Here is a 55,723-nt window from a genome sequence, read left to right as displayed (position 1 = left end):
GGCCCTGCCATCGGCCACCGAGGGCGGAGGTCGCACCAGCTGACCGGAACATGGGAAGCACGCGCGCCGGCGGTGACAGCGCAAATGCTGTCACCGCCGGCACTGCTTTTGCGGTCGTCGACACCGCGGCGGCGCTCAAGGCCGGCCGCGCCGCCTGACCCGACCACAGCAGGACACCACCGCAGCGGCGCCCCGGCAGGTACCGGCCGGAGCGCCGCTGCGGCGGCCCGGCTCAGGTGACCGTGATCCGCTTCGGCGTGGTCTTCGAGTCCAGCCAGGTGTTGATGAGCTTGGTGAAGTCGCGCCCGGTCTGCTTGTTGACGAAGGCGATGAACGACGCCCGGTCCTGCTGGGTGTTGCGATGCTCCTGCGCCCAGGCACGGGCCAGCGCGAAGAACGCCTTGTCACCCAGCTGCCGGTGGATCTCGTGCAGCATGGCCTCCGGGCAGAGGTAGACGTTGCCCTCGGCGAAGTTCTTCGGGTTGGGCTTGCCGGGCGGGCCGAGCTTCTTGCGCATGGCGGCGTCGGCGTCCCGCAGGTACCGGTCCAGGCTGGCGTCACTCAGGTGCAGGGTTTCCTTGGTGTGCAGGTCCGTGGCGTACTGTGCCCAGCCCTCGTTCAGCCACAGGTCGGTCCAGGTGGTCGGCGTGACGGAGTCGCCGAACCACTGGTGGGCGTACTCGTGCAGCAGGTCGCTTCCCCAGCGGTCGCGACGCGCCTTGGTGTTCTCGATCTTCCGGCCCATGGTGATCATCTGCTGGGTCTCCATGCCGGACGCCGAGTCCACCACCACGACGCCACCGGACGGGAACGGGTACGGACCGAACTTCTTCTCCAGCCAGGCCAGGTACTGGGGGGACTTCTTGAGGTACGGCAGCAGCTTGTCGTCGGCGCCCTTGCGGTACCAGTAGGTCAGCGGGATCCCACGGGGCCCCTTGGCGGTCAGCTTCTGGTACTTCCCGACCGCCAGGGTGGTCAGGTAGGTCGCGACCGGGTCGGCGCTGCGGTAGGTGAACGTGTTGCCGGACTGCCCGGCCGGGGTGCCGCTGGCGATCGCGGACCAGCCCGCCGGGACGGTCACCCGGATGTCGTAGAGGGCTTCGTCGGACGGCTGGTCGTTCGCCGGGTACCAGGTGAAGGCCCCGAACGGCTCCTGCATCGTCCAGAGGCCGCCCTCCTTGCTGACGGTGAGGCCGAGAGCCTCCACGTCCTTGCGGTGCGACGGCATCGGCGTCGTCTTCGGCTTGCCGTGGTACTTCACCACCAGCGTCACCGGCTTGTCGGCGACGACCGGGGCGGTCACGGTGAGCTTTTCCTTGGCCACGGTCCCGGTGACCGTCGTGTCGTCCAGCGTCACCCCGTCGACCTGGTAGGGCATGAAGTCGAGGACGAGGGCGGGAGCGTCCTTGGTGGGCCGGATCCGCAGGGTGGCGGTGCCCGTGAGGGTCTTCGTCGACGGTGCCCAGTCCAGCGCCAGGTCGTAGTGCAGGACGTCCAGGGCGGTGGTGCCCCGAGCCGGGTAGACCTTGTCGGCCACCGGGGTCGAGCGCCCGGCCTGCCAGGCGGTGTAGTCGACGGCGGGGGCGGTGGGGCTCGGTGTGGTCGTGGGGGCGGACGAGCCGGCGGCCGGGGCGGCCGGATCGGTGGTGCACGCGGTGACGAGCAGCGGTGCGAGAAGCAGGGTCAGTGGTACGCGGCGACGCATCAGCGCACCATACGGCAGAGATCCACTCCCGAGGGGGCCGTCGTCGGTTGGCGCCTTTTGCGGCTTTGCCAGCATGGCACAACCCGTCTGGCCAGCCGACGAGTTCGGCAGCAGGATGAGGACGAGGCTCTGATTGGGTGGTTCCCATGGTCAGCACCGACCAGGCAGTTCACAATTTCCGCCGCTTTCCGGTGGAGGCCCGACGGTCGGCGGCGGCCGCGACGGAGGAGCGCGACCAACGCCTGAAGGCGATCACGAAGAAGCGCAGCAGCAGGGCGGTGAAGCTGTCGGCCGAGGCGAGCCAGCGGCTGCGACGCCTGCTGGGCGACGACACCTGGGCGGACCTGCGGGACCTGATGCGGCAGGAACGGATGACCGTTCGCGACCTGCTGCAGCCGCCGCAGGGGCTGGAGTCGAGCTACGCCGACCTGCACCGGGCCCGGCGGCGGAAGGCCAAGGCGTTCCTGCGCAGCCGAGACGTCCGACGGGAGGCGATCGAGGCGATCGCCGCCGGCTACCACGAGGCGATCGGCGACGTGTTCGCCGCCGACGAGAACGTCAGCCCCGGGTTCCACCTCTCGAACAACCTCGACAAGTGGCTGAGCCTGTCCCCCTTCCACGATCGCGCGCTCCCCTGGGGCGTCTTCGAACCCGATGACAGCGACGACCCGCACCGGTGGGAGGTCTTCCGGCCGCCCTTCTTCGGGTTCAACTTCGGCTTCGTGCCGGTGCGCAACGACAACTTCGTCGTCGACCGCATCCACACCCTGAACCCGTCGGTCGGGGACGTCGGCATCTCGATCACCATGGAGGACGGCGACGCCGGCGACTTCGACTACGCGTCCGGCGACGCCTTCAGCGCGATCGCGTTCGCGTTCGTGCCGCCGACGACGGGCCTGGTCGAGGTCCTCATCGACGCGCAGTGCGTCGAGGCGACGCACCGGCTGGAGACGACGGACGAGTGGGGATGGTCGAACTCCCGCACCACCCAGCAGAACTTCCTGATGCTCGACGTCCTGCACCCCAACGTGGCCGAGCCGTCGTACGCCGCGATGTCGACCCTCGACGAGACCACCGACGACGACGAGAGCTTCCACCAGGAGAAGCTGAGCCGCGGCACCCACTACTTCGCGCAACTGTTCAGCGCGGGGCCGGTGCCGGCGGGCCAGTCGGTGGTCGTGTGCGCGGGCACCCGCTCGTTCGACAAGAGCGGCACCAACGACGTGTCCATCGACAGCACGTCCGACTTCCGGTGGTACATCAGCTCGGTCGAGGTCCGCGTCTCACCGTGACCGGCGCCGCGTCCCACGAGGGGCGGCTAGTGCTCCGGGACGCCGTCCAACCGGACGCAGCAGGCCCCGGGACGTGGCGCGAGCCGGGCCAGCAGGTCGGTGCGTCCGGCGGCGTCGATCATGCCGGCGAGGAACGCATGGTTGAGCCCGCACACCAGGGCGGTCTGCCGGGTGGCCAGGGCGTGGAACGGGCAGTTGCGCAGCAGCACCTGGTCACCGAGCGCCTCGGGCTCGAAGCCGAGGCCGGCGAGCACGGCGACGAGGTCCTCGCCGGTGTCGCGTACCCGTGCTCCGACGTCCCGGCCGCGTTGCCAGGCATGGCGCCGCGCCGCCGCGGGGGCGTCGTGCGGGTCGTCGGCGACCGCGTCGGCGAGGATCTCGGCGATGAGCTCGTAACGCCGCTCGGGAACGGTGATCGCCACGCCGTCGCCGGCCGCCTCGTAGACCTTCGGCGTCCGGCCGCGGCCCCGGGGCTGGTCGGCCGGCGACTGGTAGGTGGCCCGCAGCAGCCCCGACTCGACGAGCTTGTCGAGGTGGAACGCGGTGAGGTTGCGGGACATGCCGTGCGCCTCGGCCGCCTCCTCGCGGGTGACCGGGTGACCGGCCCGGCACACGTAGTCGTACAGCGCCCGTCGGGACCGGTCGACGAGCGCGGCCATCGCGCTCCAGCGCTCCCCCGTGCTCATGGCCGAGAGGTTATCACCAATCAGGGCTATTGAAATTCCGGAGGCGGTGGGGCAGCATGATCGCTATCACCAATCAGCGTTGGTTAAAATCCCCCGGGGGGCCTGAGTGAGTGTCAGCGCGCTACGAGTGCAGCAGCAGCGTCCCCGCCGCGACCCGGCAGCCGCCGAACGGGCGGCGGCGGACTTCCTGGCCGCGCTCGGGATGGACCTCTCCGCCGAAGGGCTCGCCGACACCCCGGGCCGGATGGCCCGCGCCTACGCCGAACTGCTCACCCCGCGCGAGTTCCAGCTGACCACCTTCGACAACGACGAGGGCTACGACGAGCTGGTGCTGGCCCGGGCCATCCCGATCCGGTCGGTCTGCGAACACCACCTGCTGCCGTTCGTCGGCGTCGCGCACGTCGGCTACCTGCCCGGCGAGCGGATCCTGGGGCTGTCCAAACTGGCCCGGGTGGTGGAACTGTTCGCCCGCGGCCCGCAGGTCCAGGAGCGCCTGACCAAGCAGATCGCCGACTGGCTGACCAGCCACCTGCGGCCGCGCGGGGTCGGCGTGGTCGTCGAGGCGGAACACCTGTGCATGACGCTGCGCGGCGTCCAGGCCGTCGGCAGCAGCACCATCACCTCCACCCTGCTCGGCACCCTGCGCGACGACCACCGCTCGCGCGCTGAGTTCTTCACCCTGGCCGGGGTCGGCCCACGCTGACCGACGCATTCCGAAAGGAGCTGGACCGATGTCGAAGACCGGCACGTTCGTGATCGTGGGCGCCGGGCTCGCCGGCGCGCGGGCCGCGCAGACGCTGCGGGAGGAGGGCTTCGACGGCGGCATCGTCGTGATCGGCGACGAGCCCGAGCGACCGTACGAGCGGCCACCCCTGTCCAAGGGCCTGCTGACCGGCGATGCCGAACCCGACAGCGTGTTCGTGCACGACGCCGGGTGGTACGCCGAGCACGACGTCGACCTGCGCACCGCCGTCAGCGTCAAGGCGGTCGACCGGTCCGCCGGGGAGGTCCGGCTCGCCGACGGCCAGCACGTCCGGTACGACAAGCTGCTGCTGGCCACCGGCGCCACGCCCCGCGACCTGTCGGCACCCGGCGTCCACCTGGACGGGGTGCTGCGGCTGCGTACCCTTGCCGACAGCCGCCGGATCGGCGCGGCGCTGGTCGACGGCGCGCACGTCGTGATCATCGGCGCGGGGTGGATCGGCCTGGAGGTCGCCGCGGCCGCCCGGCTGCGCGGCGCCACCGTCGACGTCGTCGAGACGGCCGCGCTGCCGTTGCGCCGGGCGCTGGGCGACGAGATCGCCCGGGTGTTCGCCAACCTGCACCGGGACCACGGCGTCACCTTCCACTTCGACACCGAGGTCCGTGAGATCCGCGGCACCGGTCGCGTCTCCTCGGTCCTGCTTGCCGACGGCACCGAGTTGCCCGCCGACGCCGTGGTGGTGGCCGTGGGCGTGCGGCCGAACACCGAGCTGGCGACCGCGGCGGGCCTCACCGTCGAGAACGGGATCGTCGTCGACGCGTCCCTGCGCACCGCCGACGCGGACATCCACGCCGCCGGTGACGTCGCCAACGCCTACCATCCCGTGCTGCGCCGGCGCCTGCGCGTCGAGCACTGGGCCAACGCCCTCCACGGCGGCGCCGCGGCGGCCCGCGCCATGCTGGGACAGGCGGTCAGCTACGACGACCTGCCCTACTTCTACACCGACCAGTACGACCTGGGCATGGAGTACGTCGGACACGCCCCGCCCGGGGCGTTCGACCGCGTCGTCGTCCGGGGCGACGCCGCCAAGCGCGAGTTCATCGCCTTCTGGACCGCCGGCGGTCGGGTGCTCGCCGGCATGAACGTCAACGTGTGGGACGTCGTCCCGTCGATCCGACGGCTCGTCGCGGCCGCCGATCCGGTCGACCTCGCCCGGCTGGCCGACCCCGACGTCCCACTCGACGAGCTGGCGCCGCCCTCGACACCCGGGACGCAGCTCGGATAGGCGGCGGCGCTCGCGGCGCGACAGGCCGACGCGCCGGCCGGCCGGCTGCCTCACCAGGCAACCGGTCGCCGGCATCCCTGCTCCTCCTCGAGCGGGCGTGCTACGAGCCGGGGCGCCGCCCGCCACCGGCACCCACCGGTTCGATCGCCTGCCGGAACTCCTTCGGAAGCTGGGCCATCGCGTCCTCGAACTCGTCGCGGGTGACAGCCTCACGGAGCGTGGTGAGCACCGCGCCGACTGCGGCATCGGCGAGCGCACGGTCGACGTCCTGGCGATCCGCCACCCGCTGCACGAAATCGTCGAACCCGAGCGACGCCTTGATCTGGTCCTGTCTACGCGGTTTGCGCAGGCAGTCGTCGAGCCCGTCGGGAAGCTGATAGGCAAGGTCCTCGGCCTGGCCGGCGCTGATCCGATCTGCCAATGCCTCCAACGTCGCGCGGGTGACTGTCGCCGCCTGATCGGTGGACACCTTTGCCCGCGTGGCCACTGCGTTGATGAAGTCCTGGTATTCCACCTGATTCCTCCCCGTCGGATCGCCGTCGAATCACCAGTTTGCGAGCCGCTTCGGTACGCCTTGCCCACATCCTCCTGCAGCGGTGGGTGACCCTGCCTCATCCCGATCGGGCGACCACAAGGACGCGCCACACGAGCGCCGCCGGGCACCGGCGCATCACGGAAGACCCAATCGCGCATATTCCGGTCATCTTCGGCGAAGAGGCCGTCTCCCGCAGATCGGTCTTCCGCACCCGCGCTTCTTGTAGTAAATCTTCTTGACGGTTGGCTGCTCCGTAGCTAAGTTTCAGGCATCCGGAGAGAGAGGTCATCGTCTATGAAGACCCGACTCGTCACCAGCACCGCCCTGGCAGCCACCTTCGCGACCACCCTCGCGCCGCTCCCCGTCCAGGCCTCCGTCGACGTTGTCCCCTCCGCGGGCGAGCACGGCTGGGTCACCTCGACGTTGCGGCACATGAGCCTGGAGCAGAAGGTCGGCCAACTCTTCGCCACCTATGTGTACGGCAGGGACGCCACCGAGCCCACGGCCGCCGACCGCGCTGCCAACCGGGCCGCCTTCGGCGTCGAGACTCCGGCCGAGGTGATCAACGAGTTCCACCTTGGCGCCGTCTGCTACTTCTCCTGGTCCCACAACCTCGACAGTCCCCGGCAGATCGCCACCCTCTCCAACGGGCTCCAACGGGCAGCCCTCGGCGACGGCAGCAAGGGCCGGGTACCGCTGCTCATCTCCACCGACCAGGAGCAGGGCGTGGTGCTACGGATGCCCGCCCCCGCCGCGCAGTTCCCCGGGGCGATGGCCCTGGGCGCCGGCCGTTCACCGGCGGCCGCGGAGACGGCGGCGCAGGTCACCGGGCGGGAGTTGCGTGCGGTCGGCATCAACCAGCCGTACGCGCCGATCGCCGACACCAACATCAACCCGGCGAACCCGGTGATCGGCGTACGGTCCTTCGGCGCCGATCCCACCCTGGTGGGCGAGCTCACCGCGGCCCAGGTCACCGGGTTCCAGGACGGCGCCGGGGTGACCGCGGTCGCCAAGCACTTCCCCGGCCACGGCGACACCGGCACCGACAGCCACACCAACCTGCCGGTGATCACCCACAGCCGCGAGGAGTGGGAGCGGACCGACGCGCCGCCGTTCCGGCGGGCGATCAGCGCGGGCGTGGAAACGATCATGACCGCCCACATCCTGGTGCCCGCGCTGGACGCCTCCGGTGACCCGGCGACGTTGTCGCCGACGATCCTCACCGGCGTGCTCCGGGGCGAGCTCGGCTTCCGCGGCGTCATCGTCACCGACGCGCTCAACATGGCGGGCGTGCGGCAGAAGTACGGTGACGACCGGGTGCCCGTGCTGGCGTTGAAGGCCGGCGCCGACCAACTCCTGATGCCGCCGGACCTGCGGCTGGCCCGGGACGCCGTGCTGCGGGCCGTCGCCACCGGCGAGCTGACCGAGCGGCGCATCGACGAGTCGGTCGGGCGGATCCTCGCCCTGAAGTACCGGCAGGGCCTGGCCGGGTCGCCGATGGTCGACGTCGAGGAGGCGGTACGCAGGGTCGGGGCGCCGCAACACCTGGCCGCCGTTGCCCAGGTCACCGACCTGACCCTCACGGCGGTCCGCAACGACGCCGGGCTGTTGCCGCTGGCCCGCGCGGACCGGTCGGTGCTGGTCACCGGTTGGGACAACGCCGCCTTCGCCCCGATCGCCACGGTCACCGCCGGGTTCACCGCCCGAGGCGCCCGAGCTACCGCCCGGCCCGCGACCCTCCCATCCGACCAGGTGATCTCCGCGACGGCCGCCACGGCGGCCCAGCACGATCTCACCGTCGTGCTGGTGAACAAGGCGTGGGACACCACGGTCACCGACCCGCGGGCCAGCCAGCAACGGCTCGTCGCGGCGCTGCTCAGCACCGGCAAACCCGTCGTCGTGGTGGCCGTCCGGGACCCGTACGACATCGCGTACCTGCCGGGCGTGACCACCTACCTGGCGACCTATTCGTACACCCAGGCGGCGATGGATGCTCTCGTCCGCGCGCTGCACGGCGAGCTGTCCCCCCACGGACGGCTGCCGGTCACGATTCCCGCCGCCGACGGCGGGGACGCGGAGCTGTACCCGTACGGCCACGGCCTGACCTGGTAGGAGGGACGATGAAGCAGAGTGTCCTCGGCACCCGGCCGCTCCGAACCGTCGCGCTCGGCCTGGCCGCGACCGTTCTGGTCACGGCGGTGCCGCCGGGGCCGGCGGCCGCCGGCGCGCAGCCGCCGGCGGAATCCGGACCGCCGGCCGTCAGCCCCGCAGACATCCAGTTCCGGCACGACACGCTGCGGCCCGGCGACGCGCGCGAGGTCGGCCTGCTCCCCGAGCAGGTGGATCGCCTGCCCGCCGACCTGGCGGCATACCTGGTGCCGACGCCCGACCACCCCGGCTACCCCACGTACGCGGGCGCCGTGGCTCTGGCGGGCAAGGACGGCGTGATCGTCCAGCACGCCGCGGTGGGAACGGCGGTGCGGTACGCCGCCGTCGGACCACCGCCCGGGCTGGCCGGGGTGGAACTCCCCGCCGACCAGCAGGTCCCGACGCGGCCGGACACCATCTTCGACCTGGCGTCGGTCTCGAAGTTGTTCACCACCATCGTCACCATGCAGCAGGTCGAGCGGGGGCGGGTGGACCTGGACGCCCCGGTCGCCCGCTACGTCCCGGAGTTCGCGGCCGGCGGCAAGGAGACGGTCACCGTACGGATGCTGCTCACCCACACCTCCGGTCTGCCTGCCTTCACGCCCCTGTGGAGCAGGTACCCGACGCCGGCCGAGCGGTTCGCCGCCGCGCTGGCCACGCCCCTGGCGGCCCCGCCCGGCACCCGCTACGTCTACTCGGACCTCGGCCTGATCTCGCTCGGCGTACTGCTGGAACGGGTGACCGGGCGAGGGCTGGCCGAGCTGGTCCGCGACGGCGTCACCGGGCCGTTGGGCATGACCGACACCGGCTACAACCCGGCCCCCGAGCTGCGCTCGCGGATCGCCGCGACCGAGTACCAGGCGTACGCCGGGCGGGGCATGGTCTGGGGCGAGGTGCACGACGAGAACGCCTGGTCCCTCGGCGGGGTGGCCGGGCACGCCGGCATCTTCTCCACCGCGGCGGACCTGGCCGTGCTCTGCCAGTCACTGCTCAACGGCGGCGAGTACCGCGGGCACCGGATCCTGCGGGCGGACACCGTGCGGGCGATGCTGGTCAACTACAACGCGCCGCTCGAACAGGCCTACCCGGAGAGCGACCGCGGGCTGGGCTTCGAGCTCAACAAGCACTGGTACATGATGGGGCTCTCCTCCCCCGTGACGTTCGGTCATACCGGCTTCACCGGCACGTCGATCGTCATCGACCCGCTCTCCCACTCCTTCCTGATCCTGCTCAGCAACCGGGTGCACCCCGATCGCGGCTGGGGCAGCAACAACGTGGCCCGGCGGGCGGTCGCACGTGACCTCGCCGAGGCGATGCCGGTGCTTCCCCGGTCACGCGAAGCCTGGCGGGCCGACCCCCGCGACCTCGCGACGGTCACCCTCACCGCCCCGCTGCGCCGCGCGGCGCACGGCGGAAAGGCGAGCTTCCTGCTCTGGTACGACACCGAGCCGCGCTATGACAGCGCCCGGCTCGAGGTCTCCACGGACGGCGGTTCGACCTGGGCACCGGCACGGATGCTGCTGCAGCACGGCAACCAGCGGTGGACCAGCGACGGCACGGTCACCGGCTACGGCGGCCGGGTCTGGTGGACGGCCTCGGTGGAGCTGCCCGACCAGGCGACCCACCTGCGCTGGAGCAGCACCACCGACGGCTCCAGCCAGGGCCGCGGCGTCTACGTCGACCAGATCAGCGCCACGGACCGGGACGGGCTGCTCTTCCACAGCGAGGGCGCCGACGCCGCACGACTCGTCGCCGACGGGTGGTCCCCCGCCCGCAGCTGACCGCGTCCGAGGTGGCCGGCGGATCCGGGTGCCGCCACGAGCAAGCCGAGCTGGGCCCCGGTTAGGGTCGGGCATTAGCCGGAGGCGTTGACCCTTTCTCAGGGAGTTTCTTGGATGAGCACGAGTCCGTCATCGGGGCCCGCCCTTCCCTCCGGCGCACCTGTCGGCGATGCGGGGCCGGCGGTGGCGCCGGTTCCCCGGGCCGGCACGACACCGCCGGTCTGCCGTAGCGGAAGGCGCGCCACGACGTACGCGCACCGCGGATCGTCCGGGATGGCGCCGGAGAACACCGCGGCCGCCTTCGAGCTCGCGATCGCCGAGGGCGCCGACTACGTCGAGACCGACGTGCAACTCAGCGCCGACGGGGAACTGGTGATCATCCACGATGTGACGCTCGCCCGCACCACCGACGCCCGGCTGGCGTTTGCCGACCGCGCACCCTGGAACGTGCAGGCCTTCACCCTCGCCGAACTGAAGAAGCTCGACGCCGGGGGATGGTACGAGGGCGAATTCACCGGCCAGCACATCCTCACCTTCGACGAACTGCTCGACCTGCTCGGGGGCCGGGTCGGCCTGAACCTTGAGCTGAAGTCACCCGCGGTGAATCCCGGGCTGGCGCAGGCGGTCGCCGCTCGGCTGCGCCGGCGGCCCGACTGGATCGAGCCGGGCGCCCGCCCGCAGCCGCTGATCGTCGGGTCCTTCGATGAGCAGGCCCTCCGGGACTTCCACACGCAACTGCCCGAGGTCCCGGTCTCGCTGATCACCTACGACGTGCCGGCGGGCGGGATGCTGACGGACCTCGCCGGGTGGATCTTCTCGCTCAACCCGGACATCCGCCGGCTGCGGCCCGAGGACGCGGGCCGCGTCACCGAGGCGGGTATGGCCCTGGTGCCGTGGACGGTCGACTCGCCCGAGCTCTGGCGGTGGGCCCTGGACCTCGGCGTCGGCGGCATGATCACCAACTACCCGCACGCCCTGCGGGACATGCTGCACGGCCGCGACCGGGTGCCCGGTGCGGCGGGCGTGGTCATCGACGACGTCAGGTACCGCTCCCCCGGCGACGGAGCGCGGTGGACCGGCGAGCACGTCGTCCTGCGCAACGTCTCCGACCAGCCGGTGGACGTGGGCGGCTGGTACCTGCGTAACCAGGCGTCCGACCGGATCGTGGTGGGCGACGGCTACGTCATCCCAGCGGGAGGGCTGCTGCGGGTGCACACCGGCCCGGGCGACAACGACGCGACCACCTACCACAACGGGCGCACCACGGCGGTCTGGAACAGCAGAAACGGCGATTCCGCCGGGTTGCACCGCGCCGACGGCACGATTGTCGACCTGTACGCCTACATCATCTGAGCCGACCGACGCGCCGGGGCCCCCGCGCCTCGACGAAGCGGGGCCGGCTCCATCGAGCCGGCCCCGCTTGCCGAGATGTCTCGTCGGTGGTCAGCTGACGGACTTGTTGTAACTGTCGATCGCGGCCTGCACACTGGCCGCGGCGTCCTTCATGGCCTGGTCGGCCGGCTTGCTACCGACGATCGCCGCCTCCAGGCCGTCCTCGGACGCCTTGCGGGCCTGCGGCATCACGCCGAGCAGGCAGCCGGCCGACGCGACCGACGGCGGCAGCGCGTGCAGCTGGTCCACGGCGGTCTTGAACTGCGGGTACTGCGCCACCCAGTCCTTGTCGATCTGCTCGTCGAGCGCCTTGGCGTTGACCGGCACGTACCCGGTGCCGGTGTGCCACTTGGCCTGCTGGGCCGGGGTCACGGCGAACTTCACGAACTCCCAGGCGGCCCGCTTCTCCTTGTCGCTGTGCCCGGCGCCGTTGATCCACAGCGAGGCGCCGCCGATGATCGGCCCGCCCGTCGCCGAGCTGCTCGCCTTCGGGTACGGCGCGGTGAGCACGGTGAACTTGCCCTTGGCCGCGTCGATGTAGCCGCGCATGGCGCCCGTGGACTCCAGGTGCATCGCCACCGTGCCGGCCTTGAAGGCAGCCTGGGCGTCGTCGGTCTTGCGGCCGGTGTTCGTGGCGTAGCCGCCCTTCACGAGGTCCGCCCACCACTGCGCGACGCGCACGCCGGTCTCCTGGTCGAACTGCACCTTCGTGGCGAGGCCCTTGCGGCCGTTGCCGTTGTCGCAGTACTCCTTGCCGTCGGTGGCGATCAACTGCTCCACCAGCCAGCCGTAGATGGCGGCGCCGAAGCCGTACTGGACGGTCTTGCCGCCCGCGTCCTTGACCGTCAGCTTCTTCGCCATCTCCCCGATCTCGTCGAGGTTCTGCGGCGGCTTCGTCGGGTCGAGGCCGGCCTTTACGAAGGCCTCCTTGTTCAGGTACAGCAGCGGGGTCGACGTGTTGAACGGCATCGACTGGAGCTTGCCGTCGATCGAGTAGTAGTTGGCGATGTTCGGTTCGATGTCGCCCGCGTTGAACTTGTCCTTGTCGATGAACTTGTACATCGGCACGGTCTGCTTGGAGTCGACCATGAAGCGCGAGCCGATGTCGTAGATCTGCACCAGCGCGGGGGTGTTCTTCTGCTGCACCGAGGCCTTGTACTTGGCGATCGTCTCGTCGTAGTTGCCCTGGTAGATGGCCTTGACCTCGACCTTGCCACCGCTCTGGGCGTTGAAGTCGGCGACCAGCTTGTCGATCGCTGCGGCGTTGGCGCCCTTCATCCCGTGCCAGAACTCGATGGTGGTCTTGTCGGTGGCCTTCTCGAGCACCTCCGCGCCGGGCGCTTCGAGCGCGTCCTTGCCGGAGTCGGTGCCGGACCCGGAACCGCCGCAGGCCGTCAGCGCGGCGGCGGCTACCAGGGCGACGAATGCCGTCATGCTCCGGCGGAGCCTAGGTTGTCTCACGGGGTTCTCCTCTTTGAGAGTTAACGCAGTGCCCCGGCGGTGAGGCCGCGGACGATGAAGCGCTGGCCGAAGAGCACGACAGCCAGGGTGGGCAGGAGGGACAGCGCGACGCCGGCGAGGACGAGGCCCGGCTGCGCCACCTCGGCGTCGTTGAGCTGGGAGATGCCGATCTGCAGCGTCTGGAACCTTGAGTCGCGGATCAGGATCAACGGCCAGAAGTACTGGTTCCACGCCGAGAGGAAGACGTAGACCCCGACCGCCGCGATCGACGGCTTGGACAGGGGCACGATGACCCGCCACAGCAGGCGCCAGTGACCGCACCCGTCGATCACCGCGGCGTCCCGCAACTCGGTGGGAAACTGCAGGAACGCCTGACGCAGCAGGAACGTGCCGAACGCCGAGGCGAGGAAGGGCAGCACGAGACCGAGGTAGGTCATCCCGCCCCGCGCCAGCCCCCAGCCGGAGATGGCCAGGTAGTTGGGGATGATGATCGCTTCCCACGGCACCATGAGGGTGGCGAGGAACAGCGCGAAGGTCACCGCCTTCGCCGGCAGGCGAAGGAACGCGAAGGCGTACGCGGCCAGGATGCTGGTGACGATCTGGGCCACCGTGATGGCTCCGGCCTGGACGGCGGAGTTGACGTAGAAGCGACCGAGCGGCACCGAGCGGAAGACGTCGCTGATGTTCTGCCAGTGCAGCTGGTGAGGCACCAGCGCGGGCGGGTAGGTCGCCAGGTCACCGGGGCCCATCACGGCGCCGACGAAGCCGTAGTAGATGGGGAACAGGACCGGGATCGCGGCCAGGCCGAGCACGACGTAGACGGCGAGCTTGCCGAGACTGAACTTTTTCATCGGTAGTGGACCCGCCGCTCGAGGATGCCGAACTGGACGGCCGTGCAGCCGAGCATGACGACCAGCAGCACGACGGCCTGGGCGCTGGCTGATCCGAAGTCGGAGGACCCGAAGGCGAACGCCTTCTCGTAGATCGAGTAGACCAGTGTCGTCGTGGCCTGGTCCGGGCCGCCCTTGGTCAGGATGTGGATCTGTCCGAAGCTCTGCAACGCGTGGATCGTGGACACCACGACGAGGAAGAACAGCTGTGGAGAAAGCAGCGGCACGGTGATCCGGGACGCCAGACGCCAGCCGGTCGCGCCGTCCAGCCGCGCCGCCTCGACCACCTCGGGCGAGATCGCCGCGACGCCGGCGGAGAGCACGAGGACGTTGTAACCGAAGTTCATCCACACCGTCGCGGCGCAGACGGCGGGCAGCGCGATCGACGGGTCGGTGAGCCAGTTGACCCGGTCGATCCCGAGGGATCCGAGCAGGCCGTTCGCCACACCGATCGCCGGGTTGTAGATGACGGCGAAGACGACCGACGCGGTGGCCACCGAGAAGGCGAACGGCAGCGCGAACGCGGTGCGCAGCACCCGTACGCCGCGGATGCGCGCCTCCAGCAGCAGCACCACGAAGAGCGCACCCAGGACGGCCGGCACCACCGAGAACAGCGTGAACAGGCCCGTCGTGGCGAGCACCTTGCCGAAGTCGGCGGACAGCATCTCCCGGTAGTGCTCCGCACCCACGTACACCGACGGGGCGCCGAAGAGGTCGTTGCCGTGCACGGACAGGTACAGGGTGCGCCCCAGCGGCCAGAATACGAACAGCGCGAAGACGACGACCGACGGCAGCAGCAGCAGCCATCCGAGACCGGATTCGGTGAAGCGCGCGGGCTCCCTTCGTCGGACGGTGGAGCGTGTGGACTCTGTGGTCGGCGCGCGGTCATCCGGTGGGGCGCTGACGGTAGGCGGGGGCGGCACGGCAGCACAGTACCAACGGCACAGACCGAAAGAAATCCTTCGGCGCGGGACCCGGAGCTGGAAGTTCCTTCCAGTGGTGGGTGGCTTCCCCTACCGCGGGCTCTGTGGATCCGGGGCAGCGCCGACACCGAGCCGGATGCCATAGTGCCGCCATGAAGGCAGACCTGCGCAGTTACTTGACGGGCGGCCGCGACGCGCTGCTGTGGAAGCTCGACGGGCTCAGCGAATACGATATTCGGCGCCCGCTGACCCGGACCGCCACCAACCTGCTCGGTCTGGTCAAACACTCGGCGGCCATGGAGACCCTCTACTTCGGCGTCGTGTTCGGCCGGCCGTTCGAGCAGGAACTGCCGTACGTCGGCGACGGAGCGGAGACCAATGCCGACATGTGGGCGACCGCGGACGAGAGCCGCGAGGAGATCGTCGACCTGTACCGTCGCGCGATCGCCCACGCCGACACCACCATCGAAGCCCTTGCACTGGACGATGTCGGCCGCGTGCCGTGGTGGGGCGATGCAGCGGTCACGTTGCACCACGTCCTGATCCACGTCATCGCGGAAACGCAACGGCACGCGGGCCACGCTGACATCGTGCGGGAACTCATCGACGGCGCGGCCGGGCTGCTGCCCAGGAACGACAACCTGCCCCCCGCCGACGAGTCATGGTGGCTGGACTACCGCCAGCGAGTGGAGCAGGCCGCCCTCGACGCCAGCAAACGCAGCAACTAGTTTCCTCCCTCGTCGTGCGGGACGGTGACAGTGACGGTGCAGCCGACCGGCCGGCCGACCTCGTCGTGACCGGCATACGTGAGGTGGTAGACCCGGTCCCCGCCGTTCCCGGCCCGTTCGGCCCGCAGCTTGCCGCTCGTGTCCGGTGCGCCGGTGGCGAAGTCGCTGACGTCCGCGGCGTCGCCCCCGGTCACGCCGGTCAGGGTGAACGCGTTCGGGCCGAGCACACCGTCGTGCAGATCCACGGTCACGTCGACGTCGACCAGCTCGTGGTTCGGCGGCCACAGGACCGGCCGGTCCGCAGCGCAGTCCAGTTTCCGTACCGGCAACGGGTTCGCCAGGGTGGCGGTGGCGTGCCCGATGGTCGCGGTCAGCCGGCCGCCGGCCTCGTAGTACATGTGCGCGGTGAGCCCGTCGAAGTAGAACGTCGGCGCGGCCGAGCGGCCGAGGTCGGGCGCGCCCGACATGGAGTCGTGCACGATGCCGAGGTGGATCTCCTGGTCGAAGTCCTCCCCGACGTCCACCGCGTGCATGTTGCCGTCGGCGGCGTGGTAGATCACGAGGTTCCGGCCGTTCCAGCGCAGGAAGAACGGTCCGGACGCGTTCGGGCCCTCGATGCCCTGCGGGGTCACGATCGGTTCGGACTGCATGGTCCAGTTGCGCGCGTCGTTGGAGACCGCCCAGCGGATCCGGCGGGACACCGGCCCGGTGGGGCCGGGCGCCCCACCCGTGGGATTGTCCATGAAGAGCATCAGGTAGCGCGTGCCCAGGCGGGGCACGGACTGCTCGAACACCCGGGCGTAGGAGGTCTCGCCGCCGGTCGTCTCGTTGCGGCTGACCGCGGTGCCGCCGTAGCTGAAGTGGATGCCGTCGTCGGAGGTCGCGTACCGGGTGATCGGGTTTTCGCCGTGGAAGTAGAGGAAGAGCTTCCGCTCGCCCTCGATCCACACCGCGTGCGGTGAGGAGATGTGGCTGACCGTGGAGTAGTGGGGCAGCCAGGTGTTGCTGATCAGCGGGTTGGCGTCGTACTCGGTCCACGGACCGTTGATCGAGTCGGAGTACGCGAGGGCGATCCCGCCGGGCCGCTCGTGCGGCGCGTAGTACAGGTAGTAGGTGCCGAGCGGGTTGGGGAAGTAGTCGGCGGCACGGATGACGCTCGGGAAGATGAACTCGTTCGTCGGGTTGTAGGCGAGCGTGCTCTTGTCGAACGCGGTGCCCTGGTAGGTGAACTGGGGGAAGTCAAGGCCGGGATCGGCGGCGGCCGGTGCGGCGCCGGCCATGGCGGCGACGAGCAGGCCGGCACTGGCGGTCGCCAGGACAGTCCGGCGGGACGACGGGGCGGATGGTCTCGTCATGCGGCTTCCTCTTCTGTCGGTTCGATCGACGACACGAGCGGCACGGAGTGACGCTCCGTAAGAACACAGGGGACATCGGCCGGCGAGCGACCCGTGGCGCTGCCGGGGCTAATACGTATTAGCATCTATGTTTCTCGAATGTTGCGCGTCCGTCGGCGCTCCTGTCAAGAGGTGGCCCGGCGCCCCGTCGATTCCGAAGGGTCCGATGGGGACTCGACGGCTAATGCGCATTACTCCAGCGGGTTCATCGCGACGAAACCTTTCGTCCACCCCTTGACACACACCGGTCCACCCGCCAGGCTCCATCCCAACACCGAGCGCTAATACGCATTAGCCGCACCGGAAGGACCCGCCGTGACCGCTCCCCCCAGACGTGTCACCCAACGTGACATCGCCCGGATGGCAGGTGTCAGTCAGGCGACCGTGTCGCTGGTGCTCAACAACCGGACCGACGCCGAGGTCCGCATCGCCCCGGAGACCCGGGACCGGGTGTTGCGGGTCATCGCCGAGACCGGCTACGCCGCCGACCCCGTGGCGCGCCGCCTCGCCTCGCGGTTCAACCGGATCATCGGCGTCTTCACGTACGAGCCCGCCTTCCCCAGCGGCAGCCGGGACTTCTTCCACCCGTTCCTGCTCGGCATCGAGGAGTACGCCGAGCGGGTCGGCTGCGACCTGCTGCTGTTCACCAGCGCACCGGTGGTGGACGGCCGGCGACGCATCTTCCACCAGGACAACCGGCTGCGCCTGGCCGACGGGTGCCTCCTGCTCGGGCGCGAGATCCCCGGCGCGGAGCTGCACCGGCTCAACGGGGACGGATACCCGTACGTCGCCGTCGGGCGCCGCGACGACGCCGGCGGGCCGGTCCCCTACGTCGGCGCCGACTACGGCACGGCGGTGGCCCGGCTCGTCGAGACGGCGCTGCGGCGCGGTCACCGCCGCCTGACGTACGTGGGGATGGGCATGACCGCCGAGTCCTCGCAGGACCGGCGCCAGGGTTTCGTCGCCGCCGCGACCACCGCGGAGAGCGCCCGCCAGGTGTCCGCGGTGCCCGGGGCGGCCGATGCGACCCTCGACGACCTGCGCGCCGACGGCAGCACGGTGGCCTTCGTGGAGGACTTCGCCACGGCGGTGGCACTGGAGTCGGCCGCCCGCCGGCGCGGCCTGACCGTGCCCGGCGACCTGTCGATCGTGACCCTCGGCGACCCGACGGCCCCGGTCCCCACCGACATCGCGTTCACCGGGTTCCGCATTCCCCGCGAGGAGATGGGCCGGCAGTCGGTGGAGGTGCTGACGGGGGTCATCGACGGCAGCGCGGGCGGCCTCCAGCAGCGACTTCTCCCCTGCGAACTCGTCGAGGGCAGCACCCTCGGCACCCCTGATCCGGCGGTCGACCGACGCTGAGCGGTCGGCCGCGCAACTGGAAGGAAGCAAGTGGTCATCATGCGTGCGGACGTCCTCGTCGTCGGGGGCGGACTGGGCGGTGTCGCCGCGGCGCTCGCCGCGGCCCGGGCCGGCCGGTCCGTCATCCTGACCGAGGAGTTCGACTGGCTCGGCGGGCAGCTCACCAGCCAGGCCGTCCCGCCGGACGAGCACTCCTGGATCGAACAGTTCGGCGCCACCGCCAGCTACCGGGAGCTGCGCAACGGCATCCGCGACTACTACCGTCGCCACTTCCCGTTGACCGAGCGGTCCCGGGCCTGGACCGACCTCAATCCCGGTGCGGGCTGGGTGAGCCGGCTCTGCCACGAGCCGCGGGTGGCCGTCGCCGTCCTGGAACAGATGCTCGCCCCGTACCGCGGTTCGGGCCGGCTGCGGGTGCTGCAGCCGTACCGGCCGGTCGCCGCGGAGGCCGACGGCGACCGGGTGACCGGTGTGACGCTGGCGCACCGCGACCGGGACGAGCGGATCGACGTGGTGGCGCCGTACGTCCTGGACGCCACCGAGACCGGCGAGCTGCTGCCGCTGACGGGCACCGAGTACGTCACCGGGTTCGAGTCGCAGGCGGAGACCGGTGAGCCGAGCGCCCCGGCCGAGGCCCAGCCGATGAACATGCAGGCGGTTTCCGTCTGCTTCGCCATCGACCACGTCGACGGCGACCACACCATCGACCGCCCCGCCGGATACGACTTCTGGCGCGACTACAAGCCCGACTTCTGGGGTGACCGGCTGCTGTCCTGGAAGTCGCCGCACCCGCGCACGCTGGAGATCGTCGAGCGCAGCTTCACCCCCAACCCGGACGACGACCCGTTGAGCGTCAACGCCGACCAACGCGTCAACCCCGGCGACGGCAACCTGTGGACGTTCCGGCGGATCGCCGCGCGGCGTAACTTCACCGACGGCGCGTACGGCAGCGACATCACGCTGGTCAACTGGCCGATGATCGACTACTTCGAGGGTCCGGTCATCGACGTGCCGAACGCGTCGTGGCACCTGGCCAAGGCCCGCGAGCTGTCGTATTCGGTGCTCTACTGGCTGCAGACGGAGGCGCCCCGGCCGGACGGCGGCACGGGCTTCCCCGGCCTGCGGCTGCGCGGCGACGTGACCGGCAGCTCCGACGGCCTGGCCCAGGCCCCGTACATCCGCGAGTCCCGCCGGATCCGGGCCGAGTACACCGTCGCCGAGCAGGACCTGTCCCTGGCGGTGCGGGGCGACCACGGCGCGGTCAGCTACCCGGACGCGGTGGGCGTGGGCATGTACCGGATCGACCTGCACCCGTCGACCGGTGGCGACAACTACATCGACGTCGGCTCCTGCCCGTTCGAGATCCCGCTCGGGGCGCTGATCCCGCGGCGGATGGAGAACCTGCTGCCGGCCGGCAAGAACATCGGCACCACCCACGTCACCAACGGCAGCTACCGGCTGCACCCGGTCGAGTGGAACGTCGGCGAGGTCGCCGGCCTGCTCGCCGACTTCTGTCTGGCGCGGGGCGAGTCCCCGCGTGCGGTCCGCAACACCCCCCGTCTGCTGGCCGACTTCCAGGACCGCCTCACCGCGTCCGGCGTGGAACAGCGCTGGCCGCGGATCGCGGGCTACTGAACACACCCCCGGTGAGGAGAAGATTGTGAGAGCAGGAAAGGCCCTGCGCGGCGTCGCCGTGGCGCTGGCCGGCGCGCTCGCCCTGACCGCCTGCGGCGGCGGTGGCGACTCCGCCGACAGCGGCCCGGCGAAGCTGCGGATGACCGTCTGGTCGGCCAACGAGGCGCACCTCAAGCTGTTCAACGAGATCGCCGACGAGTACCGCAAGAGCCACCCGGACGTGGCCGAGATCAAGTTCGACCCGCTGCCGTTCGAGAACTACACCACCACCCTGACCACCCAGATCGCCGGCGGGAACGCGCCCGACCTCGCGTGGGTGTTCGAGAACTCCGCCCCCGACTTCGTCGCCTCGGGCGCGCTGCTGCCGCTGGACGACACGCTCAAGAAGGCCGAGGGTTACCAGTACGAGGACCTCTCCCCCGCCACCCTCAAGCTCTGGCAGAACGACGGGAAGCTGTACGCGTACCCCTTCTCCACCTCGCCGTTCGGGGTCTTCGTCAACACCGACATGGTCAAGAAGGCCGGGCAGAAGACCCCCGCCGAGCTGATCGCGGCCGGGCAGTGGACCTGGGACAACGCCCTGGCCACCGCCGCCGCGGCGGGGACGAAGTCCGGCAAGGCCGGGCTGGTCATCCGGGACTTCGACTACAAGGGCTGGGACAACCTGTCCACCTTCTGGACCGGGTGGGGCGCCCAGGCGTGGAGCGAGGACGGCAAGACCTGTGGCTTCAACAGCCCGGAGATGGTCGACGCCATGACCACCCTGCACAAGGCCACCTTCACCCAGAAGGCGCTGCCCGGCCCGGGCACGACGGCCGACTTCTTCGCCGGTGACTCGGCCATGACGATCACCCAGATCTCCCGCGCGTCGCTGCTGAAGGACGGCGGCTTCGGGTGGGACCTGGTGCCGCTGCCGGCCGGGCCGAAGGGGAACTACGCGGTGGTCGGCCAGGCCGGCATCGGGGTGATGAAGAAGAGCCCGCACGCCAAGCAGGCGGCCGACTTCCTGTCCTTCCTCACCAACCCCACGAACTCGGCGAAGCTCGCCCAGTTCTTCCCGCCGCCCCGGCAGTCGCAGCTGACCGCCGAGACGCTCGCCAAGACGAACCCGAAGCTCAAGCCGGAGCAGCTGCAGAAGGTCGTCATCGACGGCATCACCAACGGCGTGGTCAAGCCCAGCCACGCCGGCCAGGCCGAGCTGAGCCAGCAGGTCCGCGCCGGCCTCGACCCGCTGTGGCAGCCGAACGCGGACGTCAAGGCCGTGCTCGAGGGCGTCTGCGCCAAGATCCAGCCGCTGCTGGCGAAGTAAGGCAAACGATCATGACCCAGACGGACACCAGGGTGGGCCCGGCGACTGCCGGGCCCGCCCCGGGCCGGGCCCGGCCGTTCTGGACCACCCGCCGCCGGGACCAGCTCACCGGTTACCTGTTCATCGCCCCGCAACTGCTCGGCAGCGTCGTCTTCGTGCTCCTGCCGCTGATCCTCGTGGTCTGGTACAGCCTGCACGAGTGGAATGTGCTGGCCGGCACCTTCGACTTCGTCGGCACCGACAACTACCAGGCGCTCGCCGACGATCCCAACCTCGGCGCGGTGCTGCGCGCCACCGGGCTGTTCTCGGTCGGCCTGGTGGTGTTCAACCTCGGCCTGGCGTTGCTGCTGGCCGTCCTGCTCAACCAGCGGCTGCGGGGCACGATCCTGTTCCGCACGCTGTTCTTCTCCCCCGTGGTGGTCTCGCTGGTGGCCTGGACCATCGTGTGGGGCTTCCTGCTACAGGACAACGGCGGGCTGAACAGCCTGCTCGACACCGTCGGCATCGACGGGCCGAACTGGCTGCGCGGCGAGGGCACCGCGATGCTGTCGGTGATCGTCGTGCAGGTGTTCAAGAACGTCGGCCTGAACATGGTGCTGTTCCTGGCCGCCCTGCAGGGCGTGCCGGCCGAGCTGTACGAGGCCGCGCAGGTGGACGGGGCGAGCCGGCTGCGCCAGTTCTGGCGGATCACCGTGCCGCTGATCAGTCCGACGATCCTGCTGACCTCGATCATCACCGTGGTCGGGTCGCTGCAGGTCTTCGCGCAGATCGCGGTGCTCACCCAGGGCGGACCCGGCACCTCGACGACGGTGCTCGTCTACTACCTGTACCAGCAGGCCTTCCAGTTCCATCACTTCGGCTACGGCGCCACGCTGTCGATCGTGCTGTTCGCCATCGTGCTCGCCCTCACCGTGCTGCAGTGGCAGATGCGCAAGAGGTGGGTCTTCCATGAGTCGTGACCTGTCGCGGCGGACCAAGCTGGTGCTCTACGGGGTGCTGCTGGTCCTGGCGATCCCGTTCGTCTTCCCCACGTGGTGGATGGTCACCTCGTCGCTGAAGCCGGTGGCGGACATCTTCGCCTTCCCGCCGGACCTGCTGCCGACCAACCCGCGGCTCGACGCCTACCGGCGGGTGTTCGAGTTGCAGCCGTTCGGGCAGCAGTACCTGAACAGCCTCTACATCGCGCTGGTCGTCACGGTCGGCACCCTGGCCGTGTCGGCGCTGGCCGGGTACGCCTTCGCACGCATCCGGTTCCGCGGCCAGAACGTGTTGTTCCTGGTCGTCCTCGCGGGCCTGCTCATCCCCAGCGAGGTGACGATCGTGCCGCTGTTCCAGATGTTCTTCAAGCTCGGCCTGGTCAACACCCACTGGCCGCTGATCCTGGTGCCGATCTTCGGCGCGCCGAGCGTCCTGGCGACGTTCATCATGCGGCAGTTCTTCATCAGCCTCCCCGGTGAGCTGGAGGAGGCGGCCCGGGTCGACGGGCTCGGCCGGTTCGCCACCTTCTGGCGGATCGCCCTGCCCCTGTCGCGCCCGGCACTGGGCGCGGTGGCCATCTTCACGTTCCTGCACAGCTGGAACCTCTACCTGGAACCGATCGTGTTCCTCTCCTCGCCGGAGAAGTTCACCCTGCCCCAGGCGCTCACCCAGTTCGTCGACGCCTACGGCGGCCCGATGTGGGACGTGCAGCTGGCCGCGGCGTCGATGACCGCGCTGCCGGTCCTGGTGGTCTTCGTCATCGCGCAGAAGCAGTTCGTCGAGGGCCTCGCGCACACCGGCCTCAAGGGATGACCACACCGGCGCTCGGCATCGACATCGGCGGCACCAAGACGGCGGCCGCGCTGGTCGACCGGGGCGGGCGGGTGCTGGAGCGCCGCGAGGCGCCCACGCCGGCCCGGTCCGGACCCGAGGCGGTGCTGGACGCGGCCGCACGGCTGGCCACCGGCCTGCTCGGCGCGGCCGTCGGGCCGGTGGGGGTGGGCACCGCCGGCGCGGTCGACCCCACGACCGGCGGCATCCGGTACGCCACCGACAGCCTGCCCGGCTGGGCCGGCACCCCGGTCGCCGACGCGCTGGCCGCCCGGCTGGGTCGACCCGTGCGGGTCACCAACGACGTGAACGCCGCGGCGCTCGGCGAATGCTGGGCCGGCGCCGGACGGGACCGCGCTCACGTGCTGCTGGTGGCCGTCGGCACCGGGCTGGGCGGGGCGGTCGTCCGGAACGGCCGCGTCGAGGCCGGTGCCCGCGGCGCCGCCGGCGAGGTCGGGCACCTGCCGGCCCCGGGGGCCGAACGGCTGCGGTGCGGGTGCGGCCGGTACGGGCACCTGGAGGCGATCGCCTCCGGCAGCGGGCTCGCTGCCGCGTACGCCATCGAGACCGGAACCCCGGTCACGGGCCGGACTGTGGCGGACCGCGCGGCGGCCGGCGACGGGGTCGCCCGGCGGGTCGTGGACCGGGCCGGAGCCGTCCTCGGCGCGGCCCTGGCGGGGTTGGTGGCCCTGCTCGATCCCGACGCCGTCCTGGTGGCCGGAGGGGCGGCCGACACCCTGCTGCCCGCCGCGTCGGCCGCCTACGCGGCCGACCTGCCCGCGGGCTGGGCCGACGTTCCGCTGCTGCCCGCCGCGCTGGGCGCCGACGCGGTCCTGGTCGGCGCGGCCCGACTGGCCATGGACAGCCGCGACATCGAAAGGACCAGCCGATGAGCGTGCTCGACGACCTGGCCGGCGGGCTGGTGGTGTCCTGCCAACCGCTGCCCGACGACCCGGACGACCCGATGCGGGACCCGTACGTCCAGGCCCGGGTGGCGGCCGCGGTGGTGCGCGGCGGCGCCGTGGCGGTCCGGGTCAACGGACCGGACGACGTGCGAGCGGTACGCGCCGCCGTCGACGTGCCGGTGATCGGGCTGTACAAGCACGGCGCCGAGGACGTCTTCATCACCCCGACGGCGGCCCACGCGCTCGAGGTGGCGCTGGCCGGGGCGGACATCGTCGCGGTCGACGCCACCGACCGCCCCCGGCCGGACGGACGCACCTTCGCCGACACGGTCCGGGCGATCCGCGAACGGACCGACGCACTGGTCCTGGCCGACGTCTCCACCACGAGCGAGGGCGTCGCCGCCGTCGAGGCCGGCGCGGACGCCGTCGCCACCACATTGTCCGGCTACACCCCGGCCAGCCCACCGACTGACGGGCCCGACCTCGGGCTCGTGGCGCGACTCGTCGCACTGCTGTCCGTGCCGGTGATCGCCGAGGGGCGGTACCGCACCACGGAACAGATCGACCGGGCCTTCGAAGCGGGTGCGCACGCGGTGGTGATGGGCAACGCCGTCACCTCGCCGCTGTGGATCACCCGCCGGCTCGTGCCGGCCACCCCCCGCGCGGCGAGCGCCTCAACGAAGAGGAAGTGAGCATGAGAAGACGCACCCTCCTGGCCGCCGGCATGGCCGGGCTGACCACCGTGGCCGTCGGCCGACCCGCCTCCGCCGGGCCCGCCGACCGGCAGCTGACCGTGGCGCTGGTTCCGTTGGACGATCGGCCGGTCAACACCTACGCCCCGCAGATGACCGCGGCGAGCGCCGGCGCCCGGGTGCAGCTGCCGCCGCGGGAACTGCTCGGCCGCTTCTTCACCCCCGGCGACGGGGCCGCCATCGCCCGCTGGCTCGGCGCCACCGACGGGGTCGACGGGTACGTGATCTCGGTCAGCATGCTCGCCTACGGCGGCCTCATCGCCTCGCGTACCGCCGCACCGACCCTGGCCGCCGCCCTGGAGAACCTGGCCGCCATCCGGAACCTGCGCTCGACCCGGCCGGGCGCGGTGATCGAGGTGCACGACACCATCCAGCGCCTCGCCGTCACCAGCACGGGCACCGACCTCGACAAGTACCGCGACCGGCTGGTCAGCTGGGCGAAGCTCTACGACCAGGTGGTGAACCTCGGGCAGGAGGAGCTGCGGGCCCAGCTCGACGCCGTCCGGGCGCAGATCCCCGACCAGGTCGTCGAGGACTACCTCGCCGCGCGGGCCCGCAACCACCAGGTCAACCGGCTGATGGTCGAGTGGGTCGCCGACGGCACCATCAGCCACCTCGTGCTCTCCGAGGACGACACCGCGCCGGTCGGCCTGGCCCGGGCCGAGCGGGTGGAGCTGGAGGCGCTCGTCGCCCAACTCGGCGTCGGCGACCGGGTGGAGATCTTCCCCGGCGCCGACGAGGTCGACGCGCTGCTGGTGGCGCGGGTGATCGCGGCCGGCACCACGCCCACCTACCGGGTGGAGTACGCCGGCGTCTCCGGCGAGAACTGGACGGCCCAACTGGAGGGCATCCCGTTCGCGGAGAACATCCGCCGGCACGTGTCCGCCGTGGGAGGACGCGTCGTCAGCGGCGACGCGGACATCGTGCTCGCCGTGAACACCCCCTCGGCGGCGCCCGGGCAGCGGGCCTCCGACCTGGACGCCTTCGCCGGGCGGATCGGCGAGCTGCTGGCCGCCGGCACCCCGGTCATCGTGGTGGACCCGATCATCGTGAACAAGGCGGACCACGACCTGGTCGCGCGGATGGAGAGCGGCCTGGACCTCGCGGCGCTGCTGTCGTACTCGGGGTGGAACACCGGCGGCAACGCCCTCGGCCTGGCACTCGGGCACGGCACCGCCCGATGGGCGTACCTCCGCTCCTCCGGCAGCGGGTACGGCGTGCCCGACCTGCACGGGCCCGGCCAGGCGCACGCCGAGTACCTGCTCTACCGGTTCGTCAAGGACGACCCGTGGAAGAACATCGTCCAGGTCGAGGCGTACGCGCACGCGCGGGCGCAGGGCTGGGACCCGCTGGGGCTCACCCCCGCGCAGAAGACCTACTTCGACGGCTGGGTGCGCGATCGGCTGGTGCCGCTGACCGAGCGGTACTTCGCAGACCACTTCGCGGGGCACCGCGTCCTGCTGGGCCGGCGCGGCGCGAAGACGTTCACGGCGACCCTGACCGGCTTCGAGTCGGCCCGGGTCGAGCTGCCGTGGGACCGGCTCTTCGAGGTGATCCTGGAACCCCGGCTGCAGCTGTCCTGACCAGACGACGGTCGCGCCGGCGCTGACCTGCCGGCGCGACCGCGGTGCCGCCACCCGGGAGCGGACGGGCTCACGGCCTCGGACCTCAGTCCGTGAGGCGCAGCAGCGCCCGGCCGGGGAACGGCCGGCCGTTCTCCCGCTCCCAGGTGGCGAGGTGCCGGTTCTTCTCGGCGAGCGACGGCGCCAGGAAGTCGAAATAGCGGAGGATCACGTCGCGGGCCTCACCGACGGTGTAGGTCGTCCCGGACGGCACCGGCCCGAGGCTCTCCACGGTCACACCATCGGGCGTACAGCGCACGACGGCGGAATTGCCCTCGAACTTCTCGTACGCCGAACGCCCGGACGTCACGTCGTCGATGCACCGCAGCAGCTCCAGGCAGTCCGGGGCGTACGTCTGGATGTCGCTGACGAGCTGGGAGCCCAGGTCGCGGAAGTGCCCATCCGGCGTCTGCATGGAAGGCGCGCCGTACTGGTTCCGCTGAAACTCGATGCCGTCCTGCATGTCAGCCCGCACGCTCCCGAATCTGTCGCGGTCGGCCCTGCCCGTCCTCGCGGTCGATCCGCAGCTCCCGCTCGAGTTCGACGATGACGGCGCGCAGGTCGTCCAGCCGTTGGGTGAGCGCGATCCGGTCGAGCTCGTCGGGGATCCCGTCGCCGTCCTCGTCGTAGTCCGGTGCCAGCCGCTCGGTCATCTCCAGCCGGCGGGCCTCCTCCATGGAGTTGACGATGACCGCGATCAGGATGTTGAGCAGCAGGTTCACCGTGATCAGGACGAAGCTGACGTAGTAGACCAGGGTCCACGGCGACACCGCCATGCCCTGCTGGAGCAGATCCGGCAGCGTCTCCAGCGACAGCAGCACGAACAGGGTCAGCAGCGAGCGGCCGATGTCGCCGTACTGCTCCGGGTACCGCTCCCCGAAGATCAACCAGCCGGCCATGCCGTACACGTAGAGGGTGACCGCGGCCAGGGCGAGGAAGCCCGCGACACCGGGAAGGCTCCGCCACAGCGCCGCCACGATGGTGCGCAGCCCGGGTGAGAACCGCACCAGCCGCAGCACCCGGGCGACCCGCAGGAACCGCAGCACCGCCGAGTCACCGTGCAGGCCGGGAATGAAGATGGTGGCCGTCACCAGGAAGTCGAAGACGTTCCAGCCGTGCCGGAAGAAGTCCTGCGGCCGACGGCCGTAGGCCAGCACCCGGATCCCGATCTCGACGACGAAGACGAGCCGGAAGAACCACTCGAACCACCGCAGGGCCGGGTGCGCCGCCCCGAGGTCGCGGTAGGTCTCGAAGCCGAGCACGACCCCGTTGAGCATGATGACCACGACGATCACGACGTCGAAGGCGCGCGAGTCGACGATCAGCCGGCAGCGGTCCGCCAGGCCGGATCGCCGGGCCGGCGATGCGTTTCGTTGCCGGGGCACGGTGGGCGGCCTCACCGCCCCTGCCCGCCCGCGCTCGCACCGGGACCGTGGGACTGAGCAGGTGCGAGGTGCCGGGCAAACATGCCGCCAAGCCTAGAGGTGCGGCCGGCTCACCTCCGTCGCCGTCCCCCGTCCTGGCCCCGCCCCGGGTCTGCCCGTCGCTCGGCGTCAGGGCGTCGCTTCGATGATGCGCAGGTCGCGGTCGGCGCCGTCGCCGAGCGCCCGCAGCGCCTCCTGGTAGGCAGGGGTCTCGTGCGCGGCGAGCGCGGCGTCGACGCTGTCGAACTCGATCAGCGTCGTGCGCTCCAGCAGGCCCGACTCGAACGCGTACGCCGGCAGGCCGCGCGCCAGGACCGTGCCGCCGGCGGCGCGCAGTGCCGGCCCCGCCAGCTCCGCGTACGCGGCGACCTTCTTGTCGTCGCTGATGGACCGGTAGGTGGTGATCCAGTAGGCCTTGGGCACCGTCGCTGTCTCCCGCTCATCCCGCTGGGCATTCCCCTGCTGGAGCGCCCTACGAAGGGTAACGGTCACCGGACGTCGCCCGGTCACGCTTCGACGCACCGGTCCACCGTATGAAGCCCGCGATGCGGTTCGGCTGAAGCAGCGCTCGCCGGCAGTTCGAGGGCGCGACGGGGCCTCGTCAAGGTGGAGAGCCAGAGCCTTCACTCATATCCCATGGCCGGGATGACCTTGCCGAGTGCTTCTTCGATGTACTCGCGGGTTTCGTCATCGAATTGGTTGTTGCGGTTCGTCAGCCGGTGCGACTGAAACGTTGAACGGGTGGCGAAGTCGTCGACGTCGAGCCGTTCGAACAGGGCCTTGCGCTGCCCGGGCCAGTCGGCTGCGAGATCTTCTGCTTTCACCTCGATGTATCGCCGGCCCGTCAGGTCGACCGAGTTCTTCCAGGTGAGCCATCGGTGGTAGACCGGCTTGAGGTAGGCGAGCGCGCCGTCGACGGTGGGCGGCGCCCATGGCTGGGACAGGTGGGATGCGAGCACCGAGACCGGGTGACGCTTGATGTGCACGATGGTCGCTTCGGGAACGAGTTCCCAGAGGAAGTCCATGCACAGCAGGTTGAACGGTGTCTTCTCGCACCAGGTCGGCTTGCCCGCGTCGGCGGCCGCTCCGCCGAACATGGTGTCGATCAGCCCCCGCAGGATTCCGAGCAGTTCGCTCCGGTCGCTGAAATACCTGGGGACTACCCGCCGGCGGCTCGGCGGCTCGAACGGCCCGGCAGGCCGGTCGGCGTTGCCGAAGCCTTCCGCGGGCGCAGGTTCGTCGAATGTGTCGGCGATCAACTGCGGCCAGAGCTGTTGCACCGCGTCCCGGTAGCGCCGCTCGCCGACCAGCTCGGGAACGGTTTTGCCGCGATCGTCGCGCCGGCCGGGCACTCGCACGGTGAGGAAGTCGCTCAGCCGGTGCAGGGCATCCTCACCGATGGTGGGGTCGTATCGATCGGTAAGCGCGTCGGCCAGGTCCCGCAGGCCACCCGGGTCGATGAGAAACTTGGTCTCCATGGGAATCCGATGGATCAGCGGATGCTCGCCGATGATGTCGGCGATCCGCGACGTTCCGGAACGACCCGTACCCGCGACGAAGATCGGTGAGGGGGAAGACATGGCGGGCAGTCAATCTCTCAGCCCGGCGCCTGGGCAAGCCATTATCCCCGTGCGACACGGGTGTCGGGCACACTGATCGCATGGACATCCCCTACCCGTGTGTCTGTTGCGGCTACCGGACGTTGGGGGATCCGCCGGGCTCACACGAAATCTGTCCGGTGTGCCGATGGGAGGACGATGTCTACCAGTTGCGTTGGCCGTACCGGGCGCGAGGCGCGAACAAATCCTCGTTGATCGACGCACAACGCAACTTCGGCAGGTACGGCGCCTGCGACGAGGACAGCCTCGACGAGAACCGAGCCGACCCGGCCGACTACGGCCGAGAGCCGCACTGGCGGACGGTCGACCTTCAGCGGGACCGCTTCGAGCCGGCCGGTGGCGCCCTGGCGGGATGGCCGGACGATCGGACCGTCCTGTACTGGTGGCGCCGACGCACGGGCCGGGCTTGGTGGGAGGACGTGCAGGCCGTCGACCTCCCAGAACCGCCAGTGCACGATACCGATCCAACAGCTTTCGCCGCCGCGGTCCGCGCAGTCGCATCCGTGGCAATGCCCGCCGATCCGGACAATCTCTCCGGCATGGCGATCGACTTCGACCACTACCTGTCCCGGTGCCCGTCGATCCGGGAGGTGACCGTGTCCACGGCCCCCGACCACGCCCAGCAGGTCACGGCTGTCTGTATCGCCGAGCCGGCGGCATCACCGGCCCGTGTCGCGCAGGAGGTCGAGCAAACCTGGCTACGCGACCTGCGATACGGCCACTGGGAAGTCCACCGACTACGCACCACGGCGACCTCTGTCGAACTCGACGTTGCCACCCGCGTCGGCGAGGACGGCTACTACATCACAGGGCTGATCGTCGTGCGGTGGTCGCCCGCCCAGGGCACGGACCGTCATGTTTCTCAGGCTGCGTCGAACCAGGGCTTGCCAGCTGCCCAATGCCGTACCCACCCGGCAAACCCCGGGCTGGCGGTGGTGTGACCGAACTCCGCCCCGAATGGGACCGCGCCCTCACCGCGGCCGTCGCCCCAGTCGTCGGGGATCTCCGCGACGCCTACAAGGCCGTAGTCCGGCGGTCCGGAGAAGGATCCGTCCGTGATCTCGGCGACGAACGTCCGGTACGGCTCCGGCAGAACGATGCCGTGCTCTGCTTCGAAGACGCGTACCCCTGCCCAGCCCAGAGCCGACTCGCCTGCGTCATCCACACCGAAGGCGTTACGGAGCTCGACGAGGTCGTCCGGGTAGGCGTACTCGGTGTTCATGCCGCCGTTGATATCACGGTCTTCGCCTCACGGTGTGCCGGCAGAGTCGACCGGTCTGCAGCGAACTCCGCGGCCGCGCGACCAGCGGCAGATCGGTGCATTGTCCGGGGCTGTTGTGGGCCGTCGATCAGCCGTTGGGGCGTGACTCGATCGCCTGCAGAGACCACCTGTTGCCGTCAGGATCGCCGAAGTAGACGAAGTTGCCCCAGGGCTGCACGTCGACCTCGCTGGCATCGACGCCGGCGTCGAGCAGTTGCCGGCGCGCCGCCTCGGCGTCGGCGACCACAACCTGGATTTCCTGTGTGCCGGGAGTCTTGTCGGTGATGCCCTCGCCGATCACGATGGAGCAGGCCGAGCCGGGTGGTGTCAGCTGCACGAACCGCAGGCTCTCGTGCACCCTGTGATCGTGGTCGGCGTTGAAGCCCACCTTCTGATAGAACGCCTTGGCCCGGTCGACATCGGTCACCGGAACGGGGATGAGTTCAATCTTCCAGTCCATGGTCCCACCGTAGGACGTGGTTACGACCTTCGGCTTCACCACACCATCCGCGGCAGGGGTAGGAGTGTGACGGCGGCAGTGGGCCGGCATCGGTTAGAAGTCACGCCAATCGTCGAACCACTGGTCGGCCAGATGCGCTGGTACGTCAGCCCGGGCGGCGAGTTTCATGAACGCGTCGAAGGCTTCCTCTCGACGAAGCGTGTCGATGATCTCGTACTTCTGGTCGATGCTGTTGAGCGACTCAACCAGCTTCCGCAAGGCCGCTTCAGCTTCGTCGGCACGCCGACGACGATCCTGCGGAAGCTTGTCAATGGTGCGCACCGCGCCGGCGTATGCCTTGCAGGCGGCGGCCCCGCCTCGGGCGTCGTCGTCCACCCAGTCCCGCAACGGGTTGTCCAGGTTGGCTGCCAGCCACGTGTCGGGCTTCGCGCCTTCGATAACCAGACGTACGCCGGTGCCGCGGTGCCGGGCCCTCAGGGCCAGCACGATCGATCGGCGTAGACCGCTGATGCTCAGCTGCGTCAGCGACGCCAGGTCAGGCAGTGTGTCCGCGCCCAGGCCGTAGCCGTCGACAAACTCGATGACGGCCAGCTGGGGCAGACCGGCCAGAACGGCGGCGTCGATCAGCTGTCCCGGTGGCTTGCGCCAGTGGATCCGGAGGCTCTCCAGCTCCGCCAGTCCCCGCGCGGCAGTGGCGGAGATGGTGCCGCCACCGTCCAGGGCGAGCTCTCGAACACCGTGCAGGCCTGCCGGAACCGTCGTTTCCGCGCCGGCGCCGGTCAGGATGAGATGCAGCCATCGGCCGCCGTCCGCCGCGTACACGGCCAGACTCGGGTCCACTGCGGCCAGCTCAAGGCCGTGCAGGCCACGGGGCAGCCGCAGCTCGCGAACATCCGGGCCAGCCAACGACAGGTGTCGCAGACCGGTATCGGTCAGATCCACGACCGGCGGAGCGTCCCGCCACGTCAGCGACGAGACAACAGGGCGGTCTGCCAACGCGCGGGCGAGGCCGCGGTCCGGGCCGGCCCACGTCAACGCCGTGCAGCGGGGTAGCTGATCGAGAGCGGACCACCGAACCGGCCCGGACGTGGGCACCCGCATCGGCCCCGCACCGCTCAGATCCAGTCGAGGGGTGGCCGCGCCGAGCGTCGCCGCCCCGGCGCCGAAGTCGACGTCGACCTGACCGCGAGTGGCCGCCGCACGGTAGGCGGCCTTCGCTGCCGCCGGTAGCTCCCGGTCCCAGCGGCGCTGCCTGACCACGTCGTCGGCAAGTGACTGCCAGCCCGAGTACGTGTTCGACAACGCCGGAACACCCTCAGGAACGGGCAGGCTTCCGATCCACGCGAACCCCGGCGGCACCGCATGCCAACTGCCAATCGACAGGTGGGCAAGGCGGCTGTCGTGGGCATGGTGGTCAAGCGTCAACGGCTCAACGCCGCGCAGGTCGTCCAGGCTCGGCCGGTCCGCGGAATGCCAGCGCAGCGCATACGCCGAGGTCACTCGGCCATCGACGCCCGTGACCTGACATGCTCCATATCCACCGTCTGACAACCTCATCACGGCGACATCGCCGGGTCGGACCGCTCGATCAACCACCTGGCGAAGCTACCCGACCGGGACGACAAACTCCCGGGCCTGCGCCGCGGGGCCGCTGCGATGATCTCGGGAGAACGATCGAGTTTGTGCCGCGCCGGCCCGACTCCGCCGGACAGGGCGATCGTGGCTCGTCCCCGCGGGCGTCTCTGCGCCCAGCCGGCGAGCGGCGGGGTCCCGTGAAGAATTCTTCTGGCCTGGCGTCGGATCCGGGGCGGGTCGTTCGTAGGACAGGTGAGAGGCGGCCGGAGAAGGCCGCCGGGACAAGGGAGTCATGGGATGTCGCAGTATTTGATTTCGTTCGATGCCGGCGGGATGGACCACATCCCCGGGGAGGAGATACCCGACGTGGGCAAGGCCGCGCACGCGGTGATGCAGGAGGCCGTGAACGCCGGCGTGTGGGTGTTCGGCGGCGGGCTGGAAAGCCAGCGGGCGAGCGTCGTGGCCACGGACGGGATGGTCACCGACGGCCCTTACCCGGAGACCAAGGAGGTCATTGGCGGGTTCGTGGTCGTCGACGTGGCCTCACGTGAGGAGGCGCTGGCGTGGGCTGCCAAGATCGCCGTCGCTTGCCGCTGCGCGCAAGAGGTCCGGGAGCTCCTGCCCGACCCCGAACAAGACGCGATGCTCCGCCAGGTCGACAGGCGATGGTGACATCACGACGACGCACATCGGCATGACAGGGCGCTGATCACGGGAAACTAGCTGGGGCGGGACCGCCATGGGGGCGGAAAACCTCCAGGCGGAGTCGGATGGTTTCCGGCTTCCGACCGCCGACGGCGCTGCCTAGCGTCGATCGTGTGATCGAACTACGTGAGCTGACGAAACGCTACGGCGACCGGGTCGCCGTCGACGGGCTGAGCGTTCGGGTGCAGCCGGGGGTGGTGACCGGCTTTCTCGGCCCGAACGGATCCGGCAAGTCGACGACGATGCGGATGATCCTCGGCCTGGATGCCCCGGACCATGGCGAGGCCCTGATCGGCGGCGTCCGGTACCCGGACCTGAACTGGCCGTTGAAGACGGTCGGCGCGCTCCTCGACGCCGGGGCGTTCCATCCCGGCCGCAGCGCCCGTGCGCACCTGATCGCGCTGGCCGCGAGCAACGACATCCCCGGTTCCCGGGTCGAGCAGGTGCTGCGCATCGTCGGTCTGTCCGACGCGGCAACGCGGCGTGCCGGTACGTACTCGCTCGGCATGCGCCAGCGGCTCGGCGTCGCCGTGGCCCTGCTCGGCGACCCGGGCGTTCTCCTGCTCGACGAGCCGGTCAACGGACTGGATCCGGAGGGCATCCGCTGGATCCGCGACCTGCTGCGCGGACTCGCCGCCGAAGGCCGGACGGTGTTTGTGTCCAGCCACCTGATCGCCGAGATGGCGCTGACCGCCGACCGGCTGGTGGTCATCGGCCGCGGCCGGCTGCTGGCCGAGACGACCGTCGCCGAACTCGCCGCCGGCGACGACAGCCTGGAGGACGCGTTCTTCCGGCTCACCTCAGAGGCCACCGACTATCGCGGGGTGGGAGCGTCATGAACGGGTACGGATTCCGGCACGCGGCCCGGATGGAGCGGATCAAGCTGGGTAGCGTCCGGTCGACGTGGTGGCTGGCGGTCGCCGCGGTGGTCTCGATGGCCGCGGCCGGGGCCGGGGTGGGACTCGGGTACCGGTCGCACACCCCGGTCGCCACCGCCGCCCAGATCCTGAACAACAGCCTCGGCGGCGCCGTTGTGGCCCAGCTGCTCCTCGGAGCGCTCGGCGTCCTGGTGGTGACCGGCGAGTACGGCACCGGGATGATCCGCTCGACGCTCGCCGCCGTCCCGCGGCGTCGGATCGTCCTGGCCGCGAAGGTCGCCGTGTGCGGCAGCGCGGCGCTCGGCGTCGGCCTGGTCGCGAGCTTCGCCGGCTATCTCAGCGGGCAGCTCGCCATCCGCGGCACCGCCATCCCGGCCGCATCCCTGACAGACCCGGCGATCCTGCGTGCGGTCGTGCTGACCGGCGTGTACCTGGGCGTCACCGCGCTGATCGGGGTCGGCATCGGGACGATCGTGCGGCACTCGGGCGCCGCGATCGGCGCGCTGTTCGGTCTGCTGTTCGTCCCGATGATCGTGGCCGGCCTGTTCGGCGAGAGCGGAATCCAGGTCGGCCGCTTCGTCCCGCTGTTGATGCTGCTCAACTCGATCGCGGTGACCTCGCCGGTGCCCGGGCTCTTCTCCGGCTGGATCAGCGCGCTGCTGATGTGCGGGTACGCGGCGGTAGCGATTCTGTGCGGCGGTGTGCTGCTCCGCCATCGCGACGCGTGACCAACGACAATGGGCTGATGACCGCGCTGCGCGCTCCGTTCACCACACTGGCCCTGCGCCGGGCGGTGTTCTGCGTCGTCGGCGTGGTCAGTGCGGCCGCGATCCTGGGCGTACCGGCGATCGTGCCGGCCCTGGGCGTCCTCATCCTGTGGGCGACCGGAGCCATGTCCCACGAGCCCGCACCTACCGTCGCACCGGTGTTCCTGGTCCTGTTTCCGCTCACCATCGCGCTCCTGGTCGTGCTGGCCGCCCCGATCGGGCGCGCGATGGGAGCCGTGCATCGCTCACTCGCCGACCGGCTGCTCGACGTGCACGTGGAAGCCCCGCCGCCCCGGCTCTCGAAGCGGATCGGCGCCGTGGTCTCCGACGGACCGGGCTGGCGCGCCGTCGGGTACGGCCTGCTCAAGGTGCCACTGGCCATCCCCGAGGGCTACGGCGCGTTCTGCTACGTGTTCGGCCTGGTCAACCTCAGCTACCCGGTGTGGTGGCCGCTGTTCCGCAACCACCCGGCCGGAACGCGCCTCGGGCCGGTGTGGGCGCTGACGCCGTTCGGCACCATCGGTACGCGGACGTTCGCCGGAGCGTTCCTCATCGCCGCGGCCGGCCTCGCCATGCTGCTGGTCGCACCGTGGTTGATGCGGGCCGGCACGGCACTGGACCTTGCCGCGATGCGACGGCTGCTCGGTCCGCGTCGGCTCGCCGAGCGGGTACGCGAACTGCAGGTCACCCGGGCCCGCGCGATCGACGACGCGGCCGCGATGATGCGCCGGCTCGAACGGGATCTGCACGACGGCGCGCAGATCCGGCTGGCCACGCTGGCGATGAACCTCGGCATGGCGACCGAGAAGCTCGGTGTCGACGGCCCGCCACCCGACCTCGCACAGGCCCGCGAACTGGTCGCGCTCGCCCACCGCGGAGCGAAGGATGCCCTCGCCGACCTGCGCGACCTGGTGCGCGGGATCCACCCACCGGTCCTCGACAACGGTCTCGGCGACGCGCTGGCGACGCTCGCGACGAGCAGCGCCATCCCGGTCGCGGTGACCGTCGAGCTGCCCGACCGCCCGGCGCCCGCGATCGAGACCATCGCCTACTTCTGCGCCTCCGAACTGCTCGCGAACGCGGCCAAACACAGCCGGGCGACCCGTGTCGGGCTCGGCGTCGTCCGATCCGGCGAGCGCCTGATGTTGACCGTCGAGGACGACGGCATCGGCCGGGCGAACCCGGACGGTCCCGGCCTGTCCGGCCTGGCCCGCCGCATCGCCGTCGTGGACGGCCGGATGCGCGTACGCAGTCCGACCGGCGGTCCGACCCGGGTCGAGATCGAGCTGCCCACACAGGTGTGAACGGAGGCGACGAGATGCGGGTGGTGATCGCGGAGGATGCCGCGATGATGCGCGAAGGGCTGGTCCGGCTGCTCACCGACCGCGGTTTCGAGGTGTGCGCGGCGGTGGCCGACGCGGACGCGTTGCGGTCCGCGATTGCCGCCCGCGTACCGGATGTGGCCATCATCGACATCCGGATGCCACCGACGCACACCGACGAGGGCCTGCGTGCCGCGATCGACATCCGACGCGACCATCCCGACGTCGGTGTGCTGGTGTTCTCCCAGTACGTGGAGACCCGCTACGCGACCCGCCTGCTCGCCGACCGGCCGACCGGCGTCGGATACCTGCTCAAGGACCGCGTCGCCGACGTCGCCGATTTCGTGGACGCGCTGACCCGGGTGGCATCCGGTGGCACCGCGCTGGATCCGGAGGTGGTCGGCCATCTGATGCGGGCCGGGCAGGGCACCGCCGGGGTGGCGTCGCTGACCCCCCGGGAGCGTGAGGTGCTGTCGCTGATGGCCGAGGGACGATCCAACGCCGGGATCGCGGCGGCTCTGGTCATCACCGCCGGAGTCGTGGAGAAGCACGTGGCGAACATCTTCGCGAAACTCGGTCTGCCGTCCTCGGACAGCGACAACCGCCGGGTCCTGGCCGTCCTCCGCCACGTCAGCGGCGGCTGATGTCACGTGATGCTGTTGTCTCGTCGGACGGACCCGGCTGCGTCGCGGGAGAGTTTCTTTCGGGCCGTGTCGATCCGCGGGCCGCTCGTTCGACGTGTGGGTACGAGTAGCGAGGGCCGAGAGGCGGCCCCGCCGGACGAGGAGAACGCGATGCCGAAGTACATGCTGATCATGCGGGGCACCGATGAGTCGAACGCGGCCCTGATGGCCGGGTTCGAAGAGTTGGCGGCCGCGACCTACCACTACATCGAGGAGCTGATCAAGGCCGGCGTGTTCATCGCGGCCGAAGGGCTGGACGATGCGGGCCAGGGCGTCGTGGTCGACTTCAGCGGCGAGGCCCCGGTGGTCACGGACGGGCCGTACGGCGAGACCAAGGAGCTGTTCGGGGGCTACTTCCTGCTCGATGTCGCCTCGAAGCAGGAGGCGGTCGAGTGGGCCAAGCGGGTCCCGTCGGTCACCGGGTCCAAGATCGAGGTCCGGCGGGTGGCCGGGGACGACGAGATGCCGCTGGGCAACGAGGGGTCGGTTGAGGAACGGGTCCGGACCGAGAGCACCGGCCGGATCTGATGGGTACGGCCGACGTCGAGGCCGTCTGGCGGATCGAGTCGGCGCGGATCGTTGCCACGCTGACCCGGATCACCGGCGATTTCGGGCTGGCCGAGGACGCCGCCCAGGAGGCGGTGGCCGAGGCACTGGTGTCGTGGCCGCTCGCCTCGCCGGCCAATCCGGCCGGCTGGCTGATGGCCACGGCCCGGCGGCGGGCGATCGACGCGATCCGCCGCCGGACCGCCCTGCAGGACCGATACGCCCTGCTGGCGGCCGACCCGGCGGTCGACGAAGACATCGACCCCGACCGGATCGACGACGACATCCTGGCGCTGATGTTCATCAGCTGCCACCCGATGCTCTCCCCCGAGGCCCGGGTGGCGCTGACCCTGCGCGTGGTCGGCGGCCTGTCCACCGAACAGATCGCCCGCGCGTTCCTGGTACCCGTGCCGACCGTGCAGGCCCGCATCACCCGGGCGAAGAAGACGATCGCGGCGGCCGGGGTGCCGTTCGAACTGCCGCCGGCCGGTGAGCGCCGGGAACGGCTGGGCGGCGTGCTCAGCGTCGTCTACGTGATCTTCACCGAGGGGTCGACGGCCACGTCCGGCGACCGGCTGCTACGGCCCGGCGTCGCGTACGAGGCGATCCGGCTGGCCCGCACGCTGGCCGCGCTGCAGCCGGACGAGCCGGAGGTGCACGGTCTGCTCGCGTTGTGCGAGCTGACGGCCGCGCGCTTCCCGGCCCGGACCGGCCCGGACGGTTCACCGATCCTGCTGGCGGACCAGGACCGGCGGCGGTGGGACCTCTCGGCGGTCCGTCGTGGCCTGGCCGCGCTGGCCAAGGCATCGACTCGCGGCCTCGGCCCCTACGGCCTGCAGGCCGCGATCGCCGCCACCCACGCGTCGGCGCCGTCGGTGGAGGCGACCGACTGGGACCGGATCGTGGTGCTCTACGAGGCGCTCGGCCGGGTCGCGCCCTCGCCGGTGGTCGAGCTCAACCGGGCCGTCGCCGTGGCCATGGCCTCGGGTCCGGCGCAAGCCCTGGCCATCGTGGACGAGCTGATCGCCTCGGACCGGCTCCCCGGTTCGCATCTGGTTCCGACCGTACGCGGTGAGCTGCTGGCCCGCCTCGGTCGGCGACCGGAGGCGCGCGCCGAGCTGGAGCTGGCGGCCCGGCTGTGCGCCAACCAGCGCGAACGCTCAGTGCTGCTGCGGAAGGCGGCCGCTCTGGGCTGACTTCTCCAGCGCGGCCGGCCGGGATTGGAGCGCGGCCCGGATGCCGTCGATCGCGTCCGGCGGACCAGTCCCGGGGCCAGCATCGCGTGATCACCCCAGGATCTTGACCGCCCGGCATCAAAACATCGCGACACCGGCAAGCACCGGTGGCATGCTCTTCCCGGTGTTGAGGCAGTTGGACGGGGGCGTCGAAATCATCGCTGAGGCGGGGCCTGGGTCGGTCCGTCTTCACAGCGCCGAGCGGCCGTGGAACGACGAGGTACTCGACCTGCGGTGCGAGCTGGCCGATGACGGCGTCAGTGCAGTGACCTGGGTCCGGACGCTCAATGGCGACGGGATCGTGTCCTGGGCAGCCGACCTCGCCGAGTCGTACCAGGGATGGGACGGCGTACGGGCCTGGGAGTCGTTGGAACGCGACCTCCGCATCGACGCGACGCACGACCGACGAGGTCACGTCAGTCTCCGTTTCGTCATCCGGGGCCCTCGGGGCTACGACCCGAGCGCGTGGGAGGCATCCGTGATGGTGACCCTTGACGCCGGCGAGGACATGCGACGTCTCGTCGCCGAACTCGGCGACCTGGTCTCGTAGCGCGGTCAAACGGTCCGGGTGCGGAGGCTCCGGGCCAGGGTTGGGATCATCACCGCCGCAGGGACGAGGTGCAGCCCGAGGAGGGCGGTGGTGGTGGCGGTGTCCGCCCCGGCGAGGAGGGGCGGGACGAACGAGATCGCGGTCAGCGCCACCGCCGTCCACACGAACCGCTGGGCGGGGCGGGCGCTCCAACGACGAAGAGCGACGGCAATGACGACGCCCACGACCGAGAAGAAGCCGGTCACCACGGCGAACCCGGACAGCGGGATGGTCTCGCCGCCGTCGGGGACCTCGAAGTCGACGCCCACGGCCCGGGCGAGCGCGGCGGCGAGGGTGGTGGCCACCATCGCTGCGAGCGTGGCGATGAAGCCGGTGCCGGCGAGTCCGCGTAGCCGGCGGGTGTGGCTGGTCCGGCCCGATGCCGGGCCTGCGGCGATCCCGGTGTCGTTCGTGCTGTTCATGTCGTTCCTCCTTCGTTCGGTGACTGGCGTACGGGGGTGTGTCGACCGGCATGTGACGGTCCCGGCCCCGGGGGTGGCGATCCGCACCCTCGCGGTGCGACGGCCGGGGTTGCGCAGGGCGCGGACGCCGGTGCCGCGGAGCCAGAACCCGGCGTCGCGTCCGAGGACCGGCCCGGGTTCGCCGTCGCGCAGCTCCAGCTGCACCCGCCCGCGGGTGACGACGCCGAACGCGTCGTTCCACTGGGCCGCGACCACCGCGACACGCTCGCCGCCGCGCAGCGCGAGCGTCCACACCGCGACTACTCCGTGCCGTCCGCCGGCAGGCGCTCGGGCAGCCCGAGCCGCGGGAACTGGTCGTCGTGGAAGATGACGATCTCGGTGATCGCCCCGTCGGTGACGCGCAGGACGTCGATCGTCAGCGGCAGGTACGCGCCCTCCCCCTTCCGCCAGAGGTAGAAGGCGACGGCCGGCTGCCGGTTCACGGCGGTGGGGACGGCGCGCAGGCGCCCCATGCCCTCGAAGCCGTCCTCGATCCAGCTGTTCACGACCGCGTCACGGCCGACGCACAGGCCCGGCGTGGGCGGCATCGAGGACCGGACGTCCTCGCGCAGCATCGAGGCGAGCGCCGGGATGTCCGTGGCGACGCTGGCGTCGGTGAAGCGGCGCACCAGCTCCCGCGTCCCGGCGTCCTCCTCGCCGCCGGTCCAGTCCTGTCGCTCCGCGGGCAGGTGCTCCCGCATGCCGGCGCGGGCCCGCTGCAGCGCGCTGTTCACGGAGTTGACGGAGTCCCCGAGGAGCTCCGCGACGTCCTTCGCCGGCCAGCCGAGCACGTCCCGCAGGATCAGCACGGCCCGCGGGCGCGGCGCGAGGTGCTGGACGGCGACCAGGTACGCCAGCTCGATCGTCTCCCGCGCGACGGCGACCGTCTCCGGCTCGTCCGCGTCGCCCGCGGGCAGCTCGTCGAGCAGCCGGTCCGGGTAGGGCTGCAGCCACAGCACCTCGCCGCCGGTCGCGGGCTCGGGGCGGCGCTTGGCGAGCAGGTCCAGGCAGGCGTTGGTGGCGATCCGGTACAGCCAGGCCCGGAACGTCGACCGCCCCTCGAAGGTGTCCCGCCGCCGCCAGGCACGGAGGAACGTCTCCTGCACGGTGTCCTCGGCGTCCTCGAACGACCCGAGCATCCGGTAGCAGTGCACGTGCAGCTCCCGCCGGTGCCGCTCCGCCAGCCCCGAGAACGCCGACTCGTCGACCTCGCCCAGACCGCTCACGCCCAGCTCCTCCAGCCGCGTGTCCGCACTCATCACGTCATCCTTCCGTCTCGTCGTGTCCCGTCGTAGGTGTGACGGGTGCGGGCGCGACAACTCATCACCAGGCCGGTGGGCATGGCCGAGCGTTCGCGCAGCGGCCAGGTCGTGTGCCGAGCCGGGGTGTGGCGCCGACGCCCGGACGAGGCGTCCGGACGCAGCCGCGATCACCTGCACGTACGCCACTGACGTGCACCATCAGGCTGGAGATGGCGTGGTGTTCAGCCGGAACCGGCCTGCGAGTAGCAGGTCACGGGTGGGGTTAACAACTGCTGGCGTGTCGCTGGTCATTAGCGACATCTAGCGCTCTATAGTGGCTACGGTGAATTTGAAGGAGTGGGCGGCGGCAACTGGCATCTCGTACGTGACCGCGCGGCGGCAGTACCTGGCCGGGACGCTGCCCGTTCCGACGTATCGGCTCGGCCGGTCATCATGGTCGGTGAACCGCTGACCGGCGCGGTCCCGGACGCCGGGCAGGTCGTGGTGTACGCCCGGGTCTCGTCGGGCGACCAGAAGGCGGACCTGGACCGGCAGGTCGCCCGGGTCACGATGTGGGCGACCGGGCAGCACCTCGCCGTCGATCGGGTGATGACCGAGGTCGGGCGCCGGACGTCGCCGCACCAGAGCGGCCGGCGGCTCGGCGCTCAACGGGCATCGCAAGAAAGTTCCTGGCGTTGCTGCGCGACCCGGCCGCGGCCACGATCGTGGTAGAGCACCGCGACCGGTTCGCTCGCTTCGGAGCCGAGTACGGCGAAGCCGCTCTCGCCGCGCAGGGCCGCCGCCTGCTCGTGGTCGACCCCGCCGAGGTAGACGACGACCTCGTGCGCGACGTGACCGAGATCCTGACCTCGCTGTGCGCCCGCCTGTACGGCGGCCGCGCCGCCGCGGACCGCGCCCGCCGCGCCATCGAAGCTGCCACCGAGGACCCGGCATGAAGACGATCCAGGCGTACCGGTTCGCCCTCGACCTCACCCCGTCGCAGGAACGCGACGTACTCGCGCACGCCGGCGCCGCCCGGGTCGCGCACAACTGGGCGCTCGCCCGGGTCAAAGCCGTCATGGACCAGAGGGCCGCTGAACGCACGTACGGTATTCCGGATGGCCAGCTCACCCCGGCTATCTCATGGTCGCTACCCGCGCTGCGCAAGGCGTGGAACGCCGCCAAGCAAGACGTTGCGCCGTGGTGGGCCGAGTGCTCGAAGGAGGCGTTCAACACCGGCCTCGACGCGCTGGCTCGCGCGTTGAAGAACTGGTTCGACTCCCGGACGGGCAAGCGGGCCGGCCGGCCGGTCGGATTCCCTCGGTTCAAGTCCCGCCGCCGCACTACGCCCAGCGTGCGGTTCACCACCGGAACAATCCGCGTCGAGCCGGACCGCACGCATGTCGTGCTGCCGCGGCTGGGACGGTTGAAGCTGCACGAGTCGGCCCGAAAGCTCGCCCGCCGCCTCGACAACGGCACCGCCCGGATCATGTCCGCGACCGTCCGGCGCGACGGCAGCCGGTGGCACGTCGCGTTCACCGTCGAGGTCGAGCGAGCCGAACGCCGACCCACGCGGCCCGACTCGACGATCGGAGTTGACGTCGGCATCACGAACCTTGCCGTGCTGTCCACCGGCGAAACGGAGCCCAACCCGCGCCACCTGACCAGTGCCCGGCAGCGCCTGCGGCACCTCGGCCGAGCGCTGTCGCGCAAGACCGGCCCGGACCGCAGAACCGGCCGCCGCCCTTCCAACCGCTGGCAGCGCGCCGCGAACAGGCTCGGCCGCGCCCACGCCCGGGTCGCCAACCTACGCCGCGACGGGCTGCACAAGCTCACCACCCGGCTTGCCCGCGAACACGCCACGATCGTGGTCGAAGACCTCAACGTCACCGGCATGCTCGCCAACCGGCGACTCGCCAGGCACATCGCCGACGCCGGACTCGCCGAACTCCGCCGGCAACTCGCGTACAAAACCCAGTGGAACGGCGGCCGGCTGATCGTGGCCGACCGGTGGTACCCGTCCTCGAAAACCTGCTCGGGCTGCGGCACCGTGAAAGCCAAGCTGGCCCTGTCCGAGCGCACCTACCACTGCCAGACGTGCGGCCTGGTCATCGACCGCGACCGCAACGCCTCACTAAACCTGGCCGCCCTCGCGGCCCAAGTCGACACCGCCGGGAGTGGCCCGGTGGCAGCACGTGGAGCCAACCGGAAGCCCCGCCAACGCGGGCAGGCGGCTGCGAAACGTGAACCCGGCACGGCACCCGCCGGTCAGACCGGGACCGTCCCACCGCAAGGCGGGACTACCAACCGTGTGCTCGCTAGAGCGCACTGAACGGTAACGGATGGCTGGTGATGCCGTCCAGGATGGTGATCAGGTTGTGGTGGAAGGTTTCCTCGGCGTTGAGGTGGGCGCCGTCGAGGACGAGCCGGGCGATGGTGGGGTAGCGGCCTGTTTCGAGCATGCGTGTCAGGTAGGGCCCGAGGGCGGCCTGCCAGGCGGACACGTCGGTGCCAGTTGAACGGGCGGTGCGCCGCTCGGTGATCTCCCTGCGGAGCGCTCCGACGATGAACGCGTTGAGGGCGCCCACGGCCCGCTGGAGATCGTCGATGCCGCGCACGCCGGGAGCCTGGCTGAGCGCCGCCGCGGTCGATTCGCCCACGGCGAGGGCGTGAGGTCCCAAGTGTGGCCTTGCGCCGAGCAGGTCGGCGAACCACTCATGGTCAAGGGCGGCTTCGCGGGTCGCCTGGGCCAGGGCCAGCACCGTGGCGCGCCACTCGGAGTGCTGACCGGCCTCGGCGATCCGGGCATACACGGTGTCGACCATCAGATCGAGCAGTTCGGATCTGTTGATCACGTAGTCGTAGAGCCGCATCGGACCGACGCCGAGCTCTTTGGCGATCTTGCGTACCGACAGCCCGTCGAGGCCATGTGCGTCGGCGAGCCGGATGGCCGTGGCGGCGATCTTCGCGCGGCTCAGCGGCACCGGCGCCGCCCGCGGCTGAGGCTCGGGCCGTTCCCAGACGGGCAACGGTGCGCTACCGTACGGCGTATCCATGAGATACAGCGTACGGTAACGGAGATGTTGATGCGAATTGCGATCGCCGGCGGTGGCCTCGGCGGCCTGACGCTGGCCCGAATCCTGCACCGGCACGGCATCGGCGCGGTGGTGTACGAACGCGAGGCGAGCCGGTCCGCGCGATCGCAGGGTGGCTCCCTCGACCTGCATCCGGAGTCCGGGCAACAGGCCCTGGCCGCGGCGGGCCTCGCCGGCCGATTCCGGTCGGCACGGCCGGAGGGCGAGGAACATCGCATCCTCGACCCCGCCGGACGCACCCTCGTGCACCACAAGCCACAGCCCGGCTCATTCTCCGGACGCCCCGAGATCGACCGCAGCACACTGCGTAATCTTCTGCTCGATTCGCTCCCCGGCGACGCCGTGGCCTGGCAGCACCGGCTCGTCGCGGCGACGCCACGACCCGACGGAGGCTTCGGGCTGACGTTCGACGGCGGCCGCAGCGCCGACTGCGACGTCCTCGTCGGCGCGGACGGCGCGCGCTCGGTCGTCCGGTCGTTGCTGACCGACGCGACACTGTCCTCCGTGGCCACCTTGGTAGAGCTGAGCATCCGCGACGCCGACCGGCGCCACCCGGATCTCGCCGATCTGGTCGGCCCCGGAAACCTCTGGTGCATCGGCGTGAACCAGATCCTGGCGGCACAACGCCTCGGCGACGGCAACATCCGAGTCGGGATCTCCCTACGTGCGGACGATCGCCACCTGGACACCTACCGCAGCAAGCGCGCTCTGCTGGACCTGTTCGATGGCTGGGACCCCAGCCTCACCGCACTCATCGAAGCCGGCGACGGCCCGGCGACCCCCCGCAGGATCGAGGCGATGCCCACCGGTACACGCTGGGCCCACCAGCCGGGCATCACCCTCATCGGTGACGCCGCGCATCTCATGCCGCCGGTCGGCGAGGGCGCCAACCAAGCCATGCTCGACGCCGCCGCACTCGCCGCCGCACTCGCCGCCGACCCCGCCGACCCCGACTCGGCGATCCGGACGTACGAGGAGGCGATGTTCACCAGAATCCACCCGATCGCCGAGATGTCCGCACGAGTCCAGGCGATGATGCTGTCCCCCACCGCAGCCGACGACATCATCCGCTTCTTCACGCCGCAGCCCACCGAGCCGGCAGCCGCATACTGACAACACGTGACGCAGCAGGGGTCGCCCTGGTGGACGCTCCTGCCCTGGAAGATCGGATGTCCGCTCATCGGCACGTCCGGATGTATGCGCCCAGGCGTTCACCTCCGTCGCCCGTACCGGGCCGGCCCTGACCTTCGATCGTGCCCGGTCAGGAGCGACCGCGCGCGGACCGCCGCGTGTTGCAGTCCGGGGCACGGCCACCTTGCCTCTCGCCCCGGCTCAGGCCCACGTCGGCGGCTCCTAGCAGGGCCCACGAGAAGTCCCGGTGAGTGCTGCGGTTCAGCGGGATGCCGATCTTGGCGCAGCGAGCGATCTCCCCGCGGCCGATGCCCAGCCCGTTGGGTGATGAGCCGTTCGGGCCAGCATGAGTCCCACTCCAGGGCGACCCGGTTGCGCCGGACGATCAGCGTGTCGAGAAGGAGGCGGGCGGCGAGGGCCGAGGAGTTGCTGGAGTAGCCCGCGAGAAGGATCGGATCCAGGTACCGGACCGGGACGCGATCGTGAACGGTGATTGTGCTGGTGCGGCCGCAGGAAACGCAGGCGACCAGGAGCAGGGGAAGGCGCGTGCGCCGAAGGGTCCAGGGCAGCACGATATGAGGACGCGTAGACATGATCTCTCTCTGAAGACCTGACGAAAGGCATGGGAAAGAGCCGACGGCGACGTCGGCGACCGATGCACGGGGAAGCTGTCAGGTCTAAAGAGCAGGCGGAGTCACGCGGGGTGAAGTCCTCTCGTGAGTCAGTCGGAGAAGAAGATCCGATTGCAAGGTAGGGCGGGACGGGCTGGCGAGGCCACCCGTTTTTGGCCTGGTGTCGAGCGCCGAGGGGCGGTGCCGGCGAGCTGAACATCGACCATGCGCCGATGACGGTCGTCCCAGCGTCGTGGGCTTCGGGCACGGGCGGCACCTAAGATCGTCTGCGTGCCTGCTGCGTCCGGGAGGCGCCCGGCTGGCGGCAGATCCCGCGCATCCGATCTTGGCCAACCGGGTGCGGCGAGACGTGCGAGTAGGGTCTGCGCATGCCGGATGACATCGTTCTGCGGCTCGACCACGCAACCGCCGAGGACCTGTACGTCGCGCTGTACGAGGTCGGAGAGCATATCGCGGCCGGTGCAGCCATCACTCCGCCCACCGCCGAGGAGGTCGAGCGGCTGGGCGCTCTCCTGCGGGATCTGGGCCATGCCCTCGGTCGTCGTTGCTCTCCCTATTGCCACCATCTTTGATTGATCGAGCGTCGCTCATGCTCAGCGGCATGTGCGTACACGCGATCGCTGTTGGTGGTCGGGGTGGGGCACGGGGGCATGGATGGCATGGGCGTGGCTGATCATTGAGCGGTGATGAACCCTGCCGCGCTGCCGGCCGCCCCCGGCGCGTTTTCGTTGGCCGTTCCGCCGCTGTTTGCCGCGCTGGCTTCGGCGCGGAGCATCCTCATCGCCGGAGCGGGCGGGGGCTTCGACGTGTACGCCGGCCTGCCCCTGGCGTTCGCCCTGTGGCGCGGTGGCGCACAGGTGCACCTGGCCAGCCTGTCCTTCTCCGAGCTCGAATTGATCGACCGGGACGCGTGGGTGGCGGAGCACGTCGCGGCGGTGCAGCCGGACACCACCAGCCCGGACTGGTACTTCCCCGAACGCACGCTCGCCCGGTGGCTGGCGGCTCAGGAACTGCCGTCGACCGTGTACGCCTTTCCGCCGCTCGGTGTCCAGCCGCTACGGGCGGCGTACCGGCACCTGGTCGAACAACTCGACATCGATGCGGTGGTGCTGGTCGATGGCGGCACCGATGTCCTGCTGCGCGGCGACGAAAGCGATCTCGGCACCCCGGTGGAGGACATCACCAGCCTGGCCGCCGTGGCCGCGCTGGACCTGCCGGTCAAGCTGGTGACCAGTCTCGGCTTCGGCATCGACGCCTACGACGGCGTCAACCACTCCCAGGTGCTGGAGAATCTCGCCGCACTCGAGCGCGACGGCGGCTACCTCGGTGCCCTGTCCATCCCCGGTTCCAGCCGAGAGGCGGCGCTGTATCGCGATGCTGTCGCCGACGCGGTGGCTGCCACCCCGGACCGGCCGAGCATCGTCCAAGGTCAGATCGCCGCCGCCACCAGCGGCGCCTTCGGAGACGTCCGGTTCACCCGGCGCACCGGCCGCGGCGACCTGTTCGTCAACCCGCTGATGGCGATCTACTTCACCGTCGACCTCGACAAACTCGCCGCCCGATGCCTGTACCTCGACCGCATCGAGAACACCATCGGCAGGCGACAGGTCATCACACGCATCCAGGCGTTCCGCGACGAACTCCTCAGCGCACGCATCCCCCGCGCGTTTCCCCACTGAACGCCCGGACGGCGGCACATCAGGGCGCCGAACTCACGCGCACAAGGCCGCTGACCGAACCCCGTAGGCCTGGACGTCCGGCGGTCGTTCAAGATTGCCGGGTGCAGATGTCGATCGTGATCGCCCAGGTTCCGGCCGTATGGGACGTAGCCGCCAATCTGATCACTGTGCAGGAGGTCGTCAGCGAGACACGCGCCGGCGACGTGGTCGTCCTGCCCGAAGGAATGCTGTCCGGCTATGGCGACGATCTGGCGCCCCTGGCCGCGATGGAGCCCGCCGCGGTGAACCACGCCGTCGCACAGGTGGCTCAGCTTGCCAAGCAGAAGCAGGTGCAGATCTTCTGCGGATCGCTGCTGCCATGGAACGGCGGATGGTGCAACGCCGGTGTGTTCTTCCCGGCCAACGGCGAATACCAGGTCTACCGGAAGATCAACCTCGCTATGCACGAACGTGGCCGCCTGCGCCCCGGCGATCACCTGCCGATCATCGACATCCCGCATCCAGACGGAAAGATCACCGCCGGTGTGCAGCTCTGCCGCGAGATCCGCTTCCCGGAACAATGGCAGTACCTGGCTACGGCGGGAGCGCAGCTTTTCGTCTACCTCACTAATGCCGCCAACACCCGCGAACCCGAAGGCGTCTGGCGTAGCCACCTCATCAGCCGGGCTGCCGAGAACCAGCGCTTCGTCGCGTCCGCCAACGTCGCCGATTCCCACCAGCACTGCCCCAGCATGGTGGTGTCACCGCGAGGCGAGGTGCTCGGCGAACTTCCCCCCGGGCGCTCCGACCTTCTGCGGCACACCCTCAACCTTGACGAGGCCGGAAGGTGGTACCTCGGCCAGCGCCGCCAGGACGTGCTGTCCCTGGCTTACCACGGAGCCGATCGCCCCGAGACGCAGCCCGCATAGGACGCCGGCCACCTGTGTCCTGCGGCTCAGGCTCTGGGGCTCAGCTGTTCTGTGGGAAGCCCAGGTTCACTCCGCCGTGGGAGGGGTCGAGCCACCGGCTGGTGACCACCTTGGATCGGACGAAGAAGTTCACTCCTTCCGGCCCGTACGCGTGCGCGTCACCGAACAGGGAGTCCTTCCACCCGCCGAAGGAGTAGTACGAGACCGGGACCGGGATCGGGACGTTCACGCCGACCATGCCGACCTCGATCTCGTTCTGGTAGCGCCGGACTGCGCCGCCGTCGTTGGTGAAGATGGCGGTGCCGTTGCCGTAGCGGTTGGTGTTGACCACCTCGACGGCGTCGTCGTAGCTGGGCACGCGCAGCACCGAGAGCACCGGTCCGAAGATCTCGTCGGTGTAGATGGACATGTCGGTGTCGACGTGATCGAAGAGGGTCGGCCCGAGCCAGAAGCCGGCGCGCTCACCGTCGATCGGGTGGCTTCGCCCGTCGACCACCAACTCTGCCCCCGCGGCCCGTCCAGCGTCCAGGTACGACACCACCCGGTCGCGGTGGGCGCCGGTGACCAGCGGTCCCATCTCGCAGCCGGGCCGACGGCCGTCGCCGACCTGGAGCGCGGCGATCCGCTCGCTGATCTTGTCGACCAGCGCGTCGCCGACCGGGTCGACGGCCACGACGACGGAGATGGCCATGCAGCGTTCGCCGGCCGAGCCGAAGCCGGCCGACACGGCGGCGTCGGCGGCGAGGTCGAGGTCGGCGTCGGGCAGGACGACCATGTGGTTCTTCGCGCCGCCGAGCGCCTGCACCCGCTTGCCGTTGCGGGTGCCGGTCTCGTAGACGTAGCGGGCGATCGGGGTGGAGCCGACGAAGGAGATCGCCTTCACCGCCGGGTGTTCGAGAATACGGTCGACTGCCTCCTTGTCGCCGTGCACGACGTTGAACACTCCGTCCGGTAGCCCGGCCTCGGCGAACAGTTCGGCGAGGAAGTTCGCCGCGGACGGGTCCTTCTCGCTCGGCTTGAGGACCACGGTGTTGCCGCACGCGATCGCGTTCGGCGCGAACCACAGCGGCACCATGGCGGGGAAGTTGAACGGGGTGATCACGCCGACCACGCCGAGCGGCTGCCGGATGGAGTACACGTCGACCTGGGTGGAGGCGTTCTCGCTGAACCCGCCCTTGAGCATCTGCGGGATGCCGCAGGCGAACTCCACGTTCTCCAGCCCGCGTTGGATCTCCCCCGCGGCGTCGGACAGCACCTTGCCGTGCTCGGCGGTGATGATCTTGGCTAGTTCGGGCCGGCGGGCGTTCAGCAGTTCCCGGAAGGCGAACATCACGTTCGACCGCTGGGCGAGGGAAGCCGTACGCCAGCGGGTGAAGGCCTCGCCGGCGGCGGCGACGGCCTGGTCGACGACCGCGGCGGTCGCGAAGTCGACGTGCCCTGCGATCTGTCCGGTGGCGGGGTCGTAGATGTCGCCGGCGCGTTCGGCGACGCCGTTCCACGGTTTGCCGCCGATCCAATGGGTGGTCCTCATCGCTGCTGCACCTCCTTGGCCACGGCCTCGATCGACTGGGTGAGGATCTCGAGCGCCTCGTCCGCCTCGGCCCGGGTCAGCGTCATCGGTGGTGCCAGGCGGATGACGTTGCCGTACAGGCCGCCCTTGCCGACGAGCAGTCCACGTTCCCGGGCTTCCTCGAGCAGGGCGGCGGCGGCCGCCGGGTGGGGCGCGCCGTCGGGTCCGACGAGTTCCAGCGCGATCATCAGGCCCTTGCCGCGGACGTCGCCGACCACGGGATGCGCCTGCGCGACCGCACGGAGGCCGTCGAGCAGGCGGGCGCCCAGGTCTGCGGCGTTGGCCTGGAGGTCGTGTTCCAGCAGATAGTTGAGCGAGGCCAGCGCGCCGCTGGTGGCGAGCGGGTTGCCGCCGAAGGTGGAGATCGAGTTGGCGCCGAGGCAGTCCATCAGGTCCGCCCGGGCGACGACTCCGCCGATCGCCAGGCCGTTGCCCAGGCCTTTGGCGAAGGTGATCGCGTCGGGTACGACGCCGTGCGCCTGGATGCCCCAGAAGTGCTCCCCGGTGCGGCCCCAGCCGGTCTGCACCTCGTCGGACACGAGGAGGATCCCGTATTCGTCGAGCACCTTCTTGAACTCGCCGAACAGCCCGTCCGGTGGGGTGGCGAAGCCGCCGACGCCCTGGATCGGTTCGACGATCATGCATGCGACGTCACCCGCGGTCGTCGTCTCGATGATCTCGCGCAGGTCGGCGACGCAGGCGCGGACGTAGTCCGCGTCGGACAGGTCCCGGAAGGGGCTGCGGTAGCGGTAGCCGCCGTGCACCCAGCTCACCTTGACGGGGCTGAGCGCGCTGGCCGACCAGCCGCGGATGCCGGTGATGCCGACGGTGGCGAACGCGCGGCCGTGGTAGGAGTTGCGCAGGGCGAGCACCTGCTCGCTGCGCCGGTGCTGGGTGGCGAGCATCAGCGCGGTCTCGTTCGCCTCGGTGCCCGAGTTGGTGAAGAACACCTTGGCGTCCGGGATCCCGGAGAGCTCCGCGATCTTCTCCGCGAGTTCGACCTGCGACTGGATCAGGTAGAGGGTGGAGGAGTGCAGCACGCCGGTGTCGATCTGCGACCGGAGGGCGTCGCTGATCTCGGCCACGTCGTAGCCGATCGCGTTGGTGAGGATGCCGGCGAAGAAGTCGAGGTAGGTGCGTCCCTCCCGGTCGGTCACCCGGCGACCGGACGCGCTGGCGAACTCGATCGGCTGTTCGTAGTACAGCGCCAGCCACTTCGGCATCACGGACCGGTGTCTGGTCAGCAGCTCGCGGTGCGCCATCGCGTCCTCCGTATCTCCGCCGGTAGGCCGAGTGTGGCGGCATTCGTTGTCCAACCGCTATGTGCAACCTGTACCGCTTCGCGGCCGCTGCCATTACGTTGTGTGCAATCCCGGTAGTGGGGAGGTCGCGGTGTATCCCTCTGTCGCAGAAGCCGTCGCGCTGCCGGTGATCCGGCGCGCGAGGCCGCAGGTGGTGGCCGGGTCGGCCGGGATGCAGGGCCGGGTCCGCTGGGTCCACGTGGCGGAGGTCGCCGACATCGCGCACCTGCTCCGCGGTGGGGAACTGGTACTGACCACCGGCATCGCGCTGCCGGAGGAGCCGGCGGCGCTCACGGGCTACGTGGAGGACCTGGCCGCGGTCCACGCGGCGGGACTGGTCATCGAGTTGGTCCGCCGTTGGAACGATCACGTGCCCGAGGCGCTCGTGACAGCCGCCGACCGGCACCGACTCCCCCTGATCACGCTCGCGGAGGAGACGCGGTTCGTGTCCGTCACCGAGGCGGTGGTGGCGCTGATCGTCGACGCCCAGCTCGCCGAGCTGCGGGCCGCCGAGCAGGTGCACGAGACGTTCACCTCGCTCACCGTGGCCGGGGCCGAGCCGGCCGAGGTGCTGCGCGAGGTGGCCAGGATCTCCGGGCTGCCGGTCGTGCTGGAGACGCTGGGGCACGAGGTGCTCGCGTACGACGCGGCCGGGCACGATCCCACCGAGCTGCTCGCGGAGTGGAGTCAGCGGTCCCGGTCCGTGGCCGTGCCCGAGCGAACGGCCTACGACGAGGAGGCCGGCTGGTTGGTCACGGTGGTCGGCGCGCAGGGCGCCGACTGGGGACGCCTGGTGCTGCTCTCGCCGGACCCTCCGCCGCACCGGCACATGGTGGTCGCGGAGCGGGCCGCGTCGGCCCTGGCGGTGCATCGGCTCGTGGCACGTGATCGGGAGAGCCTGGAACGGCAGACGCATCGGATGTTGCTCGCCCAACTGCTCGGTCAGGCGGTCCCACCGCCGGACCTGGCCGCCCGGGCGGCCGCGCTGGGCGTCGCCCTCGAACGACGTCAGCTCGTCGGGGTGGCGATCCGGCCCGGGCACATGACGCCGCGCGCGCCTGCGCTGGCCACCCAGGAGGTGCTGCGCGACCTCGCCGAGGTGACCGCGTCGGCCGCACGGCGGGTGTCGGTGCCCGCCCTGGTGGGCGTCGTGGACGACACGAGCGTACGGGCGCTGTTGTCGCTGCCCGCCCACGCCAGGGTCGACGCGGTCCTCCGTCGGCTGGCCGAGGAGGTCCACCGCTCGACAGCCGGCCCGGTGCTGGTGGCGGTCGGCACCACCGTGTCACACGCCGCCGAGGTGCGCCGCAGCCTCGGCGAGGCCGCCCACGTCGCGGGGGCGGCCCTCCGCACCCCCGGTGCGCAGCTCTACCACAAGCTGGACAACGTGCGCCTGCGCGGCCTGTTGCACCTGTTGCGCGAGGACGAGCGGGTCCAGGCGTTCGCCGACCGGGAGTTGGGCCCGCTGCTGGCGCGGGACGCCCACCAGCGCAGCCGGCTGGTGGAGCTGCTGCGCTGCTACTGCGAGCAGGGCGGGAACAAGTCGGCGGCGGCCGCCGCTGCGCACCTGTCGCGTACGGCCTACTACCAGCAGCTGTCGCGGATCGCGCAGGTGCTCGGGGTGTCGCTGGAGGACCCGGAGTCGGTGCTGTCGCTGTACGTCGCGCTCCTGGTGCACGAACTCGACGCGTAGGACCCTCGCCGCGCTAATTCACCCGCCGTGCTGATTGACAGGCGGGTGCGGGCATGCCGTGGACAGAGTGTGCCCCGATCAAGGCAAGCGTGGACACTTTGCCGCTGCCCGTGGCGGGCTCGCGACACCCACCATTCCCACATAAAGATCGCGCTGAACCGCCCACCAGGAGCGCGTGAGCCGGGTTGGTCGGCCAGTGTTGCGGCACCGTAACAGGAGGTGACCGATGACCGTCGAACCCCTGCCCCCGGCCGAAACCGCCGCGGTCGAGCCCGGCACGCAGATCACCCATCCGGACGGCCGAGTCGAGTTGCGCGACTTCTCCACGATCGCCGACAGCCGCTACTTCAACGAGGAGCTGGCCCCGGTACCGATCGAGAAGCGCACCTGGAACACGTACAACTTCGCGGCGCTGTGGATCGGCATGGCGCACAACATCCCCACCTACCTGCTCGCCGCCGGGCTCATCCAGCTCGGGATGAACTGGGTGCAGGCGTTCCTCACGATCACGCTGGGCAACCTGCTCGTCCTGATCCCGATGCTGTTGAACAGCCACGCCGGCACCAAGTACGGGATTCCCTTCCCGGTCTTCGCCCGCGCGTTCTACGGAGTCCGCGGCGCGAACCTCCCGGCTCTGCTGCGCGCGTTCATCGCGTGCGGCTGGTTCGGCATCCAGACCTGGATCGGCGGCGAGGCGATCTACGCGATCGCCGGCAAGCTGCTCGGCTCCTGGTGGGTCGACGCGGCGACGGTCATGGACTACCCGTGGACGCTGTGGGCCTCGTTCCTCGTCTTCTGGGCGATCGAGATGGCGATCATCTGGCGGGGCATGGACACCCTGCGGCGCTTCGAGAACTGGGCCGCGCCGTTCGTCATCGTGGTCGCCGTCGCCCTGCTGATCTGGGTCCTGGTCGAGGCGGGCGGGCTCGGCCCGATCCTGTCCGAGCCGTCGAAGCTGGGCTGGGGCGCCGACTTCTGGAAGCTGTTCGCGCCGTCACTGATGGGGATGATCGCCTTCTGGGCGACCCTCTCGCTGAACATCCCCGACTTCACCCGATTCGGCGGCAGCCAGCGGCAGCAGGCGTACGGCCAGGTCCTCGGCCTGCCGACCACGATGTCGTTCTTCGCCATCCTGTCGATCCTGATCACCTCGGGCACGGCCGTGATCTACGGCGAGGCGATCTGGGACCCGATCCAGCTGGCGGCCAAGTTCGAGAACCCGCTGGTGGTCGCGCTCGGCCTGTTCACGGTCGTGGTGGCGACGTTGTCGGTGAACGTCGCGGCGAACACGGTCAGCCCGGCGTACGACTTCTCCAACGCCGCGCCCCGGCTGGTGAGCTTCCGGACCGGAGGGCTGATCACCGGCGTGCTCGGCATCCTGATCCAGCCGTGGCGGCTGGTGCAGGACCCCAACATCTACATCTTCGTGTGGCTCGGGTTCTACGGCGGCCTGCTCGGCGCCGTCGCCGGGGTGCTCATCGCCGGATACTGGGTCCGTAACCGCACGCGCCTCCAGTTGCCCGCCCTCTACCGTCCCGAGGGCCGCTACTGGTTCTCCGGCGGCTGGAACTGGGCGGCCATCGTCGCCACCGTCGTCGGCGCGGTCCTCGCGGTCGGTGGCGCCTACTCGGCACCGGGCAAGGGGCCGTTCCCCGAGGACGGGCTCATCCCGTTCCTCAAGCCGCTCTACGACTACAGCTGGGTGGTCGGTCTGATCGCCGGGTTCCTCGTCTACCTGGCGCTGTCGATGCCGCCGCGCGGCAGCCACGCGAAGGGGGAGATCAGGTGAGCAACATCATCCGAGCCGGGCTGGTGCAGCAGAAGTGGACCGGCGACAAGGAGTCGATGATCGCGAACGCGGTGGCGGCGATCCGCAGCGCCGCGTCGCAGGGCGCACAGGTCGTCTGCCTGCAGGAGTTGTTCTACGGTCCGTACTTCTGCCAGGTGCAGGACGCCGACTACTACTCGTACACCGAGGCGATCCCGGACGGGCCGACGACCGCGCTGATGCGTGAGCTGGCCGAGCAGCACGGTGTGGTGCTGATCGTGCCGATGTACGAACAGGAACAACCAGGCGTCTACTACAACACGGCGGCGGTCATCGACGCCGACGGCACCTACCTCGGCAAGCACCGCAAGAACCACATCCCGCAGGTGAAGGGGTTCTGGGAGAAGTTCTACTTCCGGCCCGGAAACCTCGGCTATCCGGTGTTCGACACCGCGGTGGGTCGCATCGGCGTCTACATCTGCTACGAACGGCACTTCCCCGAAGGCTGGCGGGCGCTGGGGCTGGCCGGCGCGAAGATCGTCTTCAACCCCTCCGCCACGAGCCGGGGCCTGTCGGAGTACCTCTGGCGCCTCGAGCAGCCGGCCGCCGCGGTCGCCAACGAGTACTACGTCGGCACGATCAACCGGGTCGGCGTGGAACCGTTGGGCGACAACGACTTCTACGGCCAGTCCTACTTCGTCGACCCGCGGGGGCAACTGGTCGGCGACGCCGCGTCGGACACCGAGGAAGAGGTCGTCATCCGCGATCTCGACATGGACCGGCTGGCCGAGGTGCGCGACCTGTGGGCGTTCTACCGCGACCGCCGGCCGGAGACCTACGAATCGCTGGTGACGCCGTGAGCA

At 70.5% G+C, this 55,723-nt stretch carries 53 protein-coding genes and 2 pseudogenes (1 of these 55 running past the window's edge); 34 read left to right on the top strand and 21 right to left on the bottom strand.

Features of this window, described 5'->3' with window-relative positions; genetic code table 11:
- Positions 1–232: 232 nt before the first annotated feature.
- A complete protein-coding gene (locus ABZV78_RS01370; RefSeq protein WP_355634789.1) occupies positions 233–1,705 on the bottom strand; it encodes a M1 family metallopeptidase in 1,473 nt (490 codons plus the stop codon).
- A 146-nt stretch (positions 1,706–1,851) separates the two neighbouring features.
- Between ABZV78_RS01370 and ABZV78_RS01365 the strand changes: the two genes are divergently transcribed.
- The gene (locus ABZV78_RS01365) at positions 1,852–2,997 is read left to right on the top strand and encodes a hypothetical protein (protein WP_355634788.1); all 1,146 of its coding nucleotides are present in this window, start codon (positions 1,852–1,854) and stop codon (positions 2,995–2,997) included.
- A gap of 26 nt (positions 2,998–3,023) precedes the next feature.
- Here ABZV78_RS01365 and ABZV78_RS01360 read toward each other — a convergent pair whose 3' ends face one another.
- A complete protein-coding gene (locus ABZV78_RS01360; protein WP_355634787.1) occupies positions 3,024–3,683 on the bottom strand; it encodes a helix-turn-helix domain-containing protein in 660 nt (219 codons plus the stop codon).
- Between the two features lie 106 nt (positions 3,684–3,789).
- On the opposite strand from ABZV78_RS01360, the gene folE reads away from it, so the two are divergent.
- Positions 3,790–4,386 carry a GTP cyclohydrolase I FolE gene (gene folE / locus ABZV78_RS01355; RefSeq protein WP_355634786.1) on the top strand — a complete coding sequence of 199 codons (597 nt, stop codon included), beginning with the start codon at positions 3,790–3,792 and terminating at the stop codon, positions 4,384–4,386.
- A 28-nt stretch (positions 4,387–4,414) separates the two neighbouring features.
- Positions 4,415–5,671 (top strand): FAD-dependent oxidoreductase, encoded by a 1,257-nt coding sequence (locus ABZV78_RS01350; RefSeq protein ID WP_355634785.1) that lies wholly within the window; start codon positions 4,415–4,417, stop codon positions 5,669–5,671.
- Positions 5,672–5,771: 100 nt separating this feature from the next.
- On the opposite strand, the gene ABZV78_RS01345 is transcribed toward ABZV78_RS01350, so the two are convergent.
- Positions 5,772–6,185, bottom strand: a complete 414-nt coding sequence (locus ABZV78_RS01345) for a DUF2267 domain-containing protein (RefSeq protein ID WP_355634784.1) — start codon at positions 6,183–6,185, stop codon at positions 5,772–5,774.
- Between the two features lie 315 nt (positions 6,186–6,500).
- Between ABZV78_RS01345 and ABZV78_RS01340 the strand changes: the two genes are divergently transcribed.
- The 3 genes from ABZV78_RS01340 (at position 6,501) to ABZV78_RS01330 (ending at position 11,488) form a co-directional block, all read left to right on the top strand.
- Entirely contained in the window at positions 6,501–8,318 is a 1,818-nt protein-coding gene (locus ABZV78_RS01340; protein ID WP_355634783.1) for a glycoside hydrolase family 3 protein, read from the top strand.
- Between the two features lie 8 nt (positions 8,319–8,326).
- On the top strand, positions 8,327–10,135 hold the full coding sequence (locus ABZV78_RS01335; protein ID WP_355634782.1) for a serine hydrolase: 1,809 nt from the start codon (positions 8,327–8,329) through the stop codon (positions 10,133–10,135).
- Between the two features lie 114 nt (positions 10,136–10,249).
- Complete coding sequence (locus ABZV78_RS01330) at positions 10,250–11,488, top strand: glycerophosphodiester phosphodiesterase family protein (protein ID WP_355634781.1); 1,239 nt, start codon at positions 10,250–10,252, stop codon at positions 11,486–11,488.
- Positions 11,489–11,578: 90 nt separating this feature from the next.
- Here ABZV78_RS01330 and ABZV78_RS01325 read toward each other — a convergent pair whose 3' ends face one another.
- The 3 genes from ABZV78_RS01325 to ABZV78_RS01315 are packed head-to-tail and all read right to left on the bottom strand — an operon-like array spanning position 11,579 to position 14,606.
- On the bottom strand, positions 11,579–12,961 hold the full coding sequence (locus ABZV78_RS01325; protein WP_355634780.1) for an ABC transporter substrate-binding protein: 1,383 nt from the start codon (positions 12,959–12,961) through the stop codon (positions 11,579–11,581).
- Positions 12,962–13,008: 47 nt separating this feature from the next.
- On the bottom strand, positions 13,009–13,839 hold the full coding sequence (locus tag ABZV78_RS01320; protein WP_355634779.1) for a carbohydrate ABC transporter permease: 831 nt from the start codon (positions 13,837–13,839) through the stop codon (positions 13,009–13,011).
- Positions 13,836–14,606, bottom strand: a complete 771-nt coding sequence (locus tag ABZV78_RS01315) for a sugar ABC transporter permease (RefSeq protein WP_355634778.1) — start codon at positions 14,604–14,606, stop codon at positions 13,836–13,838. Before ABZV78_RS01315 ends, ABZV78_RS01320 begins: the two co-directional genes overlap by 4 nt.
- A gap of 347 nt (positions 14,607–14,953) precedes the next feature.
- Between ABZV78_RS01315 and ABZV78_RS01310 the strand changes: the two genes are divergently transcribed.
- Positions 14,954–15,529: a DinB family protein gene (locus ABZV78_RS01310; protein WP_355634777.1), complete on the top strand. Its 576-nt coding sequence runs from the start codon at positions 14,954–14,956 to the stop codon at positions 15,527–15,529.
- Here the strand turns inward: ABZV78_RS01310 and ABZV78_RS01305 are convergent.
- A complete protein-coding gene (locus tag ABZV78_RS01305) occupies positions 15,526–16,884 on the bottom strand; it encodes a hypothetical protein (RefSeq protein WP_355634776.1) in 1,359 nt (452 codons plus the stop codon). The two genes, ABZV78_RS01310 and ABZV78_RS01305, sit on opposite strands and share 4 nt — an antisense overlap.
- A gap of 354 nt (positions 16,885–17,238) precedes the next feature.
- On the opposite strand from ABZV78_RS01305, the gene ABZV78_RS01300 reads away from it, so the two are divergent.
- Genes ABZV78_RS01300 through ABZV78_RS01265 form a run of 8 tightly spaced genes read left to right on the top strand, consistent with a single transcriptional unit; the run spans position 17,239 to position 26,278 of the window.
- Positions 17,239–18,285: a LacI family DNA-binding transcriptional regulator gene (locus ABZV78_RS01300; protein WP_355634775.1), complete on the top strand. Its 1,047-nt coding sequence runs from the start codon at positions 17,239–17,241 to the stop codon at positions 18,283–18,285.
- Positions 18,286–18,324: 39 nt separating this feature from the next.
- Positions 18,325–19,920 carry an FAD-dependent oxidoreductase gene (locus ABZV78_RS01295; protein ID WP_355634774.1) on the top strand — a complete coding sequence of 532 codons (1,596 nt, stop codon included), beginning with the start codon at positions 18,325–18,327 and terminating at the stop codon, positions 19,918–19,920.
- A gap of 25 nt (positions 19,921–19,945) precedes the next feature.
- Complete coding sequence (locus ABZV78_RS01290) at positions 19,946–21,229, top strand: sugar ABC transporter substrate-binding protein (RefSeq protein WP_355634773.1); 1,284 nt, start codon at positions 19,946–19,948, stop codon at positions 21,227–21,229.
- 11 nt (positions 21,230–21,240) lie between these two features.
- Entirely contained in the window at positions 21,241–22,188 is a 948-nt protein-coding gene (locus ABZV78_RS01285; RefSeq protein ID WP_355634772.1) for a sugar ABC transporter permease, read from the top strand.
- Positions 22,178–23,020: a carbohydrate ABC transporter permease gene (locus tag ABZV78_RS01280; RefSeq protein ID WP_091257740.1), complete on the top strand. Its 843-nt coding sequence runs from the start codon at positions 22,178–22,180 to the stop codon at positions 23,018–23,020. The genes ABZV78_RS01285 and ABZV78_RS01280 overlap by 11 nt, the downstream gene beginning before the upstream one ends.
- The gene (locus ABZV78_RS01275; RefSeq protein ID WP_355634771.1) at positions 23,017–23,931 is read left to right on the top strand and encodes an ROK family protein; all 915 of its coding nucleotides are present in this window, start codon (positions 23,017–23,019) and stop codon (positions 23,929–23,931) included. The genes ABZV78_RS01280 and ABZV78_RS01275 overlap by 4 nt, the downstream gene beginning before the upstream one ends.
- Complete coding sequence (locus ABZV78_RS01270; RefSeq protein WP_355634770.1) at positions 23,928–24,635, top strand: putative N-acetylmannosamine-6-phosphate 2-epimerase; 708 nt, start codon at positions 23,928–23,930, stop codon at positions 24,633–24,635. The genes ABZV78_RS01275 and ABZV78_RS01270 overlap by 4 nt, the downstream gene beginning before the upstream one ends.
- 2 nt (positions 24,636–24,637) lie before the next feature.
- A complete protein-coding gene (locus ABZV78_RS01265) occupies positions 24,638–26,278 on the top strand; it encodes a DUF4127 family protein (protein WP_355634769.1) in 1,641 nt (546 codons plus the stop codon).
- Positions 26,279–26,363: 85 nt separating this feature from the next.
- On the opposite strand, the gene ABZV78_RS01260 is transcribed toward ABZV78_RS01265, so the two are convergent.
- The 4 genes from ABZV78_RS01260 to ABZV78_RS01245 form a co-directional block, all read right to left on the bottom strand.
- Positions 26,364–26,792 (bottom strand): hypothetical protein, encoded by a 429-nt coding sequence (locus tag ABZV78_RS01260; protein ID WP_355634768.1) that lies wholly within the window; start codon positions 26,790–26,792, stop codon positions 26,364–26,366.
- A complete protein-coding gene (locus ABZV78_RS01255) occupies positions 26,782–27,717 on the bottom strand; it encodes an ion transporter (protein WP_355634767.1) in 936 nt (311 codons plus the stop codon). Before ABZV78_RS01255 ends, ABZV78_RS01260 begins: the two co-directional genes overlap by 11 nt.
- A 153-nt stretch (positions 27,718–27,870) precedes the next feature.
- The gene (locus tag ABZV78_RS01250) at positions 27,871–28,164 is read right to left on the bottom strand and encodes a DUF1330 domain-containing protein (protein ID WP_355634766.1); all 294 of its coding nucleotides are present in this window, start codon (positions 28,162–28,164) and stop codon (positions 27,871–27,873) included.
- Between the two features lie 200 nt (positions 28,165–28,364).
- Positions 28,365–29,321 carry a sulfotransferase gene (locus ABZV78_RS01245; protein ID WP_355634765.1) on the bottom strand — a complete coding sequence of 319 codons (957 nt, stop codon included), beginning with the start codon at positions 29,319–29,321 and terminating at the stop codon, positions 28,365–28,367.
- Positions 29,322–29,401: 80 nt separating this feature from the next.
- On the opposite strand from ABZV78_RS01245, the gene ABZV78_RS01240 reads away from it, so the two are divergent.
- On the top strand, positions 29,402–30,301 hold the full coding sequence (locus ABZV78_RS01240; protein ID WP_355634764.1) for a CPCC family cysteine-rich protein: 900 nt from the start codon (positions 29,402–29,404) through the stop codon (positions 30,299–30,301).
- On the opposite strand, the gene ABZV78_RS01235 is transcribed toward ABZV78_RS01240, so the two are convergent.
- From ABZV78_RS01235 to ABZV78_RS01225, 3 genes are all read right to left on the bottom strand, one after another.
- Entirely contained in the window at positions 30,223–30,582 is a 360-nt protein-coding gene (locus tag ABZV78_RS01235; protein WP_355634763.1) for a hypothetical protein, read from the bottom strand. The genes ABZV78_RS01240 and ABZV78_RS01235 overlap by 79 nt on opposite strands.
- A gap of 127 nt (positions 30,583–30,709) precedes the next feature.
- Positions 30,710–31,081: a VOC family protein gene (locus ABZV78_RS01230; RefSeq protein ID WP_355634762.1), complete on the bottom strand. Its 372-nt coding sequence runs from the start codon at positions 31,079–31,081 to the stop codon at positions 30,710–30,712.
- A 93-nt stretch (positions 31,082–31,174) separates the two neighbouring features.
- Positions 31,175–32,581, bottom strand: coding sequence for a hypothetical protein (locus ABZV78_RS01225; RefSeq protein ID WP_355634761.1), 1,407 nt, complete (start codon positions 32,579–32,581; stop codon positions 31,175–31,177).
- Positions 32,582–32,953: 372 nt separating this feature from the next.
- Here ABZV78_RS01225 and ABZV78_RS01220 point away from each other — a divergent pair, with 372 nt between their 5' ends.
- The 8 genes from ABZV78_RS01220 to ABZV78_RS01185 all read left to right on the top strand — a co-directional run bounded on the left by ABZV78_RS01220 (position 32,954) and on the right by ABZV78_RS01185 (position 39,342).
- Entirely contained in the window at positions 32,954–33,328 is a 375-nt protein-coding gene (locus ABZV78_RS01220) for a YciI family protein (RefSeq protein WP_355634760.1), read from the top strand.
- Between the two features lie 146 nt (positions 33,329–33,474).
- Positions 33,475–34,200 (top strand): ATP-binding cassette domain-containing protein, encoded by a 726-nt coding sequence (locus ABZV78_RS01215; RefSeq protein ID WP_355634759.1) that lies wholly within the window; start codon positions 33,475–33,477, stop codon positions 34,198–34,200.
- The gene (locus ABZV78_RS01210; RefSeq protein ID WP_355634758.1) at positions 34,197–34,967 is read left to right on the top strand and encodes an ABC transporter permease; all 771 of its coding nucleotides are present in this window, start codon (positions 34,197–34,199) and stop codon (positions 34,965–34,967) included. The genes ABZV78_RS01215 and ABZV78_RS01210 overlap by 4 nt, the downstream gene beginning before the upstream one ends.
- On the top strand, positions 34,964–36,310 hold the full coding sequence (locus tag ABZV78_RS01205; protein ID WP_355634757.1) for a sensor domain-containing protein: 1,347 nt from the start codon (positions 34,964–34,966) through the stop codon (positions 36,308–36,310). The genes ABZV78_RS01210 and ABZV78_RS01205 overlap by 4 nt, the downstream gene beginning before the upstream one ends.
- Before the next feature lie 14 nt (positions 36,311–36,324).
- Complete coding sequence (locus ABZV78_RS01200; protein WP_355634756.1) at positions 36,325–36,972, top strand: response regulator transcription factor; 648 nt, start codon at positions 36,325–36,327, stop codon at positions 36,970–36,972.
- A 150-nt stretch (positions 36,973–37,122) separates the two neighbouring features.
- Positions 37,123–37,539: a YciI family protein gene (locus tag ABZV78_RS01195; protein WP_355634755.1), complete on the top strand. Its 417-nt coding sequence runs from the start codon at positions 37,123–37,125 to the stop codon at positions 37,537–37,539.
- Positions 37,539–38,753 carry a sigma-70 family RNA polymerase sigma factor gene (locus ABZV78_RS01190; protein ID WP_355634754.1) on the top strand — a complete coding sequence of 405 codons (1,215 nt, stop codon included), beginning with the start codon at positions 37,539–37,541 and terminating at the stop codon, positions 38,751–38,753. The genes ABZV78_RS01195 and ABZV78_RS01190 overlap by 1 nt, the downstream gene beginning before the upstream one ends.
- A gap of 151 nt (positions 38,754–38,904) precedes the next feature.
- Positions 38,905–39,342, top strand: coding sequence for a DUF6228 family protein (locus ABZV78_RS01185; protein WP_355634753.1), 438 nt, complete (start codon positions 38,905–38,907; stop codon positions 39,340–39,342).
- A gap of 5 nt (positions 39,343–39,347) precedes the next feature.
- On the opposite strand, the gene ABZV78_RS01180 is transcribed toward ABZV78_RS01185, so the two are convergent.
- The 3 genes and pseudogenes from ABZV78_RS01180 to ABZV78_RS01170 all read right to left on the bottom strand — a co-directional run.
- Complete coding sequence (locus tag ABZV78_RS01180; protein WP_355634752.1) at positions 39,348–40,097, bottom strand: DUF6069 family protein; 750 nt, start codon at positions 40,095–40,097, stop codon at positions 39,348–39,350.
- Positions 40,098–40,102: 5 nt separating this feature from the next.
- On the bottom strand, positions 40,103–41,101 hold the full coding sequence (locus ABZV78_RS01175; RefSeq protein ID WP_355634825.1) for an RNA polymerase subunit sigma-70: 999 nt from the start codon (positions 41,099–41,101) through the stop codon (positions 40,103–40,105).
- Positions 41,102–41,191: 90 nt separating this feature from the next.
- Positions 41,192–41,281, bottom strand: a pseudogene (locus tag ABZV78_RS01170) (IS5/IS1182 family transposase); the annotation flags it as partial.
- A gap of 145 nt (positions 41,282–41,426) precedes the next feature.
- Between ABZV78_RS01170 and ABZV78_RS01165 the strand changes: the two are divergent.
- Together ABZV78_RS01165 and tnpB are read left to right on the top strand one after the other, a co-directional pair.
- Positions 41,427–42,039: pseudogene (locus ABZV78_RS01165) on the top strand (IS607 family transposase).
- On the top strand, positions 42,036–43,415 hold the full coding sequence (gene tnpB / locus ABZV78_RS01160) for an IS607 family element RNA-guided endonuclease TnpB (RefSeq protein ID WP_355634751.1): 1,380 nt from the start codon (positions 42,036–42,038) through the stop codon (positions 43,413–43,415). The pseudogene ABZV78_RS01165 and the gene tnpB overlap by 4 nt, the downstream one beginning before the upstream one ends.
- Here the strand turns inward: tnpB and ABZV78_RS01155 are convergent.
- Positions 43,402–44,139 (bottom strand): TetR/AcrR family transcriptional regulator, encoded by a 738-nt coding sequence (locus tag ABZV78_RS01155; protein ID WP_355634750.1) that lies wholly within the window; start codon positions 44,137–44,139, stop codon positions 43,402–43,404. The two genes, tnpB and ABZV78_RS01155, sit on opposite strands and share 14 nt — an antisense overlap.
- Before the next feature lie 24 nt (positions 44,140–44,163).
- Between ABZV78_RS01155 and ABZV78_RS01150 the strand changes: the two genes are divergently transcribed.
- Positions 44,164–45,291, top strand: coding sequence for an FAD-dependent monooxygenase (locus ABZV78_RS01150; RefSeq protein ID WP_355634749.1), 1,128 nt, complete (start codon positions 44,164–44,166; stop codon positions 45,289–45,291).
- A gap of 98 nt (positions 45,292–45,389) precedes the next feature.
- Here ABZV78_RS01150 and ABZV78_RS01145 read toward each other — a convergent pair whose 3' ends face one another.
- Positions 45,390–45,902: a DUF1062 domain-containing protein gene (locus ABZV78_RS01145; RefSeq protein ID WP_355634748.1), complete on the bottom strand. Its 513-nt coding sequence runs from the start codon at positions 45,900–45,902 to the stop codon at positions 45,390–45,392.
- 407 nt (positions 45,903–46,309) lie between these two features.
- On the opposite strand from ABZV78_RS01145, the gene ABZV78_RS01140 reads away from it, so the two are divergent.
- The 3 genes from ABZV78_RS01140 to ABZV78_RS01130 all read left to right on the top strand — a co-directional run bounded on the left by ABZV78_RS01140 (position 46,310) and on the right by ABZV78_RS01130 (position 48,528).
- Complete coding sequence (locus ABZV78_RS01140; RefSeq protein WP_355634747.1) at positions 46,310–46,513, top strand: hypothetical protein; 204 nt, start codon at positions 46,310–46,312, stop codon at positions 46,511–46,513.
- Positions 46,514–46,627: 114 nt separating this feature from the next.
- Positions 46,628–47,620, top strand: a complete 993-nt coding sequence (locus ABZV78_RS01135; RefSeq protein ID WP_355634824.1) for a DUF1152 domain-containing protein — start codon at positions 46,628–46,630, stop codon at positions 47,618–47,620.
- A gap of 107 nt (positions 47,621–47,727) precedes the next feature.
- Positions 47,728–48,528, top strand: coding sequence for a carbon-nitrogen hydrolase family protein (locus tag ABZV78_RS01130; protein WP_355634823.1), 801 nt, complete (start codon positions 47,728–47,730; stop codon positions 48,526–48,528).
- Between the two features lie 40 nt (positions 48,529–48,568).
- On the opposite strand, the gene ABZV78_RS01125 is transcribed toward ABZV78_RS01130, so the two are convergent.
- On the bottom strand, positions 48,569–50,059 hold the full coding sequence (locus ABZV78_RS01125; RefSeq protein ID WP_355634746.1) for a CoA-acylating methylmalonate-semialdehyde dehydrogenase: 1,491 nt from the start codon (positions 50,057–50,059) through the stop codon (positions 48,569–48,571).
- On the bottom strand, positions 50,056–51,360 hold the full coding sequence (locus tag ABZV78_RS01120; protein WP_355634745.1) for an aspartate aminotransferase family protein: 1,305 nt from the start codon (positions 51,358–51,360) through the stop codon (positions 50,056–50,058). Before ABZV78_RS01120 ends, ABZV78_RS01125 begins: the two co-directional genes overlap by 4 nt.
- Positions 51,361–51,490: 130 nt before the next feature.
- On the opposite strand from ABZV78_RS01120, the gene ABZV78_RS01115 reads away from it, so the two are divergent.
- From ABZV78_RS01115 to hydA, 4 genes are all read left to right on the top strand, one after another.
- Complete coding sequence (locus ABZV78_RS01115; protein ID WP_355634744.1) at positions 51,491–53,092, top strand: PucR family transcriptional regulator ligand-binding domain-containing protein; 1,602 nt, start codon at positions 51,491–51,493, stop codon at positions 53,090–53,092.
- A gap of 226 nt (positions 53,093–53,318) precedes the next feature.
- Entirely contained in the window at positions 53,319–54,881 is a 1,563-nt protein-coding gene (locus ABZV78_RS01110; RefSeq protein ID WP_355634743.1) for an NCS1 family nucleobase:cation symporter-1, read from the top strand.
- Positions 54,878–55,720 carry a nitrilase-related carbon-nitrogen hydrolase gene (locus ABZV78_RS01105; RefSeq protein WP_355634742.1) on the top strand — a complete coding sequence of 281 codons (843 nt, stop codon included), beginning with the start codon at positions 54,878–54,880 and terminating at the stop codon, positions 55,718–55,720. The genes ABZV78_RS01110 and ABZV78_RS01105 overlap by 4 nt, the downstream gene beginning before the upstream one ends.
- Positions 55,717–55,723 carry the start of a dihydropyrimidinase gene (hydA, locus tag ABZV78_RS01100; protein WP_355634741.1) on the top strand. Its footprint extends 1,397 nt past the window's final position, so the window shows 7 of its 1,404 coding nt (coding positions 1–7); its start codon is at positions 55,717–55,719; the stop codon falls past the right edge of the window. The genes ABZV78_RS01105 and hydA overlap by 4 nt, the downstream gene beginning before the upstream one ends.

Source organism: Micromonospora sp. NPDC004540 (genome assembly GCF_040610095.1).
Classification (GTDB): Bacteria; Actinomycetota; Actinomycetes; order Mycobacteriales; family Micromonosporaceae; genus Micromonospora.
Note: the sequence above shows the minus strand (reverse complement) of the source record. Positions and strands in the feature narration are given on the sequence as shown.

Excerpts from the sequence above, each read along its gene's own strand:
- ABZV78_RS01370 (WP_355634789.1), bottom strand. The coding sequence starts at position 1,705 with ATGCGTCGCCGCGTACCACTGACCCTGCTTCTCGCACCGCTGCTCGTC.
- ABZV78_RS01365 (WP_355634788.1), top strand. The coding sequence starts at position 1,852 with ATGGTCAGCACCGACCAGGCAGTTCACAATTTCCGCCGCTTTCCGGTG.
- ABZV78_RS01360 (WP_355634787.1), bottom strand. The coding sequence starts at position 3,683 with ATGAGCACGGGGGAGCGCTGGAGCGCGATGGCCGCGCTCGTCGACCGG.
- ABZV78_RS01350 (WP_355634785.1), top strand. The coding sequence starts at position 4,415 with ATGTCGAAGACCGGCACGTTCGTGATCGTGGGCGCCGGGCTCGCCGGC.
- ABZV78_RS01340 (WP_355634783.1), top strand. The coding sequence starts at position 6,501 with ATGAAGACCCGACTCGTCACCAGCACCGCCCTGGCAGCCACCTTCGCG.
- ABZV78_RS01335 (WP_355634782.1), top strand. The coding sequence starts at position 8,327 with ATGAAGCAGAGTGTCCTCGGCACCCGGCCGCTCCGAACCGTCGCGCTC.
- ABZV78_RS01330 (WP_355634781.1), top strand. The coding sequence starts at position 10,250 with ATGAGCACGAGTCCGTCATCGGGGCCCGCCCTTCCCTCCGGCGCACCT.
- ABZV78_RS01325 (WP_355634780.1), bottom strand. The coding sequence starts at position 12,961 with ATGACGGCATTCGTCGCCCTGGTAGCCGCCGCCGCGCTGACGGCCTGC.
- ABZV78_RS01320 (WP_355634779.1), bottom strand. The coding sequence starts at position 13,839 with ATGAAAAAGTTCAGTCTCGGCAAGCTCGCCGTCTACGTCGTGCTCGGC.
- ABZV78_RS01310 (WP_355634777.1), top strand. The coding sequence starts at position 14,954 with ATGAAGGCAGACCTGCGCAGTTACTTGACGGGCGGCCGCGACGCGCTG.
- ABZV78_RS01305 (WP_355634776.1), bottom strand. The coding sequence starts at position 16,884 with ATGACGAGACCATCCGCCCCGTCGTCCCGCCGGACTGTCCTGGCGACC.
- ABZV78_RS01295 (WP_355634774.1), top strand. The coding sequence starts at position 18,325 with ATGCGTGCGGACGTCCTCGTCGTCGGGGGCGGACTGGGCGGTGTCGCC.
- ABZV78_RS01285 (WP_355634772.1), top strand. The coding sequence starts at position 21,241 with ATGACCCAGACGGACACCAGGGTGGGCCCGGCGACTGCCGGGCCCGCC.
- ABZV78_RS01280 (WP_091257740.1), top strand. The coding sequence starts at position 22,178 with ATGAGTCGTGACCTGTCGCGGCGGACCAAGCTGGTGCTCTACGGGGTG.
- ABZV78_RS01275 (WP_355634771.1), top strand. The coding sequence starts at position 23,017 with ATGACCACACCGGCGCTCGGCATCGACATCGGCGGCACCAAGACGGCG.
- ABZV78_RS01270 (WP_355634770.1), top strand. The coding sequence starts at position 23,928 with ATGAGCGTGCTCGACGACCTGGCCGGCGGGCTGGTGGTGTCCTGCCAA.
- ABZV78_RS01265 (WP_355634769.1), top strand. The coding sequence starts at position 24,638 with ATGAGAAGACGCACCCTCCTGGCCGCCGGCATGGCCGGGCTGACCACC.
- ABZV78_RS01245 (WP_355634765.1), bottom strand. The coding sequence starts at position 29,321 with ATGTCTTCCCCCTCACCGATCTTCGTCGCGGGTACGGGTCGTTCCGGA.
- ABZV78_RS01240 (WP_355634764.1), top strand. The coding sequence starts at position 29,402 with ATGGACATCCCCTACCCGTGTGTCTGTTGCGGCTACCGGACGTTGGGG.
- ABZV78_RS01235 (WP_355634763.1), bottom strand. The coding sequence starts at position 30,582 with ATGAACACCGAGTACGCCTACCCGGACGACCTCGTCGAGCTCCGTAAC.
- ABZV78_RS01230 (WP_355634762.1), bottom strand. The coding sequence starts at position 31,081 with ATGGACTGGAAGATTGAACTCATCCCCGTTCCGGTGACCGATGTCGAC.
- ABZV78_RS01220 (WP_355634760.1), top strand. The coding sequence starts at position 32,954 with ATGTCGCAGTATTTGATTTCGTTCGATGCCGGCGGGATGGACCACATC.
- ABZV78_RS01210 (WP_355634758.1), top strand. The coding sequence starts at position 34,197 with ATGAACGGGTACGGATTCCGGCACGCGGCCCGGATGGAGCGGATCAAG.
- ABZV78_RS01200 (WP_355634756.1), top strand. The coding sequence starts at position 36,325 with ATGCGGGTGGTGATCGCGGAGGATGCCGCGATGATGCGCGAAGGGCTG.
- ABZV78_RS01195 (WP_355634755.1), top strand. The coding sequence starts at position 37,123 with ATGCCGAAGTACATGCTGATCATGCGGGGCACCGATGAGTCGAACGCG.
- ABZV78_RS01190 (WP_355634754.1), top strand. The coding sequence starts at position 37,539 with ATGGGTACGGCCGACGTCGAGGCCGTCTGGCGGATCGAGTCGGCGCGG.
- ABZV78_RS01185 (WP_355634753.1), top strand. The coding sequence starts at position 38,905 with ATGCTCTTCCCGGTGTTGAGGCAGTTGGACGGGGGCGTCGAAATCATC.
- ABZV78_RS01175 (WP_355634825.1), bottom strand. The coding sequence starts at position 41,101 with ATGAGTGCGGACACGCGGCTGGAGGAGCTGGGCGTGAGCGGTCTGGGC.
- tnpB (WP_355634751.1), top strand. The coding sequence starts at position 42,036 with ATGAAGACGATCCAGGCGTACCGGTTCGCCCTCGACCTCACCCCGTCG.
- ABZV78_RS01155 (WP_355634750.1), bottom strand. The coding sequence starts at position 44,139 with ATGGATACGCCGTACGGTAGCGCACCGTTGCCCGTCTGGGAACGGCCC.
- ABZV78_RS01150 (WP_355634749.1), top strand. The coding sequence starts at position 44,164 with ATGTTGATGCGAATTGCGATCGCCGGCGGTGGCCTCGGCGGCCTGACG.
- ABZV78_RS01145 (WP_355634748.1), bottom strand. The coding sequence starts at position 45,902 with ATGTCTACGCGTCCTCATATCGTGCTGCCCTGGACCCTTCGGCGCACG.
- ABZV78_RS01140 (WP_355634747.1), top strand. The coding sequence starts at position 46,310 with ATGCCGGATGACATCGTTCTGCGGCTCGACCACGCAACCGCCGAGGAC.
- ABZV78_RS01135 (WP_355634824.1), top strand. The coding sequence starts at position 46,628 with ATGAACCCTGCCGCGCTGCCGGCCGCCCCCGGCGCGTTTTCGTTGGCC.
- ABZV78_RS01130 (WP_355634823.1), top strand. The coding sequence starts at position 47,728 with ATGTCGATCGTGATCGCCCAGGTTCCGGCCGTATGGGACGTAGCCGCC.
- ABZV78_RS01125 (WP_355634746.1), bottom strand. The coding sequence starts at position 50,059 with ATGAGGACCACCCATTGGATCGGCGGCAAACCGTGGAACGGCGTCGCC.
- ABZV78_RS01120 (WP_355634745.1), bottom strand. The coding sequence starts at position 51,360 with ATGGCGCACCGCGAGCTGCTGACCAGACACCGGTCCGTGATGCCGAAG.
- ABZV78_RS01110 (WP_355634743.1), top strand. The coding sequence starts at position 53,319 with ATGACCGTCGAACCCCTGCCCCCGGCCGAAACCGCCGCGGTCGAGCCC.